Source organism: Neptunomonas japonica JAMM 1380, assembly GCF_016592555.1.
In the GTDB taxonomy this organism is placed as follows: Bacteria; Pseudomonadota; Gammaproteobacteria; order Pseudomonadales; family Balneatricaceae; genus Neptunomonas; species Neptunomonas japonica_A.
On record NZ_AP014546.1, the window covers coordinates 2,371,035 to 2,428,705 of the forward strand.

At 43.0% G+C, this 57,671-nt stretch carries 51 protein-coding genes and 2 tRNA genes (2 of these 53 cut by a window edge); 18 read left to right on the forward strand and 35 right to left on the reverse strand.

Annotated elements, in window-relative coordinates; all coding sequences use genetic code 11:
* Positions 1-229 carry the start of an NAD(+) diphosphatase gene (nudC, locus tag NEJAP_RS11180; RefSeq protein ID WP_201347326.1) on the reverse strand. 557 nt of this gene lie to the left of the window's left edge, so the window shows 229 of its 786 coding nt (coding positions 1-229); the start codon lies at positions 227-229; its stop codon lies off the left edge, out of view.
* Between the two features lie 216 nt (positions 230-445).
* On the opposite strand from nudC, the gene nhaB reads away from it, so the two are divergent.
* Positions 446-1,951, forward strand: a complete 1,506-nt coding sequence (nhaB, locus tag NEJAP_RS11185; protein ID WP_201347327.1) for a sodium/proton antiporter NhaB — start codon at positions 446-448, stop codon at positions 1,949-1,951.
* Positions 1,952-2,035: 84 nt separating this feature from the next.
* Here the strand turns inward: nhaB and dnaQ are convergent, their stop codons facing one another.
* The 3 genes from dnaQ to NEJAP_RS11200 are packed head-to-tail and all read right to left on the reverse strand — an operon-like array spanning position 2,036 to position 3,977.
* Positions 2,036-2,764, reverse strand: a complete 729-nt coding sequence (gene dnaQ / locus NEJAP_RS11190; protein ID WP_201347328.1) for a DNA polymerase III subunit epsilon — start codon at positions 2,762-2,764, stop codon at positions 2,036-2,038.
* Positions 2,765-2,770: 6 nt separating this feature from the next.
* Positions 2,771-3,214 (reverse strand): ribonuclease HI, encoded by a 444-nt coding sequence (gene rnhA, locus NEJAP_RS11195; RefSeq protein ID WP_201347329.1) that lies wholly within the window; start codon positions 3,212-3,214, stop codon positions 2,771-2,773.
* Positions 3,201-3,977: a class I SAM-dependent methyltransferase gene (locus NEJAP_RS11200; RefSeq protein ID WP_201347330.1), complete on the reverse strand. Its 777-nt coding sequence runs from the start codon at positions 3,975-3,977 to the stop codon at positions 3,201-3,203. Before NEJAP_RS11200 ends, rnhA begins: the two co-directional genes overlap by 14 nt.
* 98 nt (positions 3,978-4,075) lie before the next feature.
* Here NEJAP_RS11200 and gloB point away from each other — a divergent pair, with 98 nt between their 5' ends.
* The 7 genes from gloB to NEJAP_RS11235 all read left to right on the forward strand — a co-directional run bounded on the left by gloB (position 4,076) and on the right by NEJAP_RS11235 (position 12,373).
* Positions 4,076-4,849, forward strand: a complete 774-nt coding sequence (gene gloB, locus NEJAP_RS11205) for a hydroxyacylglutathione hydrolase (RefSeq protein WP_201347331.1) — start codon at positions 4,076-4,078, stop codon at positions 4,847-4,849.
* A gap of 70 nt (positions 4,850-4,919) precedes the next feature.
* Positions 4,920-6,500: a lytic transglycosylase gene (locus NEJAP_RS11210; RefSeq protein WP_201347332.1), complete on the forward strand. Its 1,581-nt coding sequence runs from the start codon at positions 4,920-4,922 to the stop codon at positions 6,498-6,500.
* Between the two features lie 2 nt (positions 6,501-6,502).
* Positions 6,503-6,754 (forward strand): hypothetical protein, encoded by a 252-nt coding sequence (locus NEJAP_RS11215; protein ID WP_201347333.1) that lies wholly within the window; start codon positions 6,503-6,505, stop codon positions 6,752-6,754.
* Between the two features lie 78 nt (positions 6,755-6,832).
* Positions 6,833-8,641, forward strand: a complete 1,809-nt coding sequence (locus tag NEJAP_RS11220) for an extracellular solute-binding protein (RefSeq protein WP_236590900.1) — start codon at positions 6,833-6,835, stop codon at positions 8,639-8,641.
* On the forward strand, positions 8,641-9,726 hold the full coding sequence (locus NEJAP_RS11225; protein WP_201347334.1) for a microcin C ABC transporter permease YejB: 1,086 nt from the start codon (positions 8,641-8,643) through the stop codon (positions 9,724-9,726). The genes NEJAP_RS11220 and NEJAP_RS11225 overlap by 1 nt, the downstream gene beginning before the upstream one ends.
* Entirely contained in the window at positions 9,723-10,754 is a 1,032-nt protein-coding gene (locus NEJAP_RS11230) for an ABC transporter permease (protein WP_329610956.1), read from the forward strand. Before NEJAP_RS11225 ends, NEJAP_RS11230 begins: the two co-directional genes overlap by 4 nt.
* Positions 10,751-12,373 (forward strand): ABC transporter ATP-binding protein, encoded by a 1,623-nt coding sequence (locus tag NEJAP_RS11235; RefSeq protein WP_236590901.1) that lies wholly within the window; start codon positions 10,751-10,753, stop codon positions 12,371-12,373. The genes NEJAP_RS11230 and NEJAP_RS11235 overlap by 4 nt, the downstream gene beginning before the upstream one ends.
* A gap of 5 nt (positions 12,374-12,378) precedes the next feature.
* Here NEJAP_RS11235 and NEJAP_RS11240 read toward each other — a convergent pair whose 3' ends face one another.
* The 5 genes from NEJAP_RS11240 to NEJAP_RS11260 form a co-directional block, all read right to left on the reverse strand.
* Complete coding sequence (locus NEJAP_RS11240) at positions 12,379-13,038, reverse strand: trimeric intracellular cation channel family protein (RefSeq protein ID WP_201347336.1); 660 nt, start codon at positions 13,036-13,038, stop codon at positions 12,379-12,381.
* Between the two features lies 1 nt (position 13,039).
* Complete coding sequence (gene ruvC, locus NEJAP_RS11245) at positions 13,040-13,555, reverse strand: crossover junction endodeoxyribonuclease RuvC (protein WP_201347337.1); 516 nt, start codon at positions 13,553-13,555, stop codon at positions 13,040-13,042.
* Positions 13,556-13,697: 142 nt separating this feature from the next.
* Positions 13,698-14,438, reverse strand: coding sequence for a YebC/PmpR family DNA-binding transcriptional regulator (locus NEJAP_RS11250; protein ID WP_201347338.1), 741 nt, complete (start codon positions 14,436-14,438; stop codon positions 13,698-13,700).
* A gap of 119 nt (positions 14,439-14,557) precedes the next feature.
* Complete coding sequence (gene aspS / locus NEJAP_RS11255; RefSeq protein ID WP_201347339.1) at positions 14,558-16,321, reverse strand: aspartate--tRNA ligase; 1,764 nt, start codon at positions 16,319-16,321, stop codon at positions 14,558-14,560.
* Between the two features lie 110 nt (positions 16,322-16,431).
* Positions 16,432-16,887, reverse strand: a complete 456-nt coding sequence (locus NEJAP_RS11260; RefSeq protein WP_201347340.1) for an HIT domain-containing protein — start codon at positions 16,885-16,887, stop codon at positions 16,432-16,434.
* 66 nt (positions 16,888-16,953) lie between these two features.
* Here NEJAP_RS11260 and NEJAP_RS11265 point away from each other — a divergent pair, with 66 nt between their 5' ends.
* Positions 16,954-18,090 (forward strand): GNAT family N-acetyltransferase, encoded by a 1,137-nt coding sequence (locus NEJAP_RS11265; protein WP_201347341.1) that lies wholly within the window; start codon positions 16,954-16,956, stop codon positions 18,088-18,090.
* A 96-nt stretch (positions 18,091-18,186) separates the two neighbouring features.
* Here NEJAP_RS11265 and NEJAP_RS11270 read toward each other — a convergent pair whose 3' ends face one another.
* The 8 genes from NEJAP_RS11270 to NEJAP_RS11305 form a co-directional block, all read right to left on the reverse strand.
* On the reverse strand, positions 18,187-19,968 hold the full coding sequence (locus NEJAP_RS11270; protein WP_236590902.1) for an EAL domain-containing response regulator: 1,782 nt from the start codon (positions 19,966-19,968) through the stop codon (positions 18,187-18,189).
* Positions 19,969-20,095: 127 nt separating this feature from the next.
* Positions 20,096-23,056, reverse strand: a complete 2,961-nt coding sequence (locus NEJAP_RS11275; RefSeq protein ID WP_201347342.1) for an Hpt domain-containing protein — start codon at positions 23,054-23,056, stop codon at positions 20,096-20,098.
* A 1-nt stretch (position 23,057) separates the two neighbouring features.
* On the reverse strand, positions 23,058-28,256 hold the full coding sequence (locus NEJAP_RS11280; protein ID WP_201347343.1) for a DUF4347 domain-containing protein: 5,199 nt from the start codon (positions 28,254-28,256) through the stop codon (positions 23,058-23,060).
* Positions 28,257-28,322: 66 nt separating this feature from the next.
* A complete protein-coding gene (locus NEJAP_RS11285) occupies positions 28,323-29,771 on the reverse strand; it encodes an efflux RND transporter periplasmic adaptor subunit (RefSeq protein ID WP_201347344.1) in 1,449 nt (482 codons plus the stop codon).
* Between the two features lie 62 nt (positions 29,772-29,833).
* Positions 29,834-31,960 carry a hypothetical protein gene (locus NEJAP_RS11290; protein WP_201347345.1) on the reverse strand — a complete coding sequence of 709 codons (2,127 nt, stop codon included), beginning with the start codon at positions 31,958-31,960 and terminating at the stop codon, positions 29,834-29,836.
* Positions 31,957-32,787: an efflux RND transporter periplasmic adaptor subunit gene (locus tag NEJAP_RS11295; RefSeq protein ID WP_201347346.1), complete on the reverse strand. Its 831-nt coding sequence runs from the start codon at positions 32,785-32,787 to the stop codon at positions 31,957-31,959. Before NEJAP_RS11295 ends, NEJAP_RS11290 begins: the two co-directional genes overlap by 4 nt.
* Positions 32,739-33,632: a hypothetical protein gene (locus NEJAP_RS11300; RefSeq protein ID WP_201347347.1), complete on the reverse strand. Its 894-nt coding sequence runs from the start codon at positions 33,630-33,632 to the stop codon at positions 32,739-32,741. The genes NEJAP_RS11295 and NEJAP_RS11300 overlap by 49 nt, the downstream gene beginning before the upstream one ends.
* Before the next feature lie 129 nt (positions 33,633-33,761).
* Positions 33,762-34,376, reverse strand: a complete 615-nt coding sequence (locus NEJAP_RS11305) for a flavin reductase family protein (RefSeq protein WP_201347348.1) — start codon at positions 34,374-34,376, stop codon at positions 33,762-33,764.
* 242 nt (positions 34,377-34,618) lie between these two features.
* Between NEJAP_RS11305 and NEJAP_RS11310 the strand changes: the two genes are divergently transcribed.
* Positions 34,619-34,894 (forward strand): hypothetical protein, encoded by a 276-nt coding sequence (locus NEJAP_RS11310; RefSeq protein ID WP_201347349.1) that lies wholly within the window; start codon positions 34,619-34,621, stop codon positions 34,892-34,894.
* Positions 34,895-35,086: 192 nt separating this feature from the next.
* Here the strand turns inward: NEJAP_RS11310 and NEJAP_RS11315 are convergent, their stop codons facing one another.
* Both NEJAP_RS11315 and NEJAP_RS11320 read right to left on the reverse strand, forming a co-directional pair.
* Entirely contained in the window at positions 35,087-36,016 is a 930-nt protein-coding gene (locus tag NEJAP_RS11315; protein ID WP_201347350.1) for an electron transfer flavoprotein subunit alpha/FixB family protein, read from the reverse strand.
* On the reverse strand, positions 36,016-36,765 hold the full coding sequence (locus NEJAP_RS11320; protein ID WP_201347351.1) for an electron transfer flavoprotein subunit beta/FixA family protein: 750 nt from the start codon (positions 36,763-36,765) through the stop codon (positions 36,016-36,018). Before NEJAP_RS11320 ends, NEJAP_RS11315 begins: the two co-directional genes overlap by 1 nt.
* A gap of 260 nt (positions 36,766-37,025) precedes the next feature.
* Between NEJAP_RS11320 and NEJAP_RS11325 the strand changes: the two genes are divergently transcribed.
* The 3 genes from NEJAP_RS11325 (at position 37,026) to NEJAP_RS11335 (ending at position 40,383) form a co-directional block, all read left to right on the forward strand.
* Complete coding sequence (locus NEJAP_RS11325) at positions 37,026-38,663, forward strand: electron transfer flavoprotein-ubiquinone oxidoreductase (protein WP_236591141.1); 1,638 nt, start codon at positions 37,026-37,028, stop codon at positions 38,661-38,663.
* 176 nt (positions 38,664-38,839) lie between these two features.
* Positions 38,840-39,163: an MGMT family protein gene (locus tag NEJAP_RS11330; RefSeq protein WP_201347353.1), complete on the forward strand. Its 324-nt coding sequence runs from the start codon at positions 38,840-38,842 to the stop codon at positions 39,161-39,163.
* Positions 39,164-39,243: 80 nt separating this feature from the next.
* A complete protein-coding gene (locus NEJAP_RS11335) occupies positions 39,244-40,383 on the forward strand; it encodes a sensor domain-containing diguanylate cyclase (RefSeq protein ID WP_201347354.1) in 1,140 nt (379 codons plus the stop codon).
* On the opposite strand, the gene NEJAP_RS11340 is transcribed toward NEJAP_RS11335, so the two are convergent.
* From NEJAP_RS11340 to NEJAP_RS11400, 13 genes are all read right to left on the reverse strand, one after another.
* Positions 40,373-40,921 (reverse strand): hemerythrin domain-containing protein, encoded by a 549-nt coding sequence (locus NEJAP_RS11340; RefSeq protein ID WP_201347355.1) that lies wholly within the window; start codon positions 40,919-40,921, stop codon positions 40,373-40,375. The two genes, NEJAP_RS11335 and NEJAP_RS11340, sit on opposite strands and share 11 nt — an antisense overlap.
* A 179-nt stretch (positions 40,922-41,100) precedes the next feature.
* The gene (locus NEJAP_RS11345; RefSeq protein ID WP_201347356.1) at positions 41,101-41,697 is read right to left on the reverse strand and encodes an HAD family hydrolase; all 597 of its coding nucleotides are present in this window, start codon (positions 41,695-41,697) and stop codon (positions 41,101-41,103) included.
* 4 nt (positions 41,698-41,701) lie between these two features.
* Positions 41,702-42,505: a helix-turn-helix domain-containing protein gene (locus tag NEJAP_RS11350; RefSeq protein WP_236590903.1), complete on the reverse strand. Its 804-nt coding sequence runs from the start codon at positions 42,503-42,505 to the stop codon at positions 41,702-41,704.
* Positions 42,506-42,516: 11 nt separating this feature from the next.
* On the reverse strand, positions 42,517-42,903 hold the full coding sequence (locus NEJAP_RS11355) for a hypothetical protein (RefSeq protein WP_201347357.1): 387 nt from the start codon (positions 42,901-42,903) through the stop codon (positions 42,517-42,519).
* Between the two features lie 73 nt (positions 42,904-42,976).
* Positions 42,977-45,607: an aminopeptidase N gene (gene pepN, locus NEJAP_RS11360; RefSeq protein ID WP_201347358.1), complete on the reverse strand. Its 2,631-nt coding sequence runs from the start codon at positions 45,605-45,607 to the stop codon at positions 42,977-42,979.
* Between the two features lie 26 nt (positions 45,608-45,633).
* Positions 45,634-46,464: a DUF2797 domain-containing protein gene (locus NEJAP_RS11365; protein WP_201347359.1), complete on the reverse strand. Its 831-nt coding sequence runs from the start codon at positions 46,462-46,464 to the stop codon at positions 45,634-45,636.
* A 13-nt stretch (positions 46,465-46,477) separates the two neighbouring features.
* Positions 46,478-46,741, reverse strand: coding sequence for a YeaC family protein (locus tag NEJAP_RS11370; protein WP_201347360.1), 264 nt, complete (start codon positions 46,739-46,741; stop codon positions 46,478-46,480).
* Positions 46,742-46,770: 29 nt separating this feature from the next.
* On the reverse strand, positions 46,771-47,619 hold the full coding sequence (locus NEJAP_RS11375; protein WP_201347361.1) for a rhomboid family intramembrane serine protease: 849 nt from the start codon (positions 47,617-47,619) through the stop codon (positions 46,771-46,773).
* A 26-nt stretch (positions 47,620-47,645) separates the two neighbouring features.
* On the reverse strand, positions 47,646-48,617 hold the full coding sequence (locus NEJAP_RS11380) for a metallophosphoesterase (protein WP_236590904.1): 972 nt from the start codon (positions 48,615-48,617) through the stop codon (positions 47,646-47,648).
* Between the two features lie 7 nt (positions 48,618-48,624).
* Positions 48,625-49,506 carry an NAD(+) kinase gene (locus tag NEJAP_RS11385; RefSeq protein WP_201347363.1) on the reverse strand — a complete coding sequence of 294 codons (882 nt, stop codon included), beginning with the start codon at positions 49,504-49,506 and terminating at the stop codon, positions 48,625-48,627.
* A gap of 71 nt (positions 49,507-49,577) precedes the next feature.
* Positions 49,578-50,498 carry a 1-aminocyclopropane-1-carboxylate deaminase/D-cysteine desulfhydrase gene (locus NEJAP_RS11390; protein WP_236590905.1) on the reverse strand — a complete coding sequence of 307 codons (921 nt, stop codon included), beginning with the start codon at positions 50,496-50,498 and terminating at the stop codon, positions 49,578-49,580.
* A gap of 181 nt (positions 50,499-50,679) precedes the next feature.
* Positions 50,680-50,755: transfer RNA gene (locus NEJAP_RS11395), tRNA-Val, on the reverse strand.
* 55 nt (positions 50,756-50,810) lie between these two features.
* A tRNA-Asp gene (locus NEJAP_RS11400) sits at positions 50,811-50,887 on the reverse strand.
* A gap of 387 nt (positions 50,888-51,274) precedes the next feature.
* Here NEJAP_RS11400 and syd point away from each other — a divergent pair.
* Positions 51,275-51,814, forward strand: coding sequence for a SecY-interacting protein (syd, locus tag NEJAP_RS11405; protein ID WP_201347364.1), 540 nt, complete (start codon positions 51,275-51,277; stop codon positions 51,812-51,814).
* An 11-nt stretch (positions 51,815-51,825) separates the two neighbouring features.
* Here the strand turns inward: syd and NEJAP_RS11410 are convergent, their stop codons facing one another.
* Entirely contained in the window at positions 51,826-52,491 is a 666-nt protein-coding gene (locus NEJAP_RS11410; protein ID WP_201347365.1) for a DNA-3-methyladenine glycosylase I, read from the reverse strand.
* A 410-nt stretch (positions 52,492-52,901) separates the two neighbouring features.
* Between NEJAP_RS11410 and NEJAP_RS11415 the strand changes: the two genes are divergently transcribed.
* The 3 genes from NEJAP_RS11415 to NEJAP_RS11425 all read left to right on the forward strand — a co-directional run bounded on the left by NEJAP_RS11415 (position 52,902) and on the right by NEJAP_RS11425 (position 55,577).
* A complete protein-coding gene (locus NEJAP_RS11415) occupies positions 52,902-54,116 on the forward strand; it encodes a pyridoxal phosphate-dependent aminotransferase (protein WP_201347366.1) in 1,215 nt (404 codons plus the stop codon).
* Positions 54,117-54,258: 142 nt separating this feature from the next.
* Positions 54,259-54,627 (forward strand): hypothetical protein, encoded by a 369-nt coding sequence (locus NEJAP_RS11420; RefSeq protein WP_201347367.1) that lies wholly within the window; start codon positions 54,259-54,261, stop codon positions 54,625-54,627.
* Between the two features lie 122 nt (positions 54,628-54,749).
* On the forward strand, positions 54,750-55,577 hold the full coding sequence (locus NEJAP_RS11425) for an HDOD domain-containing protein (protein WP_201347368.1): 828 nt from the start codon (positions 54,750-54,752) through the stop codon (positions 55,575-55,577).
* 45 nt (positions 55,578-55,622) lie between these two features.
* On the opposite strand, the gene NEJAP_RS11430 is transcribed toward NEJAP_RS11425, so the two are convergent.
* On the reverse strand, positions 55,623-56,114 hold the full coding sequence (locus tag NEJAP_RS11430) for a hypothetical protein (protein ID WP_236590906.1): 492 nt from the start codon (positions 56,112-56,114) through the stop codon (positions 55,623-55,625).
* Positions 56,104-57,009, reverse strand: a complete 906-nt coding sequence (locus NEJAP_RS11435) for a class I SAM-dependent methyltransferase (RefSeq protein ID WP_236590907.1) — start codon at positions 57,007-57,009, stop codon at positions 56,104-56,106. The genes NEJAP_RS11430 and NEJAP_RS11435 overlap by 11 nt, the downstream gene beginning before the upstream one ends.
* A gap of 143 nt (positions 57,010-57,152) precedes the next feature.
* On the opposite strand from NEJAP_RS11435, the gene htpX reads away from it, so the two are divergent.
* On the forward strand, positions 57,153-57,671 hold the 5' portion of the coding sequence (gene htpX / locus NEJAP_RS11440) for a protease HtpX (protein WP_201350592.1). It continues 369 nt past the right edge of the window; only the first 519 of its 888 coding nucleotides appear in the window; it begins with the start codon at positions 57,153-57,155; the stop codon falls past the right edge of the window.

The window sequence follows — 57,671 nt, forward strand, 5'->3', positions numbered from 1 at the left end:
ACCCTCTAAGATTGGCTTTTTCCAAGGAAATAGAGGAGCCACGTTTCAGAATCACTAAATTGATGAGCGAACCTCTCATCTCACCCACTGGATAGACAGCCTCAACATCTTCTTTAGCAAAATCACTCAAAGAGGCATGCAGATACCCCCCCATTTTATGCAAATACATAGCCCCTGATGAGCCAACGATATAACACTCCTCCACTACCGCTCCTTGCTCTTTTGTCATTGATTTTCTTATGAAAATTGGGGGATGTACTTATTTAAATGTTTATCAAGTACCAACCCTCGCCTGATCTATGTCACAAACAAACTATAATACGGAATTAATTAGCCAATATTGACGTATAACTATTCAGGTTTTATCAATCTACTGCTAGTCTACACCAACATTTGAATATCCGTTTGTAGTAAACGACCTGTTTAACAATTAGGACAATAATAAATGACCATTACTTTTCCTCAGGCGCTAATGCGCAATTTCCTAGGAAATTCTCCCGTCTGGTACAAGCAGGCCATTATTGGCTTTCTGATTTTAAATCCCATCTTATTGATGGTTGCAGGCCCCGTTGTAACCGGCTGGACCCTCATCTTTGAATTTATTTTCACATTAGCGCTAGCGCTTAAGTGCTACCCGTTGCAACCTGGCGGGCTACTCGCCTTAGAAGCCATCGTTATTGGGCTGGCCTCACCAGAATCGGTTTATCATGAAGTTAGCGGAAACCTTGAAGTTATCTTACTGCTAATGTTTATGGTGGCGGGTATCTACTTCATGAAAACCATGCTGCTATGGATTTTCACCATTATTCTTTTGAAGGTAAAATCCAAAGCAATGCTATCATTGCTGTTTTCATTATCTGCTGCATTTTTGTCCGCTTTTCTTGATGCACTGACGGTAACAGCGGTACTTATTAGCGTAGGCGTAGGTTTTTATTCTGTTTATCACAAAGTCGCTTCTGGCAAACACTATGATCACGACCATGACCATGCTGATGATGAATCAGTTGAAGAGACAAGTCGAAACGATTTGGAAGATTTTCGTGCCTTTTTAAGAAGCTTGTTGATGCATGGCGCTGTAGGTACAGCTCTAGGTGGTGTTTGCACACTAGTAGGGGAACCACAAAACCTATTGATTGCTCAAAAAGCAGGCTGGGACTTTATCCAGTTCTTCGTATTAATGGCCCCTATCACTATGCCCGTTCTGGTCGCAGGGCTGCTTACTTGCTTAATCCTAGAAAAAACTCGCCTCTTTGGATATGGCGTAGAACTTCCTTCTAGAGTACGCCACATTCTTGAGGACTTTGCAGCAGAAGAAGAGAAAAAGCGCACGCTTCGCCACAAAGCTGAACTCGCTGTTCAAGTGCTAGTATCTATCTTCCTAGTACTCGCATTAGCATTTCACCTTGCAGCAGTAGGCCTTATCGGCTTGACAATCATCGTACTACTCACCGCCTTTAACGGTATTACCGAAGAACATCAAATTGGTAAAGCTTTCGAAGAAGCTTTGCCCTTCACTGCTCTTTTGGTTGTTTTCTTTGCGGTGGTATCCGTTATACATGACCAGCACCTATTTCAACCTATTATTCATGCTGTACTTGAAATGGACCTAAAAGACCAACCCGGTTTCTTCTTTATAGCCAACGGTCTGCTTTCTGCTATCAGTGATAACGTGTTTGTAGCTACTGTTTACATCAACGAAGTTGCCGCAGCACTTGACGCGGGTGAAATAACTCGCAGCCACTTTGACGCTCTCGCCATTGCTATCAATACAGGAACTAACATTCCAAGTGTTGCTACACCAAACGGCCAAGCTGCCTTCCTATTCTTACTAACATCAGCACTAGCACCACTCATTCGTCTCTCATATGGACGCATGGTTGTGATGGCATTCCCTTACACTGTTGTGATGAGCATTGTCGGCTATATCGCTGTTACCGTATCACTCGGGTAGTTATTTTACGAAAGTAGCGATCCTCACAAAAAAACGGGCTAAATAGCCCGTTTTATTTTTTTATTTACTCGCCTTAAACTTTGATCAACTATCCAATACAGCGACCGGCTTGCGCCAAACGCACTCACCACCTGCACTTTTATCAAGCCTATCTAGAAACGCTTCATGCTCGACCATTTCATCACCTGTTGCAGCTAGAACAGCCAAGCCTAATGACTCCGCTCCCATACGCTTAATAGCTACTTCGTCACCTTCTTGGCTCTGATCGCCATCACCATCACTTAATAGTAATGACGTTTGACCACCCGTTAGCGCAAGATAAACATCAGCAAGTATCTCTGAGTCCAGTAAAGCACCATGCAGTTCTCGGTGCGAGTTATCGATACCATATCGCTTACATAGCGCATCCAAGTTATTCTTTTGCCCCGGGTGCTTATGCCGAGCCAAGCGCAAGGAGTCGGTAATAGTACAAATATCCGCTATGCGAACATCATAACCATTACGACCTAACTCAGCATCAAGAAAACCTATATCAAAAGTCGCGTTATGAATGATTAATTCAGCACCGCGAATATACTCCAAAAATTCATCAGCTATTTCTTTAAAGCTGGGTTTATCGGATAAAAACTCATGCGTGATACCATGAACATCCATCGCCTCTTTATCAATTTCATGAACAGGTTTTGTATATTGGTGATAATGATTACCTGTTAACTTTCTTCGCTGCATCTCAACACAGCCAATTTCGATAATATTATGCCCTTCGGACCATTCCAGACCGGTTGTTTCTGTATCGAGGATAATCTGACGCATTTTGCTTTAAGCCCTTTTTAAAATCTCATCTACACCGCGATTTGCAAGATCATCCGCCAACTCATTCTCTGGATGCCCGCTATGCCCCTTAACCCAACGCCAGTCAATATCGTACTGAGCAGATAATTCATCTAGACGCTGCCATAAATCGGCATTTTTAACCGGTTTCTTAGCCGCTGTTTTCCAGCCATTTCTGCGCCATCCTGCAATCCACTCAGTGATACCTTTGCGAACATACTGTGAGTCAGTCGTCAAAATAACAGGACGCGCACTCTTCAAAGCAGAAAGTGCTTCAATTGCAGCTAACAACTCCATTCGGTTATTAGTTGTTTCTTTAGCCCCACCCCAAAGGTGCTTAACAGTTTCGCCGTATCTTAGAACAGCCCCCCAACCACCAGGACCAGGGTTGCCTTTACAAGCTCCATCAGTAAATATCTCAACGGCTTTCACGTACTTGTCCTCTTGTAGCCGGCTCAGCAACCGGCAATCTAATAAAACGTTTCCCAGATTTTTCAGGGGGTATCGCCGTCATTCCGCCTATATCTTTTCGAGCAAGAATGATATTAAAAGCACCAAAGCGGGATAAATACTTTCTCCCTACGCCCTGTAGCTTTCCAAATTTTCGCCTCACATTTGATGACTCATATGAAGGCAAAAAATAATCACTTTTAGTTTTCAGCTCGGTTAACTCCAATAGATTTATCCAATCCACTAAACGGTGATGGCTAATAAAGTGTGCTTTTTGCCAAACGGGTTCTTTACTCTTACGTGTCCAAAAACGCGATAAGCCCCACCAAGAAACAGGATTGAAGTTAACAATTAGTAAATGACCACCAGGACGAAGCACGCGCGCAGCCTCACGCAAAACCTGATGGGGGCTCGCGGCAAAGTCTAACGAGTGATGTAATAAGACAACATCGACACTATTATGCTCAAGCGGTAACTCCGCATTTTGGGCAATAAGACTATTGGGCTGCATACCCAGCTCTAGTTTATGGTAAACAATAAAAGTATGAGCAACAGCGCTTTCACTCGCTAAATCTATTGTTGGATCAACACCCATCTGTACTAAATGCACGCCATACAAACTAGGCAACAGCTTATCAAGTATTTCCTGCTCTGCTTTGAGCAGCTCTTTACCTAGATCATTTGAAAACCAGTGCTTTAGCGGCTCTGCCAGTTCTTCAACGGGTTGCTGAGAATGAAAATTCATATTGAAGCGCTACCAACCTAAACATTAACTAAGCCTATATGTTAACAGTCATCAACATTTAGGGTAATCTCCGACTAATAAAAAAGATGAGGTTTACTATGTTTACTGTATTGCCACTTCCTGCATTTGATGACAACTATATTTGGATGCTAACTAGCGCAGATCATTCTGGAATGGTTGTAGTCGACCCCGGCGATGCCGATGTCGTCATTAAAGCAATGAACGAAACTAACACTCCTCTAATCGCTATTCTGTTAACACACCACCATGGCGACCACACCGGTGGCGTCAAGCAACTTGTTGAGCTTTACTCAGTACCCGTTTACGGTCCCCATAACTCACCATTTAAAGGTATATCGCATCCTCTAAAAGATGACGAACAAATAACGCTTTTAGGCGAAACAATGACGGTCAAAGAGGTACCTGGGCACACCCTCGATCACATTTGCTATTTTAAAAGCACAGAAACACCACAACTCTTCTGTGGAGACACATTGTTTCTAGCAGGGTGTGGTCGGTTATTTGAAGGAACGGCTGAGCAAATGTTAAAAAATATGGATTATTTTAAAACACTACCTCCTGAAACTAACATTTATTGCACTCATGAATATTCACTGGCTAACCTCACTTTTGCCAGTGCTGTAGAGCCTAACAATCTAGATATCAGCGCCACCATAAGTCGATGCAAACAACTTCGAGCGCAAAACATTCCTACATTACCATCATCTATCTCTCAAGAATTAATGGTTAACCCCTTTATGCGTAGCCAAGAAGAGACAGTAAAGGAAGCGGCCAGATCCCACATAAAATCTAGTATTAACAATGAATTAGAAGCTTTCACTGTCATAAGAGAGTGGAAAAACAACTTCTGAGCAATAAGGTGCATTGACCCTCTATTTAAGCCTGCTAAAATTACGCATCAAATTTTGCTGGGTAAATTGTATGTCGCGCTGTTTAATAGCTTCTATGTTAATTGTTTCAAGTCTAATTACAGGCTGCCAAACAGTACAAAAAAATGACATGGCAACGGCTCAGCCAAAACCTTCTGCCACACCACAGAAAACACCGAGTACTGCTTTCTCTGACAACCACGAAACCTATCCAGAACTACAGTCCCTACCAAGCTATTCCCAAGCCCCTGATGACCTCTGGGAACTAACGCGCCAGCATTTTCAGTTAACGAATGAAGCCCAACATGATGCTGTCGATATTCAGATTGGCTGGTATAGCAAATATCCGGGTCATATGCGCCGCATTACCGAAAACGCAGCGCGTTATTACCACTATGTTTTAAATGAAGTTCTAAAGCGCGATTTACCCGCTGAGATCGCTTTATTACCCGCTGTCGAAAGCCGTTACGACCCTCAAGCATACTCTTCAGGACACGCTGCTGGCATATGGCAGTTTATACCCAGCACAGCAAAATACCGAGGCATCAAACGAAACCGCTGGTATGACGGACGTAAAGATATACTCGATTCGACCCATTTTGCACTGGATTATCTGGAACACCTCAACAAACGCTTTAAAGGCGACTGGTTACTAACTATGGCAGCCTATAACGCTGGCGGTGGTACTGTCTCAAAAGCCATGAGAAAAAACCGCGAAGCAGGTAAACCAACGGATTTCTGGTCACTTAAGCTACCACGCGAAACTCGTCTTTATGTACCACGCATTCTTGCTATCGCGTCCTTTGTTCGCTCCCCAGATCTATATAATATGGATCTGCCAGCCATTGAAAATGAGCCCTACTTTTCTGTGATTAAAACCGAAGGGCAAATTAACTTAGTGCAGGCCGCTAGTGTATCCGGCATTCGACTAGCGGAGCTACAACAACTAAATCCTGGGCTATTACGTAAAGTAAGCGCCCCATCAGGGCCACATCGTTTGCTTGTTCCTGAAAAACAATCTCAAGACTTGCACGCAGTAATGAATGAGCTTACTTCTTTATCACGCTCGCAATGGGTCGAGTACACAATAAAATCCGGTGACTCATTAAGCGTCATTGCTGAAAGGTTTGAGACACCTGTTAGCATGATTAAACATGCCAATCAATTAGCCTCTAATAAGCTACGTGCCGGCAAAACGCTACTCATTCCCCAAGACGCTATCTTTACACCATCAGCCACACCTAAAAATCAGACAACAAGAAGAACTGCCACTATTTCACAGTACAAAGTAAAGGCTGGAGACACTCTTTGGGCTATTGCACAGCGCTATCAAACCAACACAAAAGAGCTCGCCCAATGGAACAACCTGCAATCAGGTAGTACTTTAAAGATTGGCCAAAAACTTCGCATTGGTGCTTTACCGGCAAACTTCAGTAACGATGAAGCGTTGGCGTTACAAAAAATTGCCTATAAAGTCCGCAGTGGCGACTCATTATCTGTTATTGCTAACCGCTACAATATCAATGTTGCTGATATACGCGAATGGAACAACTTGCGTAGCGACTCAATTATTATAAAACCAGGCCAGCAATTAAAACTTTTTCTTAGTGATACACGAATAGTGCAGAATTAATCATGGATATGCTCGACGTCTTTATCATTGCTATTGCAACCATCACCGCCATTGCTTTTAAAGTGTTCCTTTATAAACGCATTCAAAAGTGGATGGATCAAGATTTAATAAAAGGCCTTGCTGAAGGCAATAGCAGCAAACATGCCTATTTGAACCACGAATTACAAAGACTCACTTTAGAGAAAATACCTCGTCGTACGCTACACGACGCATTAACTGAGTCAGCGAAACACTACACTCCTGAAAAAGAGTAAAACTGAACAGTAGTATTATCTGCGCACCACTGATATAACTTCTATATCAGTAGCAGCTTACCTTCTGGATTTTAGTTTATGTCTATGTTTTCGCTAAAAAAACTTTTCATTCGCGCAGCGCTTTTAAGTTTAGTACCTCTCTCTTGTAGTGCTGCCGAACACGGCTTATCAATGCATGGCGACCTAAAATACGCCCCTAACTTTAGCCATTTTGAGTACACCAACCCTAACGCTCCCAAAGGTGGCAACATTAAAGAGTGGGCACTGGGCACATTTGATAGTTTCAACGGGTTTATAATCAAAGGCACTTCCGCCAATGGACTGGGACTTATATACGATTCATTAATGAGCAAAGCATTGGACGAGCCCTTTTCCCAATACGGCCTTTTAGCGGCCAGTGTCGATATGCCAGACTCCAGAGAGAGCATTACATTTCACCTTCGCCCTCAAGCACGCTTTTCTGATGGCACACCTGTTACTGCTGAAGATGTCATTTTCACTTTTAATCAATTGCTTGAAAAAGGAGCCCCTTTTTACAAGTCTTATCTTGGTGATATACAAAATATTGAAGCGATAGCCCCGCTCACTGTTAAATTCCATTTCAGGAATAACGGTAACCGAGAACTCCCTTTGATCGTGGGTGAAATTCCAATTTTGGCTAAGCATTTTTGGCACAACCGTGATTTTTCAATTCCCTCCATAGATATTCCAATTGGCTCAGGCCCATATACACTTGCTAAGTTTGAATCTGGGCGCTCGATTACCTACCAAAGAAACCCCGATTATTGGGGAAAAGATCTTGCCGTTAATAAAGGTCGCTTCAACTTTGATTCAATCACTTATGATTATTATCGAGACAGTACCGTCTCGCTTGAAGCCTTCAAAGCCGGCGCTTACGATTTTCGTCAAGAAACCTCATCAAAACAATGGGCCACCAGCTACTCAGGGCCACAATTTGACAGCGGCGAACTGATCAAAGAAGAGATTACTCATAGCAAGCCAACAGGCATGCAGGCTTTTATGTTTAATACTCGTAAGCCTTATTTTAAAGACCCTAATGTACGCAAAGCACTCAGCTACGCCTTTGATTTTGAATGGACCAACAACAACCTGTTTTACAGTGCTTATACACGCACCCATAGCTACTTTTCAAACTCTGACATGGCTGCCACAACTTTACCAACACCAGAAGAGTTAAACATTCTAGAGCCATTCAGAGCACAACTTCCTGACGAAGTATTTACCCAAGTCTACCGGGCGCCAAGCTACGATGGCTCGGGAAAAATTCGAAAAGAGTTAAGACAAGCATTACGCTTATTAAAACGTGCGGGTTGGGAATTAACTAACGGCAAGTTAATAAACAAAGCGACCAATAAACCGATGGTATTTGAAATTTTATTGGTTCAAAAAGAATTTGAGCGCATCGTAGCGCCCATGATCAAAAACCTACAACGAATGGGTATAGAAACATCCATTCGAATAGTTGACGTTTCTCAATATATCAACCGTTTACGTGCTTTTGATTTTGATATGGTCGTAGGTTCATTTGGCCAATCCTCATCACCTGGAAATGAACTTTTTGAATATTGGGGCTCTAAGAATGCACAACAACTCGGTAGCCGTAACCTTATAGGTATTGAAAGCCCTGTGGTAGATAAGTTGATTCAATTAATCATACAAGCGCCTGATCGCGAACAATTAGTACTGCGTTCTCGCGCTCTCGATCGGGTTCTACAGTGGAGCTACTATGTTATTCCTCAGTACCACAGCCGCAGCTACCGTATTGCCTATAAAAAAATGTTTGGCTTTCCTGCTATAAAACCTACTTATGATTTAGGATTTGATACGTGGTGGGTAAAAAAAGCTATCAGCGGGCCTGCTAATTAATGGCTGCATACATTCTTAGACGATTGCTACTGATTATCCCAACGCTGATCGGTATTCTCACTATCAACTTCCTTATTATTCAGGCGGCACCAGGCGGCCCTGTCGAACAAACTATTGCTCAACTCGAGGGCCTAAGTAACAGCGCCGTTCCTGGTAGTTCAGGTGGTGGCGACTTAACAGCCAGCCAAAACAACAATGATAGTAGTTATCGCGGTGGACGCGGGCTTGATCCACGCCTAGTCGCAGAGATAGAAGCGCTATACGGTTTTGATAAGCCGGCACATGAACGCTACTTTCAAATGCTGGGTAACTACCTAACGTTTGATTTTGGCAAAAGCTTTTACAGTGATAAAAGTGTCATCGATCTTATTATTGAAAAGCTTCCTGTTTCTATTTCTCTGGGCCTATGGACAACACTACTGACTTACCTGATATCCGTCCCTTTAGGCATTAGAAAAGCAGTCAAAGACGGCTCCAACTTTGATGTTTGGAGCAGCACCGCTATTATTATTGGCTACGCAATCCCCAACTTCTTATTTGCCATTTTATTGATTGTTTTATTCGCTGGCGGGAGCTATTTTGACTGGTTCCCATTAAGAGGGCTTACTTCTTCCAATTTTGACGAGCTGTCACTATTAGGAAAAATTGGCGATTATTTTTGGCACATTACACTACCCGTTTTTGCCTCGGTCATCAGTAGCTTTGCCACATTAACCATGCTGACCAAGAATTCATTTCTAGATGAAATCAATAAACAATATGTGCTCACTGCACGCGCCAAGGGATTAACAGAAAAGAGCGTGTTATATGGGCATGTGTTTCGTAATGCCATGCTGCTTATTATTGCCGGTATGCCCGCCGCATTGATCGGTATATTCTTCACTGGCTCAATGCTCATTGAAGTTATTTTCTCTCTTGATGGTCTTGGACTACTCGGGTATGAGGCTGTTATTAACCGTGATTACCCGGTTATTTTTGGCACACTTTACATATTTACGCTCATTGGTTTACTTATGAAGCTAATTAGCGACCTCATGTATGTAGCAGTTGACCCGCGTATTGACTTTGAAAGTAGGGAGCAATAATCATGAGCCCTATTAACCAACGACGACTTGCTAATTTCAAACTAAACCGTCGCGGCTTTTGGTCATTATGGATATTTCTTGCCTTATTCTTACTCAGCCTATGCGCAGAATTTATTGCTAATGAGCAGCCACTCTTAATTAAGTACCAAAATAATTTTTACTTCCCTGTTGTTAAAGAGTATTACGAAACAGAATTTGGTGGCGAATTTCAATCTGCAGCTGACTACAAAGACCCCTTCGTCCAAGAGCTCATTACTGAAGAGGGTAATGGCTGGATTATCTGGCCACCCGTGCGATACGACCACCGTAGCATCAACTATGACTTACCTGTCCCAGCCCCCTCACCACCGAGCACTGAAAACCTACTCGGTACAGACGATCAAGGCCGCGATGTTCTAGCACGCGTCATCTACGGATTTCGCATATCCATTTTATTTGCATTAGTCCTTACGCTTACTAGCTCGGTCATTGGTGTTATCGCAGGAGCTTTGCAGGGCTTCTATGGCGGCAAAGTCGACTTGTATTTTCAGCGCTTTATTGAAATCTGGTCAGGGCTGCCTGTGCTATTTTTATTAATCATTCTTGCCAGTATTGTAGAACCAAACTTCTGGTGGCTGCTGGGTATTATGCTGCTATTTTCATGGATGAACCTTGTTGATGTAGTACGCGCCGAATTTCTTCGCGGAAGAAATCTAGAATACGTTCGAGCAGCAAGAGCTTTAGGCGTATCGAACCAGCAAATCATGTTCCGCCACATATTGCCCAATGCGATGGTTGCGACTCTTACTTTTATGCCTTTCATCTTCAACGGCGGTATCGTCACCCTCACTGCATTAGACTTTCTTGGTTTTGGCTTACCACCAGGGTCTGCCTCATTAGGTGAACTCATTGCTCAGGGTAAAGACAACCTTCATGCTCCTTGGCTAGGGCTATCTGCCTTTATGACGCTTTCCGTTATGTTAACGTTACTAATTTTTATCGGTGAAGCGGTCCGCGATGCCTTTGATCCTAGGAAAACCCTGCTATGACCATGCACACCAGCGCACAGACTACTACAGTACAAAACTTAGTAAGGGTCGACAATCTGAGCGTGCAGTTTGGAGAAGGAAGTTCAGCAGTAACGGCAGTAAAATCTGTTAGCTTTGAGATTAAACAAGGCGAAACAATGGCTTTAGTCGGTGAGTCAGGCTCTGGGAAATCAGTCACCGCCCTCTCCCTATTACGTTTACTTCCCTACCCTAAAGCCAGCCATCCTACTGGCAGCATCCACTATCAGGGAAAAGATATTCTACAAGCCGATGAAGTAACACTTAGAGATATTAGAGGAGACCAGATCAGCATCATATTCCAAGAGCCGATGACCTCTCTCAACCCTCTTCATACAGTAGAAAAACAAATAGCTGAAAGCCTATGGCTGCATAAACTACTAAAAGGAAATGCAGCACGAGAGCGAACATTAGAGCTGCTCACTTTAGTCGGCATCAGAGACCCTGAAAGCAGGCTAGCTAGTTACCCTCACCAGTTATCCGGCGGGCAGCGGCAACGTGTCATGATAGCAATGGCACTTGCTAATGAGCCTGATCTACTCATTGCTGACGAACCAACCACGGCTTTAGATGTCACCGTACAAAAGCAAATACTGGAACTATTACAAGAATTACAGCAAAAGCTTGGCATGGCCATTTTGCTGATTACTCACGACCTTAATATAGTTAAGCGCTATGCCAAGAACGTCTGTGTCATGTACCAAGGAGAAATTGTAGAGCGTGGTAATACTCAACAAATTTTTAATCAGCCGCAAGCCAGCTACACACAGCAACTCATCACAGCCGAACCAACCGGAAAACCTCTTCCAGTAGCTAAGAATAGTGAGTGTATTTTAGAAACTGATGATCTTAGAATCTGGTTTCCTATTAAACGCGGTTTTTTAGGCAGAACTGTCGATCATATTAAAGCGGTCAATGGTGTTAGCCTCAGCCTGCAACGAGGCGAGACACTGGGCGTTGTAGGAGAATCCGGCTCAGGAAAAACAACACTGGGTCTAGCAATACTTCGTCTAATCCATAGCGAAGGAGCAATCAGCTTTCGTAATCAAAGAATCGACGGACTCAACCAAAGTGAAATAAAGCCTTTAAGAAGACAGCTTCAAGTGGTCTTTCAAGACCCATTTGGAAGCCTCAGCCCACGCATGTCAGTTGAAGAGTGTATCGCTGAAGGGTTAACCGTTCATAACATAGGAAAAGGATCAGAAAGAGAATCGCTAATAACCAAAGCCCTGCTCGAAGTGGGCCTTGACCCTGATGTACGACACCGCTACCCACATGAATTTTCTGGTGGACAGCGACAACGCATATCGATTGCTCGCGCGCTCATTCTCAAGCCTGACGTTATTATCCTTGATGAACCAACTTCTGCTTTGGACAGAACCGTTCAAGTGCAAATTGTTGAGTTGCTTAAAGATCTACAGAAAAAATATGCCCTTAGCTACATATTTATTAGTCACGACTTATCAGTTGTCAAAGCCCTGAGTCATAAAGTACTGGTCATGAAGCAAGGAGAGGTAATAGAGCATGGCGATGCCGACACCTTATTCAGCGCGCCGTCTCATCCCTATACTCAAGACTTGTTAAGAGCAGCTTTTGAGTAAAAAAACTACCGATCCCTCGCCTCTTCTGGTGACTCCAATTTATGCCCCGCCACAATAAACTCGGGCAAGCAAAGGTCACCAAATATTGCGGCTAAACGAGTGATGAAAATAATTAACATCGAGGCGATAGCCAATAATCGCTCCTCAATCAAACCAAAGAATACAACGTAAAAAACAGCCCCTAAGATGGCACATGTGGCATAAAGCTCCCCCTCTCGATGCAGGATCAGAGGGATTTCACGCGTCAATATATCTCGGATCATACCGCCAGCACAGCCAGTAATACAAGCCATCATGATGACGATGATAGGCCCCACCCCAAGGGACATCGCCTTCTCTGCACCTAATACAGCAAACAACGCTAAACCCGCCGCATCTAGTACCAACATTGTTCTACGGGGGTATAAAAAATATCGGCAAATTAGAAATGCAGAAACCGCTGAGACAATGGCCGTCCAAAGGTAGGTATTATTAACAACCCAACCAATAGGATATGCATTAAGCGTAATATCGCGAATGGTCCCACCGCCAAGCGAGGTAACAATAGCGAGCACGACCACCCCAAGAATATCCATTCGCTTACCTTGAGCGGCCAAGGCTCCTGTAATCGAAAAAACAGATACTCCGATTAATTCCGCAATAAAAATCAGTGTTGCGTAATCCATATCACCTCCAACGCCCCTGACGACGCCCAGTTGCACCCGCCATCTTAATCATGCCCAAGCGTGTATTGGCATGACACAAAGCAATAGCCAACGCATCGGCTGCATCAGCCTGCGGCAAACCAGGAAGTTTAAGTATCTGTGTGACCATGTGCTGCACTTGCACCTTATCAGCAGAGCCCTTGCCCACAACGGATTGCTTAATAGATCGAGCGGCGTATTCGAATACAGGTAGCTCCTGCTGGGTACCGGCAACAATAGCAACACCACGAGCTTGGCCTAGCTTTAGTGCAGAGTCCGCATTTTTAGACATGAATACCTGCTCAATAGCCATTTCTTGAGGCGAGAACTGCCTAATAACCTCAGTCACACCTTCAAAAACTTGATTTAGGCGCTCTGGTAGCTCATCCCCTTTAATACGAATACATCCACTCGCTACATATTCATTACGAGCACCCACCACATTAATTAGGCCATAGCCTGTTATACGCGAACCAGGATCAATACCTAAAATGATCATTCAACAACCTTGCTCATCACACAGAACCTCACACACTTAGCCAATACCCATAAGCATAGCCTTCATACCAAGCACATAACCATCAAAAAAGCCGAGGCTCTACACAAAAGAGCCTCGGCTTTTTAAGTCACTAAACAGAGCGTTACTCTTGTAAAGATTCTTCTGGGATCTCAGCATTATGATATACGTTTTGCACATCATCTAGATCTTCAAGCGTATCGAGAAGACGCAGCACTTTACGACCTCCCTCAACATCTAACTCAGCCGTGGTTGAAGGAACCATTGAAACCTCGTCATGCGCAGCTTCAAGACCCGCCGCAATCAAGCCTTCTTTGACATCTAAGAAATCGGCTGGTGCAGTAAACACATCGATAGAGCCATCGTCATGAGTAACAACATCATCAGCACCTAGCTCTAATGCCGCTTCCATGATGGCATCTTCATCTGCACCGGCCTCAAAAGATAATAGACCTTTCTTTTCAAACAAATAAGCAACTGAACCACTGGTACCTAAATTACCACCTGCTTTTGAGAATGCCGAGCGCACTTGGGAAACGGTACGGTTTACATTGTCTGTCATCGTTTCAACTAGAAAAGCAACACCACCTGAACCATAACCTTCATAGGTTAATTCATCGTAGTTTTCACCTTCGCCACCGCCCGCACCACGCTGCACCGCTTTTTCGATAGTATCGCGCTTCATATTAGAGCCAAGGCTTTTATCTATCGCTGCACGCAAACGAGGGTTATCATCTGGATTACCGCCACCCTCTTTCGCTGCCACGACTAGCTCACGAATAAGTTTAGTAAATATCTTTCCTCGCTTCGCATCTTGTGCAGCCTTGCGGTGCTTGATGTTAGCGAACTTCGAATGGCCTGCCATCGATCTCTCCCGTGTTTGCTGTAATACGCAAATAAAGCACTTAACTATAAGTACTTACAAATAAGCTGCCCGGAGGCAGCTTATATTTCGTACATGTAACGCTATTCTAATACTCTTTACTAAGGTGTTTTACGCAACTTAATATTAAGCTCGCGAAGCTGAGCTGCACTTACTTCACCTGGCGCATTCGTCATCATACAAGATGCACTCTGCGTTTTAGGGAAGGCGATAACTTCACGAATAGAGTCAGTACCGGTCATCAACATAATGAGACGATCCAAACCAAATGCCAAGCCACCGTGCGGTGGAGCACCATATTTAAGTGCATTCAACAAGAATCCAAACTTGTCATCTGCTTCTTCATCAGATATGCCCAAGATTTCTAAGACCTGAGCCTGCATTTCTTGGTTATGAATACGAATTGAACCACCACCCAGTTCACAACCGTTAAGCACCATATCGTATGCACGAGACAGGGCCGATAAAGGATCAGCTTTTAATTCTTCAGCCGTACAGCTAGGTGCAGTAAACGGATGATGTAGCGCCGTTAAGCCACCATCGCTGGTCTCTTCAAACATGGGGAAGTCAACAACCCATAGTGGAGCCCATTCGCACTGAGACATCTCAAGGTCTTCACCCACTTTAATACGTAGCGCACCCAGTGCTTCAGAAACAATCTTCTCTTTATCGGCACCAAAGAACACAAGGTCGCCATTTTCAGCACCCAAACGTTCCATAATCGCCATCGTCACATCATTACCTAAGAACTTAATGATAGGAGACTGAAGACCTTCTACGCCTTTTTCAATTTCGTTAACCTTGATCCACGCCAAACCTTTAGCACCATAAATGCTAACGAATTTTGTGTAGTCATCAATATTTTTACGCGTCAGCTTAGCGCCACCAGGAACTTTAAGCGCGGCGACACGGCCTTTAGGATCTTTAGCAGGGCCTGCAAAGACTTTAAATTCGATCTCAGCCATCAAGTCAGCAACATCGACCAACTCCATTGCAAAACGAAGATCAGGCTTATCAGAACCAAAACGTTGCATCGCTTCAGAGTATGGCATACGAGGGAAATCACCCAGGTCGACCCCTTTTAACTCAAGAAACAATTTACGAATCATGGTTTCTGTCATACCCATGATCTCTTCTTCATTCATAAAAGAAGTTTCGATGTCAATCTGGGTAAATTCAGGTTGGCGGTCAGCACGCAGGTCTTCATCACGGAAACATTTAGCGATCTGATAGTAACGGTCAAAGCCCGAGACCATTAGCAGCTGCTTGAATAGCTGTGGAGACTGAGGAAGTGCAAAGAAGGCACCCTCATGCGTACGACTCGGCACCAAGAAATCACGCGCGCCTTCTGGCGTAGCACGGTTCAAGATAGGCGTTTCGATATCAAGGAAGCCGTTATCATCTAGGTAATTACGAATGGCGTTCGATACTTTAGAACGAAAACGTAATTTTTCCTGCATTTCAGGACGACGAAGGTCGATATAACGGTGACGCAAGCGAACATCTTCGCCTACTTTTTGATGATCATCCAACGGGAACGGAGGCGTCTCAGCTTTATTAAGGATGTTCAGTTCTAGACCTAACACCTCAATTTCACCCGTAGGCATATCACTGTTGACCGTTCCATCTGGACGATGACGAACCAAACCTTTAACTTCAATTACAAATTCGCTACGCACACTGTTTGCAATAGCAAAACTTTCTTCACGTTCTGGATCAAAAACAACCTGAGCGATACCTTGGCGATCACGTACATCAAGAAAGATAACTCCACCATGATCACGGCGGCGATGTACCCAGCCTGTTAAAGTAATTTCTTCGCCGATATGTTCTTTTCTCAAATCGCCGCAATAATGGCTGCGCATAGTCTACTGTTCCTATCTATTGCTGGATGCTGTTCACCAGCACCACTTAAAAATCAGGTATAAACAAAGGGCAAAATTATACCTGAATTAACGCAACGTTACAGTGACTACTAGCTCATATTTTCATTCAAGACAAAGGATACCTCTTGCGTGATCATCGATTTGATACGTGAATGTATTTTATCAATCTTTTCTTGCGTATAAGGAACCGCTGGATGCTTACCCCAGACCGGCCCAGGCCATGCAAGGTCGCCCTCATGGCGGGCAACATGATGGATATGCAGTTGCGGTACCATATTCCCCAAGTTGGCTATATTCATTTTTCTTGCACTAAAGCTATCTGCCATAATTTCAGCAACCATCGAAGATTCATCAATAAGCTGATACTGCTCTTCTTTGGATAAATGATATATTTCAGTAGCACCAACTCTGCGTGGTACTAATATAAACCACGGATAGTTTGAATCATTCATCAACAAGAGGCGACATAGCGGAAAATCACCCATGACAATACAATCATTAGCGAGGCGTGTGTCGAGTTCAAACTCAAGTTCTAATTCATCCATTGCAATCCCCTTAATAAAATCGCTAAATTACATTGAAAATAGTCACTCTTAACAACAGTATAAAGCATGACATATCGATTTGATCTATCCAAAAGCATTACTGATATCGGCCCAGTTGATTGGGAGCGCCTTGCTGGCAGAGCCCACCCCTTTATGCGTTATGAGTTCCTTGAAGCATTAGAGTCCAGTGGCGCTGTATCAGTTCAAACAGGCTGGCAACCTCTTCATCTTCGTTTGTTCGAAGACGATGAGTGTATTCTAATTCTCCCTATGTATTTGAAAAACCACTCTTATGGAGAATATGTTTTTGACTGGGCATGGGCCGATGCCTATGAACGCCATGGGTTAGATTATTATCCAAAACTTGTTACGTCTATCCCTTTTACGCCAGCTACCGGTCCTCGCATCGCTACCAACAAACCACTTGCTGAGGTACTCCCCCTATTAAGCCAAATTATTCAACAAGTGTGCGCTGAAAGAGGAATTTCGTCATGGCATGGCCTTTTCTTTGAAGGCAAGCAACATCAGCACATGAAAGCCCAAAATTTTGAATGCAGGTTAGGCACCCAATATCACTGGTTTAACAAAGACTATCAGAGTTTTGAGCATTTCTTAGAAAGCTTTAACTCTCGCAAGAGAAAAAGTATTAAACGTGAAAGACAAAAAATCGCAGAGCACGACGTAACTATTCAGTGTATTGAAGGTAGTGATATCACAGAATCACTATTAAACACCTTTTATCACTGCTATCACCTAACGCACTTAAAACGCGGCAGAAAGGGATACCTTACTCAAGAGTTCTTTAGCAATTTATTACAAACCATGCCCGAACAGATAGTATTGTTTGCCGCACAATATCAGTCTAAATATGTTGCAACCGCACTATGCTTTAAAGACAACCACACACTTTATGGGCGCTATTGGGGATGCATTGAAGAGTTTCACAGCCTGCATTTTGAGACCTGCTTTTACACAGGTATAGAGTATTGCATTCAACATGGCCTACAAAGGTTTGACCCAGGTGCGCAAGGAGAGCATAAGATACAACGAGGGTTTGAGCCCATAGAAACTTGGTCTTCTCATTACATCAGCAACCCCTCATTCAAACAGGCAATTGTTCAATTTTTAAAGGAAGAAGAGACTCTCATGAGGACACAGATGAACGAGCTATCCAAAGGCTTACCATTTAGAAAGGGGGAATAATTCTCTTCGTAGCTCCTTTATAATTTCACTCGTAACGACAGTAAAAGAAGCCGTTGAGCACGGCTTAAAATTCATAAATTAAGACGCACCAAGCGATTAACGGTGTCGCTCATAAAATGTCTTAAAGGCATCAACTTCAAGCGGTCTTGCAAAGTGATACCCCTGAAACAAATCACAACCTGCTATTGCCAAATAATCCGCCTGATCTTGATTTTCTACACCTTCTGCAACCACTAAAAAATTGAGCTTCTTAGCCATAGTAATAATGGCAGAAGTAATCGCCTGATCACCTTTATTGCCAGGAAGCCCATCCACAAAAGCTTTATCAATCTTAAGCTCATCTAACGGAAAGCTTTTTAAGTAACTAAGGGAAGAATAACCTGTACCAAAATCATCTACGGAGACCTTCAGGCCTAAAGCTTGAAGCTGCTTGAGAGTTGTATGTGTTTTATCAATATCACTCATTGCCAAGCTTTCAGTCATCTCAATCACCACTGATGCAGGATGAACCTTGGTCTCTTGAAGGCACTGGCCAACAAATTGCACAAAATTATCTGAGCTAAATTGCTGGCTCGATACATTAATTGAGATTGATACATCACTCATCCCTTGTTGTTGCCAGCTGGCCGCTTGACGGCAAGCGCTTAATAACACCCAAGAACCAATCTCTTCCATTAACCCACTTTGCTCTGCAATAGGCACAAAAACAGCAGGAGATACAAAATTTTTATCCGGACGCGCCCACCGCAATAATGTCTCCGCTCCTTTAACTTGACCTGTAAACGCATCAACTTGTGGCTGAAACACCAAGTAAAACTCTTTTTCTTTAATTGCTTTTGTTAAGTCTTGTTGCATCTGCAGACGTTCCTGCAGATGCTGGTTTGCTTCTTTTGAATAAAACTGTAATTGACCTGTTGTTTCATCATGTGAGTGATGAGCCGCATAACTAGCATTTTTCAAGACGATATCAGCATCATCTCCATCACGCTGACTCATAGCGATTCCCAAACTAATGCTGATATATAAACTGTGTTTATCAATAGTAAAGGGATCTTCAAACGTTTTTATTAAACGTTCCGCTATGTATGAAAGCTCATCATCAGATAATTCATAACTCAGTAAAATAGAAAATTCATCACCAGAGACCTTAGAAATTATCTTTAATGGATCCTGGTTGTGTAAAGTACCACTCATCTTCAATGCACTTAAGCAACGCTGTAACCGAATAGCCGACTCTCTTAATACATCATCCCCCACCTTGGGGCCGTAACTATCATTAATTGCTTTAAATGTATTTAAATGTATTACGATAACTGCCAGTTGCTCATTACCAACTTGTGATGCATCAACTGCTATCGTTAAGCGCTCCAAGAAAAGTTTACGATTAGGCAAGCCTGTTAAGGCATCATAATATGCTAATTGATCTTGGTAAGCCTTAACTGTAAGTATGTTCCTAACCCTGAGCACCAGTTCACTAGGATCAACCGGTTTAGCTAAAAAATCAGTCGCGCCTAACTCAAGCGCTTTTAACTTTGTAGCCCCATCACTTGATGATGTAAGAACAATAATTGGAAGATGTTTTGTTTGCTCCATACCCCTCAGAGCTTCTAATACCATAAACCCGGTTACATCTGGCATTACTAAATCAAGCAGTAGTACATCAGGCTTTCGCTTAGTCACTAAATCGACTGCACATTTCGAATCACTTTGGCCTAGAAAATCCCCATAACCAGCATCTTCAAGAAAAGCTTGTATCAGGTCAATCATGATAGGTTCATCATCGACCATCATGATTAGAGAATCTGTCAAAACTTCATTTTCACTCACATCAAGAACATCCGAATTAAACTCTCTACTTCCCAAACAAATTTCATTCAATCTGTCCCGCCATTTATTAACTTAAGTGTAAGACACTTTTAACGCAGTTCAAGCCACCTTCTCAGAAAACTACTTAATATTGATAGAGAACAAACTAAATTAATGAGTCGTAGCAAGGTTAGGTAAATTACTCGTCACTTTGAATACTCTCGACTGCTGTAAAGAGATTCGGATTAACATTTTCAACCCGGAGAATAAGCGACCTAATTTGGGCATAGCTTTCTTCAACTGAAGTTTGATCATGCCGTTTAGCCGCGTCTTCAAGCGCCATCGCAGGCTCGGTCAAATCAGCAAAACCCACGCTACCAGCGGATCCTTTTAACCAATGTGATAACTTGCCGAGCTCGTCATAATTGCGGTTATAGACAGCCTTATCAATTTCAAGAGACTGCTCTTCTAAGCGAGTAATAAAGCGATCTACGATTTTTTGGTATTTAGGGTTATTTTCAACCAATGACGAACGTATAGCCCCTTTATCAATAGATTCTAACTGCAATTTTTCCTGAGCTACTCTCTTTTTAACTCCTGTATTATCAGGATTTTCTGTCATATCATTTGAAGATTCGAGTCCTAAAAGAGCTCGCTGATAAAGCTGTTCAACATTAGATAATTGATTTTCAGCCTTTTCTTTATTTCTTGCTTTTGCCGCATCTTCAAGTTCTTTTGCTACCTCAGTAAAGTCATCAAAACCAACACTGCCAGCAGACCCTTTAAGCCAGTGCGCCAAATCTGATAGGCCAGAAAAATCATCTTCTTTTAAAGCTTGTTTCATCTGGACAAGCTGCAATTCAAGTTTAGTAATAAAACGTTTAACAATACCTATAAATTTTTTGTTAGCTGCTAAAGAGGATACGATCGGTTGATAAACCGCACTTTGCTCACTTTCTGGATCAACTAGTTTTGCTTCATAAGAGAAATCATCAATGCAGGAAGAGTTAAGCGGCTGTGATGGTAGTAATGTCTTTTCAACAACTTTCTCACCACCAAGTAACTCCGCCAATAGCTGGACAAGCGCTTCTATATTGATTGGCTTAGTCATATAGTGGCTATAACCCGCTTCGATACAACGTTTTTCTATTCCTTTCATGGCGTGTGCCGTCAATGCAACAACAGACTGCTTTAAACCCATTTTGCGCATTTCACTAACCGCAGAATAGCCGTCCATGACAGGCATTTGTACATCCATTAAAATCACATCAAAGTTATGTTGTAACGCTTTTTCTAGCCCATCTTGACCATGAACAGCCGTTGTCACATTTATACCTAGGTCTTCTAATACTAGTTTTAGTAACTCTCTATTTTCATTTCCATCATCAACGACAAGAATGTCAGCTACTGGGAGCCTCCACTTAATGACATCGCTCGACTCCTCATGCTCCAGCTCAAACAGTAAGTCATCAGGTGTTAACCATGCCGTTCCCACTGTATCTTCCAAGTCTAAAATTAATGAGAAAGTACTCCCTTGGCCATAATCACTACTTGCAAGAATATCGCCACCCAATGCATTAGCAAATTTATGACTAATAGAAAGCCCTAGCCCTGTTCCACCAAAGCGTCTCGTAATTGAGCTATCAGCCTGCACGAACGGGTCAAATACAGAGCTAACTTGTTGTTCCGTCATACCAATACCGGTATCAATGATTTCTACTATCAATTGAGGGTTTGTACGATCCGGAACTGAAACACGAACAGTAATTGAGCCTTGCTCAGTAAACTTAATCGAATTACCAATCAAGTTAGTAAGAATTTGTCTCACTCTTCCTGGGTCTGTTTTTATCTCTTCTGGTAACGCCGTTCGCGTTTCAAACTTAAGTTCAAGATCCTTCTCGTCCGCTTTGACTTTCATAGCCTGCATGACCTGCTGAATTAATTGAACAGGCTTGCAATCTATTATTTCAACATCTAAATGACCTGCTTCTACCTTGGATAGATCTAGAATATCGTTGATCAGATCCAACAAATGCTGCCCGCTAGAGGAAATAGTATTTAAATGCTTACGTTGATCTGGCTGCAAACCTCCACGATCACGACGTAACAGCTCGGTGAATCCTAAAATAGCATTCATGGGTGTGCGAATTTCATGACTCATATTTGCCAGAAATTCACTCTTAGCTTGATTGGCCATTTCGGCCTCTTCTTTTGAGCGCCTTAACTCAATATCTTTCTCTTCTAAAGCGGTGACATCATCCAAACTAACAAGCACACCACCGACCTTTCCGCCAGGAAGCAGAACAGGAGAGCAGTTAACCATAAATGATTTATTGAGTTTATTAGGTAGTTGCAAGCGAACAATATGGTTAGTGATCGGTTCACCATTTTCCATCGCGATTTTCCATGGGTATTTATCGACAGAGGCATCATTATTATTATCCAGCCATGGAAAAGTTGATGCCTTGAGACCAACCAGCTTTTCAGCAGGACGACCCACTAACGTAGAAAATGCTTGATTTGCCAATACAATGTTTTGTTTGATATCCATCACTAAAAGACTTTCAGCCATGGTATCAAGCGCCGATCGAACCCTGTCAGGTACCGCTTGAGACGGGTCTAATTGCTTTAACATTCGCCCTAAATACCAGAAGAAAATAACAAAGCATGATGAGCTTAGAAACATGATAAATATAACAACAGGATTGGTTAAATACCCCCAAAGCCCCTGCGCTTCTATTGGAGTGAACCGAAGCTCCACTTGCCCCCATTGTTGGTCTCCCTCCCAAACTGGCACAACCACATCCGTATCAGTAGATGCCAAACCTTCAAGGGGCTTCCAATAAGAAGAATGTTCAGCGATATCCGCTAATAATTTACTATCTCGGCGGCGCACACCAGCAGATAATAAATCGGTATTTCTTTTCACCGTAACTTCTAAAACAGAATGCATTCTGCGAATATCAGAGCGCGTAATATATAATGAACTATTTACTGCTATTGTTTCTGCGAGCACTATTCGTGCCTCACGCTTTATATTCCCTTCGTTTGGTAACAAGCCTGTCATTGCAGCCATCAAAACAAGACTCACTATAATACTTGCTTGCCCCAGTGCTATTCTGGCTTTAGAGCTATGTTTTCCGAAAATTCTTTCTAGCACGTTAAGGATCCTTACTCATAGACTCATCTTCGGCTGCCTCTTTTTGCACTAACTCTTCAAGTGAGTCTTCTTCATCGTCATATAAATCAGCACCATCCATTTTCGATAAAATAGGTAACGGATCCACAAAACGCCAAGCAGGCAAAGAAGTTAGAACACTCGATAACAAAACACCACTTCTTATTAGCCAGGTAACGTAACCGATAGATAACCCTGTTGACATTGCAATACCACTACCAACAACCATCTGATCTAGAGACATTTGCTTTTGAAAAGCTTTTTCGGCTTCATCTAAACCGTCCATAAATCCACTTGAGTTAACTAACAGAAGCGGGTCTGATAATTGAGCCCAATTAGCTTTAAGATCAGTAACGATAGATGTTTGATTCCCTATTGCTAATGCTAGCGGTTTAATCACCTGATTAGGTTTAACATCTTCAATAGTAAAGTTAGGTATTTCCGGCTCAACAAACGCTTCTAGCTCTTCAGGTGTTACCGCCACAACCTTTACTGCTGGAGCAACCACTGTTTCAATATCAGATATAACATCCTCAACGACCTCTTCAGCCTCCGGATCCTCCACACTTTCAGACAAAACAGGGGCAGTAGCAGATACCACTACTGTTGGTATAATTTCAATTGGCGTTACATCTACATGTAAGGGCACACTAGATAAACGCTCTGCTACACCGCTCATATCAATGTAACGCGCTTCAACTGTAATCGTCTGGCCAATATCCACATCCACTAAGGTGTAAGTACTGCCTGTACTGCCGATATCCGTACCGTTTCGCAGCCAGTGGTAGGTTATTGTGCCGAGGCCATCTTCATCGGTCAGGGTATCTATGACGCTCAGAACTACATTCTCAGCCGGACTGCCATCCGAGGCAATAGTAATGCTACCGCCTGGTAGATCATTTGTGTTTGTAATAACCAGACTAAAACCATCCGTGGCTGGGGTGCCGCCATTACCATCATCCGCAATAACGTCTACCGTCAGCGTGCCGACATCCGCATTCAACGGTGTGCCGCTGAAGGTACGAGTGGCGTTATCAAAGGTGAGCCAGCTTGGCAGTGCTGCGCCGCTGCTTAAGGTGGCGCTGTAGGTCAGTGTATCGCTGACATCGACATCACCGAAGCTACCGGCGGCAAAGGTATAGCTGAAGGCCGTGTCTTGCGTGGTATTCTGATCAATGAGGGCATTATTCAGCGTCGGGTCATTATTAATCGGTTCAAGATTATTACCCATCAGCGTCAAACCATTAATTTCTGTATCACCAGCCACTACCAAGGAAACATCCGAGCCATCAAACAGTATCTGCGCATCAACATCAGTATCGGGAGCACTATCCTGTTCTGTCGCCTTTACCGTTAACGCGATGATATCTTCTTTTTCACCACTGACTGTGTTACTACCCGAGGTTCCTACCGTCATATCGGTATTAATGCTAATCAGTAAAGTGCCCTGTGCTAAGGTGGTACCGCCGACGATAAGCTCGGCCTCCAGCAACTCCAGTCCTTGTATGTGCTCTGTGTCACTAAGAAAATTGCCACCCAGCAATAAATCCTGACGACCATTGGTGTTGTCATAAGTAGAGATATCCGAGTGCACTGCAGGGTCAGAGCGTGCAATCAGGTAGGTCCCGGCGGCGAGGGTAGTATCCACTCCAATAGTGGTTTCTTGCTCAACAATAGTAATAGCATGAATATTCGCCGCATTCGTGTCGGGCTTTTTAATGGCATCCTCGAGCAGCATTTCATAGATGCCTGTACTGGAGGTATACACCAGCACATCGGTGTTGTTAACCGTTAGAGTCCCGCCGGCAAGAGTAGGCACAGTGAAGTCAGAGCCAGCCCGCATAGATAACACTATCTGCCCGGGCTGTAATTCATAAGTCCCTAGCCCTCCTGCAATGGTGTTGGTATCAACAGTCACCACCGAATTAACATAATGCATGGCACGTACGTTTTGCGGCAGCGAAAACTCCACGTTGAAAGTACCATCGGTGTTAGCGGAAATACCATTTTCCAATTCTAAATTCAAATCCGGGTTACCAAAAGCAACGATATCATTGCTACCCCAAGTCACTGCACCATCATAGGAGGCATTTCCGTTAGTGCTTAGCCACAAATCAGCTGTGTTATTGAACACCAATGTTGCAACATTGGCGTTACTGGTGTCGTTCCAAGCTAATGCATAATTAGATAGATCCAGCATAGCCAGTGCCGGCATACTCTGATCACCCACATCTGTGACGAATGCGGTCGCGCTACCCTGCAAAGAACCATCTGCATTGATGCGTTGCAAATGGATGTCACCACCAGCTAGAGTGGTTTGATAGGCCACCAAAACGTCTCCTGAATCTTGCATGGCGACTGTAGGATTTTGGGCATCAGTCAGTTTTGCCCATATAGTAAGGTTGCCATTAGTATAGGCACTGCTGCCGTCTTCGTAGTAAGCACGGGCGTAAATAGCCCCGCTCAACACCTCATCCCGATAAGCAAAGACAAAGTCGCCTGACGAGTTCGCATCGATACTTAATCCAGAACTGTTGGAAAACAAAGAGTCGATTTGAGTCTTGGCACCTAGCATTGCGCCCGTATTATCGAAACGCTGGAAGTAAACTTTATTATCATCCTGCTCCCAGGCGACGACGAACTTGCCACCAGTTTGCCAAGCGACGACCGGATCAAATTCAGAAGTGGTTCCGTCAGTGGCCGTGTGGGCGATAATTTCACTGGCATCAACAGCCGTGCCAGCAGCATCAAAACGACGGAAGAAGACACCATTAGAGTCTGCGGGACCATTACCCTGCCATACGACGATAAAATTGCCGGTTGAGTCAACATCAAGGGAAGCGTTGGTTTGAGCACCCATCTGGGTATTTACTCGAAATTCACTACCCGCTGCGGTACCGTCTGCATTAAACTGGCGGGCATAGATACTTGACGCGGAGCCATCCTGGTTACTGCTATTCCAGCTGACCACAAACTCCCCACTACTACGCATGCCAACCGAAGCCCAGCGCTGGTCGTCGGCGGTGGTTTGGTTTATCTGTATTTCAGTACCTTGTGCGGTGCCCGCGATGTCAAATCGCTGAGCAAATACGCCCCAGCCATCGGAGTCGCTATTTTGCTGGGACCACACAACAACATAGTTACCGCTGGCATCCATAGCGGTGGCTTTCGCGCTTCCCTGTCCATCGCTTGAGATCACCTTCGCCAGCTCAAACTCAAAAGCCCCTATATCTGCTGTAGCAACAGCATCCCCATCGCCATCCTGTGGACGAGTGATACCTCGCTGATCGGTCGCAGGAGCCGCGCCATTACCAGTATCAATAGCGGTACTGCCAGCCAACAGAGCGTGAGTTAAGGTCGGGCCGCCGTTATCTTGCAGTGTGCTCAGCAGTGGGTCGATGGGGCTGCCCGCGGAGCCGACTTGGTCGCCACTCACCCCATCAGTCAGGCCGGTAGCCGTACCGACGTTCCCAATAAGGTTGTTATTCGAGGAGACAAAAGTCCCATAAAGGTCCGAAGAAGTATTATTACCGGCGACAATAGTGTTACTCAGATCAACCGAACCCGCCCCTTGTGTGTAGATACCACTGCCCCAAGTGGCTGTGTTGTCGGTGATAGTGGCACTGATCAGTGTAATTGGGCGAAGGGTATAAATTCCGCCACCGTCCGAAGCTGATGAGTTACCGCTCACGGTGAGGTTGGTCGCGGTAAGCCCACCATTGCCAACCATAATGCCGCCTCCCTTAGTGCCGCTGTTGGTATTGTTACTGACTGTAACCCGCTCTAACGTTGTCGTGCCGGTGGTATCTATGCCTCCCCCCTGTTGTGTCGCACTGTTGTTGTCGATCGTTGAGTCATACAGGTTCAAGGTGCCGGCATTGGATATCGCACCTCCATTTTCGGCCGCATTCCCAGAAAATTCGACATCCGATGCAGTTACCGTTGCATCCGCAACGATGCGCAGCGCCCCGCCACCCTCAGGTACACCGCCAGTTGTAACCTCGCCACCCTGCAGCTTAATACCTGAAACGTTTAGGGATCCACTGGCTTGGAGATCGAATATGCGATCAACACCCGCAGCGTTAATGGTGGTCTGAGCAACACCCGCACCGGAAAGAGTAATATTGGCAGTTATGTCTAGGTCGCCAGTAGCCGCGAAAGCATCCCCCTTACCACCAATAGTCAGGGTATAGGTATCAGCGTCTAAATTGATGGTATGACTACCGCCCTGAGCATTAGCTTCCATGATGGCGGCGCGTAAAGTAGTGTTACCACTAGCATCAAGCGCATTGCCGTCCCCCGGATTCACGTCTATGGTGTCAGCGTCATCATCTACCGTAAAGATGTCGAGCAGGCCGTTCCACTGCTGTGTTGAATTGGCACTGAAAGTTACAGATTCGACTTGCCCAACCTGATATTCCAGATCCCAATCCCCTCCAAGTGATTGTGCACCGGTTTTATCATCACTGGCAGCAATATCTGCGCCCGTTAAGCGCTGTAAGGCCTGCACAAAATTCATACCGGCTTCGCTGGAGGTTACATCACAGCCATAAAGTAAAATATCGGCATCATCCGTTAAAATAGATGACCATTGGGTTATCTGTTCAGCCTGTTGATTCAGCGTTTCAGTATTAACCCAAGCACTGCCTAGTTGCACCCCATCACTCTTACCGTGTGAAAGAATATGAACCGCATCAACCTGCGAATATTGATTAAGCAGCTCAGATATTTGATTAATGCCCTCGCTATCTTGATCTAAATAATGGATCTGATAGTTAACATGTGAATCTGGCGGAATAATTTGCTGCAAAAGCTGCTGTTGATTACTGACAGCCGAATCAATAATGATTAATTCGATTCGGGCAGTCTCGTTTTCAAACACGCTAACAAAGGCACCATCTTCAGGCTGAAGATTAGAGTATAAACTGTCAGACAGTAGGTCTTGCGAGGCAAACAGTGTTGTAACAGATGCAATATCTAATGGCTCTAATTCAGTACTGGGAGCAATAGCAGGCGCAATTACTTTATACGCTACTTCATCTTGCTCTCCCAACAACAGATCAACAGCCACCTCTGCAGCGCCAAAAGGGTCTGCGGATAACATAATTCTGGGCTCTAACAACTCCAGAATATACGATTCCTGCATAGCTTTCTTATTTCGGAGATTATCCGCACCTGCCATGTAACTTCCCTTCATATACGACGAGGACTGTCTATATTTAGTCGTTTATCCGCCCATTTCCCTTTGCTAGTTATAAACATCCGTTATTTGATCAAGCATAGTGGCGACCCTTGACCCGGCTATTTCATCAACATCCAGCCATAGACTGGCTTTTTCTTGGCGCCGAGTAATAACTTCGCTGCGGATACCTTTTCCAGTTAGGCTTTTTTGTCTGTTATTTGCCATTTCGGGCCCGTTATATGCACCAAAAGATAAGCGCCCGTTATAGCTTCTACGAGGCAGTATCATCATACCGTTAACACCCCGTTGGCCAAACTCCATCATTAATTGTCGCTTGGATTGCTCATAGCCCTCAGCAAGTAAGACTAAATACCCTTTAATAACAGACAAATCCTCAACGCGGCGGGTAAATACATAGCCATGCTTCGTTAAAACCTCAGCTGCATTGAGTAATATAGACTCATCTTTAAAGGGCCCAAATGAATACGCTTGTAAAACGTCGGCATTAACAGGCAATTCATTTACAACAACGAGCTCTTTTTGAGTAGGTTGATTGTTTGGTATTAACAACTCAGCTTTGGAAACTAACTGACTGTTAACATCAGAGTATTTAGGCTCTTTGTCGATAGTATGTGTTTTTACAGCAGGAGGAGCCGCTGAAACAGCGCCTGTATTACTTTGCACCTCAACGGTTTGATCAGGTATTGAAGAGTTCAGCTTTAAAACACACTTCATTCCCGCAGGTATCTTATTCTCAGGGTTGTCTATGGTTAATCGAACACCAAAGGTACCACTAGCCGTATCACCAACAGGGTCAATGATAATAACTTTAGCTTGCAGCTCATTATTTGGGGCTAATTCGGAAAAAACCCCACCCAGCATATTATTTTGAACTTGCCCATAATGCTCCATGGGTAAAACAGCTTCTACATGTAATGGGTTTAGCTGCACCAACCGCATCACGGGTTGATCTTCTATGTATTCGCCTTCCGTTTTATATACCTGCGCGACAACACCATCCAGCGGTGAGTAGACTTTTTTTTCTTCAAGGTGAGCCATAGCTCTTGCAAGCTCAAACTGACGTGTTCTCAACGTATCTTTTGCTTGCTTAAGCCTCCAATAAGTCACTTTTTCTAGACGTGCCGCTTCATCTTTATTTTGGACTGAGGTTAAGTTCTTCTGTTTTAAATCGTTAACTCTACGGCTTTGTAAGCGGTCATATTTAAGATTAACTTCCTCGGCAGAAATCTCAGCGCTCATTGCTGCACGTACACGTGAAAGTTCGACATTGGCCTGTTCAACACGGGAATCCAGTTCAGCCAATAACTCCCCATTACGCACTACACCGCTACGCTCAGCATAAAGCGTTTTAATAACACCAGAAACAGCGGCACTAATATCTACTGTTTTACTGGGCACAATAACGCAATCTACAGCAGGAAAAATTGTTTCAGCCAGTGTAAGATGTGAAAAACAAGCCGCTAACACAACCGGAACTACAAAGCGTACTTTCATTCATTAACCTTTTTAATTTTCATCAGAACCAGTCATTTACTGATATTAAGCATAGTCTAATTTTAGTAGTTCTCATTAAAATTGCGTGACCAGTTCGCCTCAAACCAAGAGACAAATCTGCTCAGAAAACTGCTTTCGTTAAACACAAACTTCAACTGTGCTGTTGCTGGCTTATGACTAACATGACTCTCTTGAATAACGCTTACCTGAACAACAAAATTATTACGCATTGCCTTGGTACCGCTACGGTCGCTGCCATCAACAGCTATATCCCCACCTTCTAGGCTACCTAGGTAGCGTGAAGGTAATTGATCACTGGCAGCAGGAACAATACTCAGCAGTTCCCCACGATAGACAACACCCGGGGTTGAAGTGAGCACCACCGATATATGAGATAGTTGTTGACGAATATTATCGATATCAATCTGATCAACAATTACCGTCACCACCAAAGGCGTCTGATCATGAACCATACCAACTACGGCACCTTTTTTTACAAAGCTCCCCTGAGCATCTTGTAACCTTGGGCTTACAAATACCCCTTCACTCTCAGCAACTATCTCCAATTTATTCAACTGCTTCTCAGCCTCTAACAGCTCTAGAAACATCCCCTTACGCTGATCAAAAAGATCGGCTGCTGTCAGCAAATCTTTAACACGTACTTCATCATAACGAGCTGTTAACTCCTCAATATCAATCTTTAGATCAGAAACTTTATTCGATAAACTTGAATTTTCCATTCGCAATATTTTTTGCCCTGCAACCACGTGGCCACCATGGCGAACAAATACATGCGTGATAACACCCTCTTGACCTGCTCTTAATTGCTGCGATTCGTTTAAGAGGACCACTCCAGAAGGAGAAATTCCATATTGGAACTTCATGGCCATACCCAAGATAAAACAAACGCCGATACTTCCTAAAAGCACCGTAAAAAACCAACCTATTCTTTTCTCTCTTTTTGCTAATTTATACGTACCCACAAAACCACGAAAAAGCGGTAGCAACATTTGCTGGACTACAACCCATGCAGCCAATAAAACCCCAAAAACAAAAAACTTTGAACCCAAATAAAATACAATAAACAAACTAATAAAAATTCTATACGGAATAGCTAAAACCCCATATAAGAGCAACCATTTATATTCAAATTTAGCTATATAGTCAGTTTTCTTTGTTAATTTAAGAACATGTTTTATGAATAAACTACCAACAAGCTGTCTAGAACGGTTATTTAGATTAACAATAGATAAAACATCTGACAGCACATAGTATCCATCGAATTTCATTAGTGGATTAAGGTTAAATACCAATGCTGAAAAGCTGCCAATAAATGCTATGTCAAATAAAATGTCCGAAACTATCCCCACGTTATCAGAATAACACCACGCGACCCAAGCAATCATCGCTAAAAGCAACTCTACCAACATACCCGACAATCCGACTAATACTCTTTGGTACTTATCAGAAAAAAGGTAGCTAGAAGATGTATTTATATACGGCAAGGGCATTAAGACTAGAAAAATGATTCCGCACTCTTTCGACTCACCACCAAAATGCTTCAAAGTAAGGCCATGCCCTATTTCATGTAGTGCCTTTAAAACTGGATATATAAAGAGCATACAAAAAATATTGATTGGATCAAAAAATCGCGTATCCCAATGGTAGCTCACTTCACTAGCATGAGTTGGTATTAATGAAAGACTATAAAAAAACAAAACCGCATAAAAAAATAAAAAATATTTATTTAATAAAACATCTCCGACCACTGACAAAAAATCTAGTAATCTATTCGGATCAAACAGTGGAACTTTAATGGCCATAGGTTGTTTTAAATTTTTAATCCAGTGTTTTTTTTCTAATTCTTTTCCGTCCTCATAAAGAATACCCATGCTTAATAACTTAAGAATAACAGGAGAAATGTCATCTTTATTTAAACAACCATCCTTAAAATTATTATCCTCTATTGCCTCATGTAAAACTTCTGATAATTTCTTACAGCCGTCAAATAACTTTATAAAATTTATTACATTTTTATTACAACGAAAATAATGTATCTTCTCACTATCAGAAACAACAAACCAAGAACCTTCAGTCGTTTCTTGTTCAATATATTTCATTTGTAAATCAGCATGAAAAACAGTGCCCATTAAGTAATCAATACTTATTACTGTATCGACTTCACTCACAACCAAAACTTCCACACAATAATACGTAGCCAGTCAACAAAATGGTGAGATAGCACCCATGCTAATGAATAGCTACCTACATTAATACGAGCAACGCCCTCCATACCTGGGCGCAATAGTGTTAAAGAGTTCTCGGCTAATGTCGCTTCAGCCAAGTAGACGATCTTACTCCCTGCTTCAGAGAAAAGTGGAGAAGGCTTTAATAGCAACACATTAAAAGCAGTACCAGGAAGCGCTGACAATTTAAGTACGCCATTTTGGCCCTCTTTTATAAAGCGAATATCAGACTCTTGGACCTTTAGCATAACGCGATATTGATTTAATGGAGCCACTTGAAACAACAGATCTCCTGTTCCTACAGGAGCCCCCAAATCACGACTCAAATCTCCTGAAATAATGACCCCTGAAATTGGCGATGTTAATGAGGTTTTATTAAGTTTTAGTTCAATTTGCTTACGCTGCGCAGAAGCTTTCTTAAGCTTAGCCTTATATACATTTGAACGTCCGTAATCACGCTCCGCCAACGCTTTACGATAGCCCTTTTCATATTCTTGCTGCAGGCTGTTGACCTTAATAACATCGAGCCTAAGCTGCTGATCATCTAGCTCAGCAATAACACTACCCTTATCAACGCTATCACCCGCTTTTAATGCTGTAGATTTAATAAAGCTATCAAAGGGTGCCACTATAGACTTTTGAATCTTTCCTTCTATCCCAGCCGTAACGGGTATTTTATAACTTATCGGGATGCATAAAACGCCAAATACCACCAACGCAGCTATGCTAAAGCGTTTAATTTTAGGAACATCAAATTTAGCCTCATCCAACAACCGCTGTTTTTTTGTATTTTATTTTTCACTAATAATTTTTTTGACACTAATAGCAAAGAACAACACTGTTCCAATAAATGCTTGATCTCATCGCCTATGGCAGCTTCATCAAATAATTGGTCAACAGAAAAAAAAGCAATCAACTGCAAGCCATCAACACGTATGCTAAACACCCGATAAGAGGCTCCATTAGCGGTGCTTTTCAGCAGTTCTTCAAGAGCAGGGATAGACTCAAGTGCTTGACCGTTTCGAACGTCTAATGTTTCTAATACACTCGTAAAATCAAGCGACTGTAAATGTTTTTTAAATGGAATATCTTCAACACCATAAGATTCCACTAAAATGCATTCATCGGAATACATCATTAATTGGCAGCTATTCAAAGCATAATGCTCTGCGAGGTATCTAGACGCAGTCTTCAGCAGTGCATGTTGCTCAGGAGCAGATAAAAAGCTATTTAAGAGAGGTTGATGGGCTATGTGACTGCTCAGCATTTGAGACTTAAAAAGCTCTGTCAGCCAGCGTACTGACCAATTTATCAATCGTTTAATTGGCTCGACCGCATCGGGGGCAACATGAATGTTTAACGCAAGCACTGCCACTTGGTTTCCCGATACTTCTATTGGAGATATAACCGTTAGTGTAGGGGCGGTATAAAAAGTGACGAGCGAGCCACGCTCGGCGGCAAACTCCAAGTTTTCCATCAACTGTTTATCAGGCTGATCTGAATTTGGCCAACTGTCGAAGGCGTTAACTTCACCGTCTATGTATTTAAAAATGGCACTGCGTGTCTCTGGTACCATCTGACATACTAGGTCTAACCACTGCATATAAAGGGACAAATTAACTACTCACCTTTCTACAAAATACTTTATACATTCAAGTTAACTATAGTTGAAGCCCGCGCAACTACTGTATCTAAAACGCTTTATTTGCAATTAATTAAACATCAATTATAAAGACGATAAATTTCAGCTAGGCCTTGGTATATTGAGAACCTCTCCTAAAGTAGCGTACTCACTTCCGCCTAAGCGACTTATTGGGTCAACTGCAGCAGCATTGACTTCTAAGCGCCCCTTATCATTAGTCGCTGCTATTTTGCCATCCAACCAAACCTTCTCAATTACCCCAAAAACCAAATGCTGGCCATTATTGCCCATGGTTTTTTCTTCATAAAAACGACAGCACATAGCTATCTTGGGACCTATAACTCTTGGTAAGGAAAAACCTGCAACATCAGCGGTTTCTAAACCACATAAATCAATTTCAGACTCCCCCTCCTCTAATATAGCTGAACTTTTCGTCACGGCAGACGCCATGTCAGAGCTAGCAATATGGATAATAAAATTGCCACGCTCGAGTATATTTGTGTAAGTATCTTTCTCTGATCCATTCGGCTTCTTACCTACCGAAATCATCATGATAGGTGGATCGCTACAAACAGCAGAAAAATAAGAAAATGGTGCTAAGTTATACTTTCCATTTTGATGCTCAGTCAATACCCATGCTACCGGCCTGGGTATAATGATCTGTGTCAATACATGGTAAACAGAATTCATACTCATTAAGTCTAAGTCTAGTACCACAAAGCACCTCCGCAACAATCTAATAAATCATTTTTTTCAATAATTTAGAACGATTTTTTTGTTTTAATTTGCACTTGCAACATGAATACCCAAACATATAAATCCTTAATTGTATGAATATTAATACTCTTGACATTATAGATTAGATAGGCTCCATGAGAATATACTAATATTGACTTTTCAGAGGAGCGAGCCTACAGACCTAGCTCGCTAACCCATCGATTAACAATGGAGGATACACCATGTTAACTTATGAAGAATGCCTAGCGATGTGTGACGTAACACAAGACGAAGTATCAGCGATTGCTGAGCATGAGCATGTTGATCCGATAATTGCTTTAGCTATTGGTCAATATCTATGCTGCCATGAAGGTGAGCATATGATTAAGAAAATAATTATTGATGACATTAATCATGCCGAAAAAATTGGTAATATCGAGCATGCTGAAGTGCTGAGAAAAGTGTTGTCTCACTTTATAGCAACACACCCTGAAGGGGCTACTAGCGATGCCGCATAAGCCAGCACTTAATTACAAAGTTTGAAAACTGGCTGCTGTATTAGCGGCCAGTTCATCATAAACACACATTAATAAAAAAACCCGGACTAGCCGGGAAAAAAAGACCCGGATAAACCGGGCCACAAGCAAGAAAAGGGTGCGCAAATGACGCACCAAAAAGGCAAGGCCATGTCAGGCTTAACCAGAGGGAACCTAGAGCTGCTGTTCTAGCTGCGGAACGGCTTCAAAAAGATCCGCGACTAATCCATAATCAGCTACTTGGAAAATAGGGGCTTCTTCATCTTTATTAATAGCAACAATTACTTTTGAATCTTTCATTCCAGCTAAATGCTGAATTGCGCCCGATATGCCTACAGCAATATACAAGTCTGGAGCGACAATTTTTCCTGTCTGGCCAACTTGCATATCATTAGGTACAAATCCGGCATCTACAGCGGCACGTGAAGCACCTACAGCAGCACCTAACTTATCAGCAACCTTTTCAATAAGGGCGAAGTTCTCTCCATTACCCATACCACGACCACCCGATATAATAACGCTGGCCGATGTTAATTCAGGGCGGTCAGATTTCGCGATTTCAGCGCCAACAAACAAAGATGTTCCTGCATTTTTAGACAACTCAACTGACTGAATAGCAGCACTACCACCTTCAGCGTTCGCAGCATCAAACCCGGTAGTACGCACAGTAATAACTTTCGTTGCATCCAAAGACTGCACGGTAGCAATCGCATTACCCGCATAAATAGGTCTATCAAAGGTATCTGCACTATCGACTCGAACAATTTCAGAGATCTGAGCAACATCCATCAGAGCAGCTATACGCGGCATGAAATTTTTGCCTGACGTTGTCGCAGGAGCAACAATATGACTGTAATCTTTGCCTAGCTCGGGCACTAACAAAGAGATATTCTCAGCTAATTGATGCTCATATGCAGCATCATCAACTAAAACAACTTGGTCTACACCTTGAATTTTAGCGGCCTCATCTGCCACAGACTGACAAGCAGAACCGGCTACTAAGACGTGTACATCACCTCCCATCTGGGACGCAGCCGTTACTGTATTTAGCGTAGCTGACTTCAACTCGCTATTATCATGTTCAGCAATAACTAGAATAGCCATCAGATCACCTTCGCTTCATTCTTCAGTTTATCGACTAACTCCTCAACAGAAGCGACCTTAATACCTGCTTGGCGTTCTGCTGGAGGTGCTACTTTAACCAATCGAGTATGAGCTTTAACTTCCACACCTAGATCAGCTGGAGTTTTGACATCTAATGGTTTTTTCTTTGCTTTCATAATATTCGGCAAAGAGGCGTAGCGCGGCTCATTCAAACGCAAATCAGTTGTAACAATCGCGGGTAATGTCAGCGACACGGTTTGCAAACCACCATCAACCTCACGAATCACCTGCGCTTTATCACCTTCGATTTTAACTTCTGAAGCGAATGTGCCTTGAGGATAACCGGTCAACGCCGCCAGCATCTGACCTGTTTGATTATTATCCGTGTCAATAGCCTGCTTACCCATAATGACTAATCCAGGCTTTTCTTCTGCAACAACCTTTTGCAACAATTTAGCAACCGTTAAGGACTCAAGAGCATCATCCGATTCAACTAGAATTGCACGATCGGCGCCCAAGGCTAAAGCCGTACGCAACTGCTCTTGGCACACCTTACTACCCAAAGAAACAACTACCACTTCATTAGCTATTCCGGCTTCTTTCAAGCGAACGGCTTCTTCCACAGCAATCTCACAAAAAGGATTCATTGCCATTTTGACATTGTTCAAATCAACATCACTATTATCAGACTTCACACGCACTTTTACGTTGTAGTCGATGACGCGCTTGACAGTTACCAGAACTTTCATTGCGGTTACCTTTTATTTTTAACTTAAAGATAAGTGCTTATAAACTCGCACAAGCACATAGGTATATTCCCCTATATTAACGATCTTCATCATTATTTCAAGCTAACTTCATTAATCTAAGGTCTAATTTGGTCAAAAATGAGTTTATAAAGATACGGGTTTTTACTTATAATATGAACAATAAAAAATGACGGCCTCCAATGGGAAGCCTGATACATATAAGTAATTGAGGGGAGAGACAAACCGTGGAACGCGAATCGATGGAATTTGATGTTGTCATCGTAGGCGCTGGGCCCGCTGGATTATCCGCAGCCTGTCGTTTTATGCAGATGGCAAATGAGCAAGAACAAGAACTCACTGTATGTGTCGTTGAGAAAGGCTCTGAAGTTGGCGCCCATATCCTGTCCGGTGCTGTCGTTGAATCGCGCGCTTTGGATGAACTTTTCCCGGATTGGAAAGAACGTGGCGCCCCGCTTAATACCGCTGTCACAGACGACGAGCTGTACCTGCTAAAAGATAATGAAAAAGCGACCAAGCTGCCGAATGCTTTTATTCCCAAAACCATGCATAACCACGGTAACTACATTGTTAGCTTGGGTAATCTGACACGCTGGTTAGGTGAGCAAGCAGAACAGCTAGGCGTTGAGATCTTCCCAGGATTTGCTGCATCTGAAGTCCTGTTTAATGACGATGGTAGCGTGAAAGGAATTGCCACCGGCGATATGGGCGTGGCTGAAGACGGTTCTGAAAAAGATGGTTACATGCCTGGTATGGAACTGCACGCTAAATACACCTTGTTTGCTGAAGGTTGTCGTGGCCATCTGGGTAAACAGCTTTACCAAACCTTTGGTTTGGATAAAGACGCGGATGCACAGCATTACGGTATCGGTATTAAAGAGCTGTGGGATATTGATCCTGCCAAGCATAAACCTGGTCTGGTGCTTCATGGCTCGGGCTGGCCGCTAGAAGGCGGCACCAGCGGTGGTTTCTTCCTTTACCATGCTGAAAACAACCAAGTGGTTGCTGGGTTAATTGTTGATCTTAACTATGCGAATCCCTATGTGAGCCCGTTTGATGAGTTCCAACGCCTCAAGCACCACCCGGTACTCAAACAGTATTTAGAAGGGGGTAAGCGTGTTTCTTACGGTGCGCGTGCCATTGCTAAAGGTGGCTTCAATGCCTTGCCCGAGATGACCTTCCCTGGTGGTCTCGTGATCGGTTGTAATGCCGGCACATTGAACTTTGCCAAGATCAAAGGTACTCATACGGCCATGAAGTCCGGCATGATTGCCGCCGAAAGTGTCTTTGAAGCCCTCAAAGCTGGCTGCACGGGTGGTAAACAGCTCGAAAGTTTCAATACGGCCTTTAAGGCCTCGTGGTTGCACGATGAGCTATATCGCTCACGCAACTTTGGCCCGGCCATGCATAAGTTTGGCCCCTACCTCGGTGGCGCGTTCAACTTTATTGACCAGAACATCTTCGGTGGTAAGTTGCCCATTACACTGCGTGATAATCATGAAGATTATGCACAAATGCGTCTGGCCAAAGAATTCACACCTATCGACTATCCGAAGCCCGATGGTGTGCTGAGCTTTGATAAACTGACGTCGGTGTTTCTCTCCAATACCAATCATGAAGAGAACCAGCCGTGCCACTTAGCACTCAAAGACAGCAGTGTACCGTTAGCGAAGAACCTTCCCTTATATGCAGAGCCTGCACAGCGTTATTGCCCGGCAGGGGTTTATGAAGTAGTTGAAGATGAGGCCGGTGAAACCAGCTTCCAGATCAACTCTCAGAACTGCGTACATTGCAAAACCTGTGATATTAAAGACCCGTCTCAGAATATCACTTGGGTGACGCCTGAAGGCGGTGGCGGTCCTAACTACCCTAATATGTAAGGTCGAATATATTTAGTTGCTTAGCAGACAAGTAACTATTCATAATGACATTTAGTACTAAAAAGCCCGGTTATCCGGGCTTTTTTATTATCACAACATCATGAATGATTGAAGCGTGGACTATAACCGCTTAAATTAAGACTAAGCTCTTAATATAAAATAAAAATAAACTCACTATGCCTATTAACAACAATACCGTAAGTTATGATGAAGCCATATGGACTGCCGTAGGCTACATCCCTAAGGGCAAAGTAGCTACATACGGCCAAATAGCTGCGATTGCTGGGTTCCCTAGAACAGCCCGGGCCGTTGGCCGAGCTTTATCTAAGCTACCAGAAGATACACAAATACCATGGTTTAGAGTTATCAATGCTAAAGGTGAAATTTCTTTCCCCATCGATAGTGATCGATATGATATCCAAAAACAGCATTTAGAAGAGGAACTGATCATCGTAAGAAATGGAAAAGTAGACTTAAAATCATATCGCTGGGAAATATAATTGGCTCTTTAGATAATTAATCCTTAAGCAATAGGTTTGAGGGTCGATAGCAAATATATCAAGTTCATTAGATGCAAAATATGGACAAAAAAACTCTCGAATCAGATAACGCAGAATTAAAACGTGCCCTTAGACTTACAGCAAAAAAAATAGAGCACGACGAAACCATTCTCAATCGCTTTTTTGATATTGAGCTACGTCTGCTTGCCTGCCATAAACTATCTGATCTTTTAGATATATTACTTAATCATTTCAGAAAAATTTTCAGATTATCTGCTGTATCAATTATACTTTTTGACCCCGAGCAGATTGCACGCGACTTACTAGAAGAGATTCCTGAAACCGATCGAGCCAGACTTAAGCTAGAGCCTGACCAGCGCCTTTTACGCCAGCTCTACCCTAACAGCAGATTACATGCCGGTGAAATAGACTTAAATACACGCAAAAAAATATTCCCTGATAACCCATATATTCTCAGTGTTGCGATGCTTCCTTTGATTCGCCAAAACTGCTTAATTGGAAGTCTACATCTAGGCGCTCAGGACATTCACCGTTATACCATCGATTACCGCTATGACTATCTAGCGCATCTTTCCTCAGTTATCTCAGTCTGTATAGAAAACTGTATTAATCATGAAAACTTACACCGTCTCAGCATTATCGACATGTTGACCAGCGCTCATAATAGACGTGCGTTTGATATGGAAATTGTGAAGGAAGTTACACGCTCAAACCGAAATAAAGAACCCCTAAGCTGCTTGTTTATCGATTTAGACCATTTCAAGAAAGTGAATGATATACACGGCCACCAAACCGGTGACCGAGTGCTAAGAACAATCGGACTTTTATTAAAACAGCTACTACGCAAAACAGATTTGGTAGCACGTTATGGTGGTGAGGAGTTTGCCATCCTTTTACCTAGTTGCGCACAACAGCAGGCAAGCATGGTTGCCGAAAATCTTCGTAGTAAAATTGCACTGCAAATTTTTCGTAGTGTAACGGGTACACCCTTTCGCATTACCACATCGCTCGGCTATTCTACCTACTTCCCCGAGCAAACTGAAAATGAAAAAGATCAAAAAAAACAAGCCGACTTGTTACTCCACAAATCAGACAAAGCACTATACGAAGCCAAACGAACAGGTAGAGATCGTGTTTGCTACCAGGGTTATTCTAACCACTCAACTAACACGACCAACACCGATAACGCTACGAGTTAATATCTCTCATCAACTCAACATATAATGCTTTATATTCTTCAGCTTGCTTCTCGCCAAACAGCGGATCCTCTTGAACAGGAAGCCCAGCTTCAACAGCACTCCAATCAGCATCGCTAGCCACTTGGCTAAGCACAGGAAACACCTTTGCCTCTTCAAAATCTAAGTGGTTTTTTTCATTGCGAACAAATTCTTCTAACTTTTCAATGAACTCATTCATCGGCATTACTGCATCATGTAAAATCCCATCAATGGACTCCAATAAAGCATGCGCATAGCCTTTTAAATTAGCATGGGCGTTTTCACACTCCTGCATCACCCCATCAAGTTTGCCATTTCGGCCTTTAAAAAAGGTAAACATTTTATCTTCTTTGGGATGATGATAACCCTCAGCGTATGTCGCTATATATCCAATAACATCCGCCATCAGCCCAAAATTTGGCTGTCCCCCGTCCTTTAACTTGATGATTTTCTTATCTAAAATATCAAGCAGCTTAATTAAATTAACATGATCTTGATGCAGCTCTGATACAACTGTCATGTCACCACCTCCTAATAATTGATATATACACTATAACCCAAGCACAATAGATTCTTTTGACAGAAATCAATGCTTCAGGACTTCAACGGCTTAAGGTGTATATAAAAAAATTTGATAATCTAGCGCGTCAAATAAACCATTACTGTAAAAACATACAGATCCGAGATTCTTCGATAAGTTCAAATGAGTGTTGCTAGCTGCGCAAGGGAGGTATAACGATAATCTGTTAGTTCTGGCCACTGAAGGTCATGATTGGTACTGATATGAGCAGTTTTACAGCCTGCTGCCCGACCCGCCATAAGATCATATTTATAATCACCAACCATGACGGAGTCTGTCGCCGGTACTCCCCAGAAAGAAAGTAGTTTATCTATCCCATGAGGATCAGGTTTTGGCAAGGCATCATCTCGTCCAATGATGCACGCTTCGTCAAAATACTCTGATAAATTTAATACAGATAGTGACAACTGCGTAAAAGCTTTGGTGTTACGCGTTACAATACCAAGCTGACATTTTTTCTCAGATAAGCTCTCAAGCAATGAATAAACGCCAGGTGCCGATTTAGCTTGTAAAGCATAAAAATGTTCCAATTGATCAAGGCGCTCAGTCTTTTTCTGACGTACTGATGGCGACAAATCAGCTAAGTGCTGCAAGATATCTTCATCTGGCGAAATCATTAACTCTTTTCTAATGTACTCAAAATCATGAACAGGTAGCGTGAGCGTCCCATCAAGATCAAAAATCCAATATTCACAGCATTTAAAAAAACTAGGCATGTGATTAGTTCTCTGTAATCGATAAACGCTTCAATAATAGATCAACTTTTCCTTCCACTCTTTGGAGGACAATTTGACGTTGCTCAACACTGGCATCCTCAATAAGGTATCGCTCTAGCTTTTCAAGACTATCTTGACTGTCTTTTAAGGTATGCAAGAGATTACGGGAACGCTTCTTAGTGCTATCGGTGATCTGCGCAAAACGCCCTAATGTACGTTGCAGCTGATCATCTAGATCATGAATATGCTGTGCAACAGCCAACATATCGTTACTTAAAGAGTGGTTGATACTTCCAACTTGCGATTCAAGCTGACTTACCGCTGTACGAAAACGAGATAAAAATTTATCACCTTCACTATCCATAAAAATTAATAGTAATTCTTCTGGGTAAAGGGCACGATTTCGCCCTTCCGCTCTAATGGAATACTCGCCACGGGGTGAGCAATAAGGCTTTAAAAGACCTGAGGGTACTTCGATCCTCATAATGGCTCGTGCTTTTAAGTTCTCAACAAAAATTTGAACATCGACGTTTGGATAACAATCGGTTGCTTTATTTATTACCATCAAGCGCGCGTTATCATCGACTTCGCAACCAACAATCTTGCCTCTTTGCAGACCATCGGTGGTTGTATACTCATCCACTCCAATCAACAAAGTACCGCCATGTGGAGCATTAGCTAGCGCCACAATATCGCTACTTTTTACACCACTTACATCACGCTTGAAATCCACATTCGCAGTTTCTGTTGATGCCAACATCTGACGAGAACGCTTCGTCAAATGTTGGTATTCACGCTTAACCGGCATGAGACAACGGCTTACTGATATAAACTGTCATTAAATGGATCGAGCGGCGCTTCCAGCATTTGATCATCACGGAAATACAAAATACGGCCTTCAAACTTTAAGCCCTTACCGGCAAACCATCTGTCCGTATCTCCGCGCCCCTCTTCTGCTGCTCCAACTTTCATTGAAGCCATCATAATACGATAGAAATACAAACCAAATAACGCTGCCGAAGCGCCAAGAAAGAAGTCTGACGCTAACGCAAATAATAATGCTAAAACACCTGCAACCCATACCCGGCTTGCCCGAGCTTCTTTTGCTGTTTCGTTTGCTATTTCATATTGATCTTGAAATTTAAGATAGCGTCGAAAATTTTGTTGTAGATTAAACTTATCTTCAGATGAAAGCTTTCGGTCCATCGGCACACCTATAATTCAGTATTATTTTTGAATGAGTGATGTGTATGACTCACAAACCACTCGATTAGTTCTATCACGCTAAGCTTTTACTCACAACCTCGAATACATCTCTAGATAACTCTCCACTATCCATAATTCTTTGTAGCTGCTTTCGCATAATATCCTGCCTATCAAGATTATAGCGCTTCCAACGCGTAAGTGGAGTGACTAACCGAGAAGCAATTTGAGGGTTTAGACTATTGAGTGTAATAACCTGCTCAGCAAGAAAACGGTAACCACTACCATCAATCGCATGAAAGTTAACTGGGTTTAATGAACAAAAGCTTGCGATTAAACTACGTACCTTATTAGGGTTTTGTAGGTTAAATGCCTCATGCTTCATTAAATTTTCAACTTGAACAAGCGCTCCTCTCTGAGGGTTAGACGCTTGCACAGACAGCCATTGGTTAACCACCAGCGGCTGGTCAATCCAACGCTGATAGAATTGATCAAGTATCACTTCACCCGCTTTCACAAAGTTAGAATGAACCACAAGGCTTAATGCCGCCTGACTATCCGTCATATTATCGGCCTCATGGAATTGAACCAATGCTAATTCAAGATATTCCTGCTTCCCTGTCGCCATCAAATAGCTCAAACAAGTATTACGCAATGAGCGCCGGGCAATGCTATCCGCACTGGGAGAATAGGCATCAGTTGACGTGCAAACTTTATAGGTAGAATAAAACTCAGTTTCGAGCTGGTTAGCCAAATGCTGACGCACAAACTGACGCGCTTCGTGAATAGCATCTACGTCAATAACATCAGCTAGCTCGCTTAAATAGGCTTCAGAGGGCAAGGTCAGCACTTTAGCTACCATTGCCTTGTCTAAGTCTTTATTATCTAAAACAACCTTAAAAGCGTCCCCCAGCAGCAAACCCAGCTGAAGCTCTTTGCCTTGCCCAAGGTCTGCGACCAATGATTGAAGGATATCAACGCCTAATTTTTGTGCTGCTTCCCAACGACTAAAGCCATCACTATCATGACTCATCAAAAACGTTAAATTATCCCGCGAATAAGGGTAATTTAATTTAACCGGTGCCGAAAAGCCGCGCAACAATGAGGGAACCGGCTTCTCATGAATACCACCAAACTCAAATGTCTGCTCAGCATGGTGCAACTCTAATACTTGTGTTGTCTCCCCATTTGGTAATACCAAGTCACCACCCTGACTATCCAAGAGCCCAATCGCTATAGGTATATGATAAGGCTGCTTAACCTCTTGACCGGGCGTCGCCGGGCAAGATTGAGAAATAGTTAATTTATAAGTTTTAGTCTCGCTATCAAATGCATCTGTGATATTCAGTACCGGGGTTCCAGCTTGATTATACCAATGCCTGAACTGCACCAAGCTCTTCCCCGAAGCATCTTCCATTGCCTTCACAAAGTCTTCTGTTGTGACCGCCTGCCCATCATGCCGGTCAAAGTACAGATCGCTTCCTTTACGAAAAGCATCAGCTCCCAACAACGTATGAATCATTCGAACAACTTCAGCACCTTTTTCATAGATTGTCATGGTGTAAAAGTTAGAGATTTCGATAAACGATGCGGGTAAAATTGGATGGGCCATAGGACCTGCATCCTCAGCAAATTGAGCAGTGCGTAGTAGCGCCACATCTTCTACTCGTTTTACTGTCCGTGAATTCATATCTGCAGAAAATTCTGCATCACGAAAAACGGTAAAACCTTCTTTCAAGCTCAGCTGAAACCAGTCACGGCAAGTTACACGGTTACCAGACCAGTTATGAAAATACTCATGAGCGACGACACCTTCAACACGCTGAAAACCTAGATCCGTGGTGGTTTCAGGGCTGGCAAGCACACAGGAGGTATTAAAAACGTTTAAACCTTTATTTTCCATCGCTCCCATATTGAAAAAGTCGACGGCAACAATCATATAGATATCTAGGTCATACTCACGACCGTATACCTGCTCATCCCAACGCATTGCATTGATTAGTGACTGCATTGCGTAATCAAGCTTATCTAAATCTTTATCCGCCGCATAAATGCGTAGTGCTACATCACGTCCACTGAGCGTTTGGTACTGATCTTCAATAAGCTTCAAATCACCGGCAACCAAGGCAAACAAATATGCAGGTTTTGGGTGTGGGTCTTCCCATGTTATCCAGTGACGCCCTTCATCTGCTTCACCTTCAGCTACAGGGTTTCCATTAGAGAGCAAAACGGGGTAAGCATCTTTATCTGCTTCAATCGTGGTTGAAAAAACAGACATAACATCAGGCCGATCAAGATAAAATGTGATACGCCTAAAGCCTTCGGCCTCACATTGGGTACAGTACACACCATCAGACCGGTACAAGCCCTCAAGCGCTGTATTTTGATCAGGATGAATCTCTGTTACCGTTTCTAGTAAAAATTGATCTGGAACACCTGAAACAACTAAGCCCTGCTCATTGCGTTGAAAATCACTTTCATTCAGAACATGCTCGTCAACAGAGATTCGACAAAGCAATAATGACTTATCTCCCTGCAATACCAGTTCACGCGTCACATCCTGTGATTCGGGGTTACGGCGCATTTTTAAGCGCGCTTTAACTAAGGTTTTGTCAGGCTTAAGTTCAAAACGTAACTCTGTATGATCTATCAGAAACACGGGAACTTTATAATCTTTCAGGTAGATAACTTCAGGCTGTTGGGTCATATAAACACTCTCAAAAACTAAGCTTACTATTCTGAGCTAAGTTCTATCTGATAGGACGTAAATTTACGTAAATTAATTACACCAGTATCCAAAATCAGGTACTGTCCTTTAATACCAAGCAACACCCCTTCAACATCAGGCGTTTTATCCAAATTATGTGACACTACTTTCGTTGGATATTGGATAACTGGATACTCAATGGCGAGCACCTTGCTGTCATGTAAAGGCTGAATAGCCTGTATTCCATGAACATCCTGTAATGCTGTAATCTCAGCCATACACTGCTCTAGCATTTCATCACGTTTCAACTCAAGGTCGAGCACAGCAACTTCGCCTTTTAGCATTGCTCTCCAGTTGGTACGGTCAGAAATATGCTTGCCATAAATACGCTCAACCAAACCAGACTGAAGACGCGTCTGTACATTGAAAATAGGTAAGGCTTGAATTGCACCTTGGTCAATCCAACGTGTAGGGACCTGTGTTCCTCTTGTAATACCAACTTTTACCCCTGAAGAGTTCGCAAGGTAAACCGTGTGTGGAACAAAGCAATTACGCTCACCCCAATCGGAATCTCGGCATGTACCCTCCTGAAAATGGCACTTTTCAGGACTCATAATACAAACATCACATTGCGGCAAACGTTTAAAGCAAGGGTAACAGAAGCCCTGGCTAAAGCTCTTCTTAGTTTTTTTACCACAATTTAGGCAGTTAATCTCTCCTAAAGAACGTATGTGGACCTTCTTTTCTAATAACTGATTCATAGCAATTTTACTATCGCCCAGCATCAGCGAGTATACGACTTTGTCAGCCAGCTCTGTGTGCATTTTACTTAATGCACCGGTACCTAGTATCTGCATGTAACCGTCTTAACTAATGAGTATTAATGATTTTTAAAACATCTGCTGCCAATGGATCAGACCCATGCTTAGCACCATTGTTCTTAGTGCGATCGATATAGCCTGTACGCTGTTCTTCAGGCAGGTTTTGATCATAAGCAATAACAGCACGCATACACGTTTCACGCTGCTCTGCTGACAGCTTTTGCCCCGTAGGCCACTTACCCAACTCAATTGCACGCTTAAGTGACTGATGAATTTCAGGTGTCATGTTAGCGATAAGCTCTTCATATTTCACAGTAGTACCCTCGTAAAAAGCTGTAATTCTTAAAGTTCAGTTTCACGCTTGAATATCCCCTGAATTAGAGGGACAGCCAGCAAGCCTGCAATCAATCCTGCCAAGTGAGCAGTATTTGCTATTGAACCAAAGCCAATGGCCTCTAATAGGCCGGTGTAACCAATAACTAACCAAAAAACCATAAAAATCATAAGTGATGGCGGAAAACCAAAAAACGCAACGCGTGCTTTCTTATCCCACAACCATGTGTAGGCAAGAATCGCGAACACCACGCCTGACAGACCACCGAACAAAGGCCCTGAAATCCAAAATTGCGCTATGTTGGAAACAACAGCTGACCACAAGATGACAACAATAAATATCCTTGCACCTTGCAACTGCTCTATACGCCTTCCTATAACCCATATCCACAACGCATTAAATAAAATATGCGGCAAATTAAAGTGCATAAAAATAGGCGTAACAAAACGCCATATTTCAAATGACCGAAGCGACTCCAGCAAATGCGTATAAATCAGATTCTGCCCTTCAAGGCGATAATCAGTAATTGTTAGCCAATGCATCAGGCTGTTTTGATTACCAAACCCTATTCCAAAAGTTATTACAGCGCTCAAAATCAACAAACCAATGGTCAGAGGAAAAGATAAAGGATTAAGGCGTTGCCGCAACGGTCTCTTCACTTTAATGCTTGATAAATCACCGCCATTACGCCACTGCTCATAGATAAACCGAACCCGCTCGACATTAACGTGTCGAGGAACCCAAAGTGACTGACTCTCGTCATCTTCAAGAATACGATGAGGAATTTCGTGCTGCCAAAGAAACTCTGCAAACTCTTGCAAATCATCGCTTAATGTAACTTCGAACACTTTTATCATAAATATTTTACTTATATGACCACTTATTAATCAGGCTTTTTAATTTCGGCGCGCACATCGACCCAAACAAATTTATCTGAGCTTAATTGAGCTTCAAAATCGTATCGATAAGCAACCAGCTTGCCGTACTTGACCGCCGAGTAATCAAGGCACGCTATGTTACTGCTGACCGGATGCGGCTCTCCTTCACACCAGTAATGACCAATGAAAAGTGGCTTTTCACTTTCACCGTAGTGCACAAGATCTTGGCGATTACCTTCAGACAACTGAGTTCTCGCTATATGCTCAGGCAACGGATCAGGCTGAAACACAACATCAATAAACTGCTCAGGCTCAACTGCCCAAAATTTAGTTCTAAAAAAACGTCGCTTAAAACCATCACGGCTCACCATTACTTCATCATTGGGCAACCTTAGATGCGTACCACGTAATAAACGGTCCATCAAAACCCATTCAAACGTATCAGGAATAGCAGATCGATGTAAGAAGTCATCATTAATGCGGTTTCCACCCAACTGAGATTTAAACTGTTCTATCAACCCATGATGCCAACATGCATGAATGACCCGAAAATCATCCAGCTCAAGAAACAATGGCATCTCTTTTATCCACTCAAGGAAGCTTCGCTTATCCTCTGGATATGGGTCTAGCTGCTGCAATGTTTCTTGAAGTATGCGTCGATGCCGCTGCGTATGCTCCCTAAGGTAAGGTTGCTTTTGCGGGGTTCGGCTAGGCGTACAATAGCAGAGAAGATTATATTCATGATTGCCCATCACTATTTGGGCATGCCCCGCATCAACCATATCACGCACGATATGCAGCGCTTCACGAATATGAGGTCCACGATCGACAATATCGCCTAAAAAGATAACCTGACGACGAGGATGAAAATAAATGCCATTCTTTTTACTGTAGCCTAGACGTGCAAGCAGCATCCGCAAGCTAAGACCGCAGCCATGAATGTCTCCTATCAGGTCGTAACCCTCAAAACGTCTCACACTCACATCACCTCCCCAACTTCGTACCCCAGCCCAGCTTTTCTCGGCAGGTACGGTAGAAATCATAGTTCAAGGGATGCAGTAATTTAAGTTTATGCGGCTTTTTATGGATAGTGATCACATCACCAGGCGCTAAACTGATGTTGATTTGACCGTCACACGATACTGTAGGATAGGTCTCGTTTTCTTCACTAATCACTAACTTCAGCTCACTGTTACCATCAACAACAATAGGGCGACTCGACAATGTATGCGGAAACATTGGTACCAGTACAATAGCATCCAGTTTAGGGTGCATAATAGGACCGCCACCTGATAACGCATAAGCAGTAGAGCCTGTGGGAGTTGATACAATCAAACCATCAGATTTCTGCGTGTAAACAAATTGCCCTTCAATATACAACTCAAATTGAATCATTCGTGTAGCTTTGCCTGGATGAAGAACACAATCATTTAGCGCCGTCCCTTCCCCAATGGGCTCCCCCGCTCGCTTAACAATCATATCTAACAAAAAGCGACTCTCTACGGTATATTTTCCTTCCAGAACCTCAGAAACCTTCTCTTCAATTTCGTTAGGGGATATATCTGTCAGAAATCCTAAGTTACCGCGATTAACACCCAACACAGGGACATGACATTGAGCCAATGCTCGTGCCGCACCTAATAGGCTACCATCACCACCAACAACAATAACTAAGTCACAAATCTCACCCATCATTTTTTGTTTACAAATTTGCTGTCCATGCCCCGGCATCATTTCAGCATTACGCTCATCAAGAATCGTATTCAAGCCTCGATCTTGTAAAAACCGCATCAAGTGCTTAAGCGTATCGATCACAGGCTTACTACCCAACCGACCGATTAAGCCGATATTACGAAAATGATCCATCTCGTTACCCTTTATACTGATATGAACAGGTCGAATTAGTACTTACATGATTACCGGCTTAGTAAAAGTTTTCAAGCACTTACACTATCGATCGTCGCCCCTGCAGCCCCCCCCGTGTGCAATAAAGCTACCGTTGCACCCACGGGAAACATATCCTGCTCTACTTTTTCCAAAAAACGGCGCAGTAACTTTGAGGTATAAACAGGATCAAAAAGTATCTGAAACTGTTCTTCCATAGCCAGCCAATGCGCTTTGTGCTCTTGACTAATTTTCCCATATCCGCCGTAGTGTGCATCAAGATCTAACGACCAAGAGCACTGAGTATCGACACCTGCGATCTTTAATAGTTTCAGAACGTCATCCTGAAGAAAACCAGCGCCTTTAAGCACAGGAAAACCTTCAAGCTTCACACTAGCTGGAGCTTCGCTAATCAAACCGGCCAATGTTCCGCCAGTACCACAAGCACATAACAAGTAATCAAGGCTCGGTTGTTGCGCTAGAATATCGCGCATCAGCTCAGCGACACCCTGAACAGCCAATGCGTTAGAACCACCTTCAGGGATAATCGCACCACTTCCTATATCTTGCTTTAACTTATCTTGCCATATTGTGTCATGGCGCATTCGGTAGTTGGCACGATCGACAAAATGCAGCTGCATTCCCCACTTTTGAGCATCCACCAACATCGGATTACTCACCTCTTCTCCGCGGATAACCCCAACAGCGTTTATACCTAGCTGCTGAGCAGACCATGCCAATGCATGAATGTGGTTAGAGTATGGACCACCGAAACTTATAACGCGTGAGACATTCTGCTTACATGCAGCCAAGAGGTTGTATTTTAGCTTAAACCACTTATTTCCGCTGATGAGCGGATGAACCAAGTCAGCTCGAACGATGAGTACCTTTAGCTTTTTTTCAACAAAGAGGGAAAGCTCAAGAGGCTCGATAGCTAACGGAGCATGGGCATCAAAAAGGTCAATAATCGCCACCTAATAGACAAACTAAAAATAGTTAAATTAATTAGGCATATCTTATTGTAATAAAAAGAACTTAAACAGGTTATAAGATCAATAAACTAAGGTAATTACTGAAATATCAAAACGAAAATAAGAAAGCTAAAGGAAGGTTAAATTTTCACTAACTGACTAGAAGCGTCAGCTTGAAAGATTATGGTGGGCGTGGAGAGGTTCGAACTCCCGACATTCGCCTTGTAAGGGCGACGCTCTCCCAACTGAGCTACACGCCCACAATCTATTGGCTGTATTTTTATCCTAATAAAATCAGCACCTTGACTTTACTAGTGGCGGAATGGACGGGACTCGAACCCGCGACCCCCTGCGTGACAGGCAGGTATTCTAACCAGCTGAACTACCACTCCGTTTTCATTCTGAAGTGTTACACACCCCTTGAATGAGGTGCGCATTTTAAATACTTTCCCTGCATTGTCAAACGTTTGCAGCAAAAAAACCTATATATTTTTATCATCCGCTAAAACAAAGGGAACATTTGCATTCTAATGACTCTATCAAGGAAAAGTGACGCCATTTATTACGAAACCACCACTGTGCGTACCAACCATGACCTTGAAGCCAGGCTTGCTCAAAAAACACCCAATCTAAAAAAATCTAAGGCTTTCAAGCATGAACTGCAAAAATAGACACATCAAAAGGTATGCCAAACCATCTATAAATAGTGTACCCATAGAGCAAAAAGCACTAAAGTGAATGCCAATAGCATAGAGACCACAAGAGCTTCGCAATAAACAATGCAAATTTCAGATGCCCTAGACAATTTTGTAACCGCATGGCAGGCGTTTCATGACAACACGCCCCCCACTATTACGTACGATTCTGAATGGCCTTCACACTGCTACAACACCTCATCTCCACAAGAAGGAGAGATTGTTTCGTGGCAACCACGAAAACAAACCATTGCATGTGATGTATTTACTCGCCTTGGGGAAGCACTAGAAACGACCATCCACCCCGACATTATTGCTTACTACACTTATTTATGGTCGGACCACCTTGATGCAGCAGCACCTGACGGAGACCTAACACTTTTACAAGTATGGAATGAAGAAGATATAGAACGCTTGCGCGCAAACCTAATTGGCCACGCGATGGTTAAAGTGAAGAAAAAGCTACCGCTAACATTGTTTTTTGCGTGCACCGAACCCGACGATGGCATGCTGAGTCTACTCAATGATGATGGTAGCATTTGGCTAGAATATCCGGGTAAAAAGCCTGTGAAGAAAATAGCAGAAAACCTGAGCGAATTTCTTAACCAGTTAACTCCACGCTAACAACATACCCGCTACCAACCCACCGTAAATGATAACAGCCGGCTAATATGGCACAGGGGCCTTTGCGATTCCGCGTGCCATTCGTTGAAAGCCTCTTGTACAGCCAACAGATCTTTTTTACCCGTTGGCCTTTTATCGACAACCCCCTGCGCTTTTAACGCGGCAACCACGTCATCTGTTAGCACAAAGGTATCTTTACCTATCATGCGCAAAAAGTAAGCACCAGAGTTACCACCCAAATGAGAGCCGTTTTTCTTAAGCTCACTCCACAAACCAACAATGTCATCTTCAGGCCAATCGGCTATCCACTGAGCACAACTGCCGTGCTTTTCAGCTATTTCCAGCATCATTACTGCATTCAACCTTGTCGCCTTTAACTTCCCCCAGTGCCTTATGATTTGATCGTTTTGCATTAGATTTTCTAATTGATCGTCATTCATTAAAGCAACTTTGTAAGGGCTAAAGCCATACAGCGCCTTCTCAAACGCGGGCCACTTACTATCCACTAAGGAATGCTTTAAACCGGCACGAAAGACACGCCTTGTTAATGTCGAGAAAATAAAATCATCATCAATGCTTGCTAATGCCGAATTTGACATAGGGCTTGGCAGTAGAGACTCCAAAGATTCTCCCTTGTGCTGCAACGCATGCTCATATAACCACTGAAATTTTTTCACTCTTACTCTTCTTTAAAATTCTAACAACACTGAATTGACACGATAACGCAAACAGGTAAATTAAAGCATATCTCAGCTCCAATGCAGCAAGCACTATAGAGCTCGAAAAAAAAGAACAACTTTTCACACCTTTCTACTTTGATGCCGCCCTCTTCATTTACCACCGCTCTTCTGGCTTGCTCACTTTGTCTTTATATATTGTTTGGGCTCTAAGCACATCTTTAATATCTAACTCGCCTACTGAATTACTTAACTTATAAATCATCGTAAAAACATCCCTAATTAAACCCTAGCAAGCCGCTCAGCTGTTCTTTTCATATATAAAAAAGCGTATGATTATCAACCTTTTTATAATTTAAAATTCGCTTATCGGTACAAAAACAGACACGATAAGCTACGGGATTGTTAACATGCCAGTTATCAGAAAATCGAACAAGCTGATTAACGTTTGCTACGATATCCGAGGGCCAGTGCTCCAGGAAGCAAAACGTTTAGAGGAAGAAGGCAACCGCATCTTCAAACTCAATATCGGCAACCCTGCACCATGGGGTTTTGAGGCACCTGAAGAAATTGTTCAGGATGTAATCCGCAATTTACCTGCATCTCAAGGGTATTGTGACTCAAAAGGTTTGTTCGCCGCCCGTAAAGCCATCATGCAAGAATGTCAAAGACAGCAGATCACCAACGTGACTGTTGAGGATATTTATATAGGTAATGGTGTTTCTGAGCTCATTGTCATGTCAATGCAAGGCTTACTGAATGATACTGACGAAATGCTCATCCCATCACCAGACTACCCTCTATGGACAGCGGCTGTGAGTCTTGCTGGTGGGAACCCAGTACATTACATCTGTGATGAGGAATCTGGATGGATTCCTGATATTGATGACATGCGCAGCAAAATCACAAAAAACACCCGCGGGATAGTCGTTATAAACCCCAACAACCCGACCGGTGCTGTTTACCCAAAAGCCGTGTTAATGCAGATTATGGAGCTCGCTAGAGAACATAATCTAATTATTTTTGCCGACGAAATTTATGACAAGATCATCTATGACGAAGCTAAACACGTTTCTCTTGCATCACTCGCTGACGACATTCTTTGCCTAACATTTAATGGCCTATCCAAAACATACAGAGCTGCTGGTTTTCGCTCTGGCTGGGTAATTGTTAGCGGACCAAAGCATCGCGCACGCGACTATATTGAAGGGCTAGACATGCTCAGCAATATGCGCCTATGTGCAAATGTCCCCTCTCAACACGCAATACAGACCGCGCTTGGTGGATACCAAAGTATTAATGAGCTGATCGTACCTGAAGGCCGCCTTTATGAGCAGCGCGACCTTGCATGGAAAATGCTTAATGATATACCGGGGGTTTCTTGTGTAAAACCCAAGGGCGCCCTCTACCTATTCGCAAAACTGGACCCTAATGTGTATCTTATCAAAAACGATGAGAAAATGGCCTTAGATCTACTACAGCAACAAAAGGTTCTTATTGTGCAAGGTAGCGGGTTTAACATGCCAGACACACAACACTTTAGAATTGTATTTTTACCTCGCATAGACGAGCTAGAAGATGCCATAACGCGTATTGGCACCTTTCTTAAAACTTACGAGCAATAAACATAATAAAAGCGGCGCAAGAGCCGCTTTTTTTATAAACTGCGGTTGTGTAGCGCACAAACTCACGCTAATGTTTGTCATAAATTCGTCATCAAAGTGACATAACATTCTTTTCTGTTAATAACATTTTCTAGGTGTAGCAATGTTTATCAAGATTAAGAAAAATTGCGGTATTTTCATGGAACACAATGGTTTAGAAAAACAGCATTGGGTTCCTGTAACGTCAAACTTCCTGATTAACCTTGACCATGTTGCTGAGGTTTCTTTTTATACCATTAAAGAAAAAAGAACTCGTTACGACCTCGAAAACCATCAGTTCGATGTACAACCTCATACACGCGTCCTTCATCTACACATGGCTTACACCTACTCAACGATGAAAGAAAACATCAAGGGCAATAAAGGCAGCCTAGTTGAGAGAAGCTACTACAAACTCTATTTCTTACCAGAAGAGATGGGACAATATGATGAATTGCGTAGCAAAATCGAAGAGCATGTTTTAAACCTATAACTTTCTAATATCTTTTTTAAAAGGCTGCTGAAATGCAGCCTTTTTTATTTGCTAATTCTGCAACCTACTCTACGCTAAATATTAGGAATATTTATCACCGATACGGAATAGCAGGAGAAGCCATGGAAATTAAAGATCTTCTTAATCAGACCAACAAGTTACCCAACGTACCAGAAGTCGTCAGACAGCTAATACAGGCACTCAATGACCCAAATGCCAACTACTCTGAAATCTCCCAAAAAGTCAGCGAAGATCAAACCCTCTCGCTAAAAATCTTGCGCTTAGTAAACTCTGCACATTTTGGCTTATCACGTAAGGTCTCTTCTATAGATGAGGCAACCGTAATGCTCGGTATGGGCCGTCTGAAAACATTAGTAATTGCTTCTGGTTTTTCAAACTCTGTTGCTGAAGTAGAAGGGTTAGACATTAAAAAGTTTTGGTCTGAATCATTTCGCGTTGCCACACTTGCAAAATGGTTTGCTGCAAAAACAGACAACGTAGATCCTGACATCGCTTTTACAACAGGTATCATTCATAACATCGGGCGCTTATTACTTCATTTGGCCCAACCAAACCGCGCTAAAGCAATACAAACGCTCATTGAAGAATCAAACGTAAGTCGCAGCGCTGCTGAAATTGAACGCCTTGGCTTTACTACTCAAGAAGCGGGTAAAGCGTTACTAGATATGTGGAGCTTTCCTGCAGACTTGGGGGTTGCAGTTGCACAGCACAAAAACCCTACCGCACACGAGAGTCCATCGCCTCTTGCCGCCGTATTAAATTTAGCGTGTTATATCAACGCTTCTGTTCAAGAAGCGCGTGACGAAGAAAGTGTTAAAGAGTCATATCCGACAGATGTAGCCACATTGGCCGGCGTCTCACCTGATACCATCAATCAGCTCGCCGAAGCACTGACATTAGAATCGGGATTAGACGGCCTCGCTGACTAATTGGCAAACCTTCGATGGGGATAGGTCGCTATCCCCTCGTTCTTTCTACGAGCTCTTTTGACAAGCAGCAAGGCACGTAAATAGATCATTAACATCATCCATAGCACGATGCTTTCTCACTTGAGCGCTTGCAATCAAGCGATATTGAATTAACTGCCCTCCCTCTAAGACGCTATCAATACCTTGCATTTTGAAAGTCGGTTTCATCATGGCCGATTCAAACAAGCGGCGCATCCAAAAGAAATCGAAATCTAACGCATCACTCGTAACCATCTTGCCATCCAGCATTTGATTAAGTCGCTCACAAGCTTCATTAACCGATATCCCTTTATGTAATAGCTCATCCATTGTTATGCCATGGATATCTGCTGCTGACAGATCCCACTGCGTCCAGTTATAGCCGGTATCTGGATTAATCAAAAACAGGTCACTTGCACCGGTTAGCCCGCATTTCCATGCAACTTCAATTGGATAAGAGAGAGGGCCTAATCCACTAGCTTCAATATCAATACAGATGACTGGCACTTTAATCGCCATGCTGAAACACCATTGCTTTGACACCGCGTTCAGACTCGATATCAGGAAAATCTTGCTGCGATGCTAATAATTCAACAAAAGCAAACTCAGGACACTCTTGAGCCATTAGCTCTCTAACAAAACACTGATTGTGAGCCGGATCATTATGACAAGCTAACACCTTCGAATGAGATGACGCTAATTCTGGCAAGCGCCTCAAAACTTTTCGATAATCATTTTCAGCAACAAAACTGCCCGGCTGAAAACTCGGCGGGTCGATAATAATCAGGTCGTAAGGCCCTGGGCGTCTAATTCGTCCCCAAGACTTCAGCATATCGTAAGGCATGAATTTAACCGACGACAAATCATGTTCATTAAGCTGATGATTAGCTCGCCCGATACTCAAACCGCGCTTACTCATATCCACGTTAACCACTTGGCTCGCCCCACCTTCAATCGCTGCAACTGAAAACGCACAGGTAAACGAAAAGAGGTTCAGTACATTCATCCCATTGGCATGCTCACGTACCCAATCACGCCCATTGCGCATATCAAGAAATAAACCGCTATTTTGAAACTGGGTCGGCCTGATTTCATATTTTAAGCCCGACTCTTGCGCCACCAGCATATCGGCTACATCACCATATATAACCTCATGCTCAGTATCTCGCCCACGGCCACGCTGCTGTACTAGCAAAGCAGTAACCAATGGTTCGCTCTTGAAATATGCTTTTAACGCATCCAATAGTGGTGAAGGAACATCAGCATACAAACGAATGATAACAACTGGAGCAAACCAATCGACAACAACTGCTTCATACCCAGGAAAACATCCGCCGCGACCGTGCAATAAACGACGACACTCTTTCCCGGCAACCACTAACTGCTCATGCATCCAACTATAAATATCAGCCACTTAACCTCCTTAGTTAATCTTCAAGATTATAAATCCTTAACAACAAGCCGACCAGAAAATATACGAGTTGTCATAACAAAGGGGTTGAAACTTTTATGAAAAGCCTATATCTAAGCGATATATAATTTTTTGGGAAAATATAAATCATGCGAATCATTCTCTTTCTTCTGACCAACCTAGCTGTCATCTTGGTCGCAAGTGTGACACTCAACTTGCTGGGCGTGGAACACTACCTGTCAGGCACTGGGCTAAATCTTACATCGCTACTGATTTTCTGTGCTGTCTTTGGTTTTATCGGCTCATTTTTCTCCCTTTTCATCTCAAAGTGGATGGCAAAAAGATCGACTGGCACTCAAATCATTGAACAACCAAGAACCCAAGAAGAAAAGTGGCTTGTAGATACAGTAGCCGAACTTGCTCAAAAAGCCGGAATTGGTATGCCTGAAGTAGGGATATTTCATTCTGACCAAGCAAACGCCTTTGCCACTGGCTGGAATAAAAATAATGCACTCGTCGCAGTGAGCAGCGGCTTATTGCAGCGCTTTCGCCCAGAAGAAGCACGTGCAGTCATGGCACACGAAATTGGTCATGTAGCCAATGGAGACATGGTTACGCTGACGCTGATCCAAGGTATTGTGAACACTTTCGTTATGTTTTTTGCA

Coding starts and splice junctions, on each gene's coding strand:
- nhaB (WP_201347327.1), top strand. CDS start 446: ATGACCATTACTTTTCCTCAGGCGCTAATGCGCAATTTCCTAGGAAAT.
- dnaQ (WP_201347328.1), bottom strand. CDS start 2,764: ATGCGTCAGATTATCCTCGATACAGAAACAACCGGTCTGGAATGGTCC.
- NEJAP_RS11200 (WP_201347330.1), bottom strand. CDS start 3,977: ATGAATTTTCATTCTCAGCAACCCGTTGAAGAACTGGCAGAGCCGCTA.
- gloB (WP_201347331.1), top strand. CDS start 4,076: ATGTTTACTGTATTGCCACTTCCTGCATTTGATGACAACTATATTTGG.
- NEJAP_RS11210 (WP_201347332.1), top strand. CDS start 4,920: ATGTCGCGCTGTTTAATAGCTTCTATGTTAATTGTTTCAAGTCTAATT.
- NEJAP_RS11215 (WP_201347333.1), top strand. CDS start 6,503: ATGGATATGCTCGACGTCTTTATCATTGCTATTGCAACCATCACCGCC.
- NEJAP_RS11220 (WP_236590900.1), top strand. CDS start 6,833: ATGTCTATGTTTTCGCTAAAAAAACTTTTCATTCGCGCAGCGCTTTTA.
- NEJAP_RS11225 (WP_201347334.1), top strand. CDS start 8,641: ATGGCTGCATACATTCTTAGACGATTGCTACTGATTATCCCAACGCTG.
- NEJAP_RS11235 (WP_236590901.1), top strand. CDS start 10,751: ATGACCATGCACACCAGCGCACAGACTACTACAGTACAAAACTTAGTA.
- NEJAP_RS11240 (WP_201347336.1), bottom strand. CDS start 13,038: ATGGATTACGCAACACTGATTTTTATTGCGGAATTAATCGGAGTATCT.
- ruvC (WP_201347337.1), bottom strand. CDS start 13,555: ATGATCATTTTAGGTATTGATCCTGGTTCGCGTATAACAGGCTATGGC.
- NEJAP_RS11250 (WP_201347338.1), bottom strand. CDS start 14,438: ATGGCAGGCCATTCGAAGTTCGCTAACATCAAGCACCGCAAGGCTGCA.
- aspS (WP_201347339.1), bottom strand. CDS start 16,321: ATGCGCAGCCATTATTGCGGCGATTTGAGAAAAGAACATATCGGCGAA.
- NEJAP_RS11260 (WP_201347340.1), bottom strand. CDS start 16,887: ATGGATGAATTAGAACTTGAGTTTGAACTCGACACACGCCTCGCTAAT.
- NEJAP_RS11265 (WP_201347341.1), top strand. CDS start 16,954: ATGACATATCGATTTGATCTATCCAAAAGCATTACTGATATCGGCCCA.
- NEJAP_RS11280 (WP_201347343.1), bottom strand. CDS start 28,256: ATGGCAGGTGCGGATAATCTCCGAAATAAGAAAGCTATGCAGGAATCG.
- NEJAP_RS11285 (WP_201347344.1), bottom strand. CDS start 29,771: ATGAAAGTACGCTTTGTAGTTCCGGTTGTGTTAGCGGCTTGTTTTTCA.
- NEJAP_RS11310 (WP_201347349.1), top strand. CDS start 34,619: ATGTTAACTTATGAAGAATGCCTAGCGATGTGTGACGTAACACAAGAC.
- NEJAP_RS11315 (WP_201347350.1), bottom strand. CDS start 36,016: ATGGCTATTCTAGTTATTGCTGAACATGATAATAGCGAGTTGAAGTCA.
- NEJAP_RS11320 (WP_201347351.1), bottom strand. CDS start 36,765: ATGAAAGTTCTGGTAACTGTCAAGCGCGTCATCGACTACAACGTAAAA.
- NEJAP_RS11325 (WP_236591141.1), top strand. CDS start 37,026: ATGGAATTTGATGTTGTCATCGTAGGCGCTGGGCCCGCTGGATTATCC.
- NEJAP_RS11330 (WP_201347353.1), top strand. CDS start 38,840: ATGCCTATTAACAACAATACCGTAAGTTATGATGAAGCCATATGGACT.
- NEJAP_RS11335 (WP_201347354.1), top strand. CDS start 39,244: ATGGACAAAAAAACTCTCGAATCAGATAACGCAGAATTAAAACGTGCC.
- NEJAP_RS11340 (WP_201347355.1), bottom strand. CDS start 40,921: ATGACAGTTGTATCAGAGCTGCATCAAGATCATGTTAATTTAATTAAG.
- NEJAP_RS11345 (WP_201347356.1), bottom strand. CDS start 41,697: ATGCCTAGTTTTTTTAAATGCTGTGAATATTGGATTTTTGATCTTGAT.
- NEJAP_RS11350 (WP_236590903.1), bottom strand. CDS start 42,505: ATGCCGGTTAAGCGTGAATACCAACATTTGACGAAGCGTTCTCGTCAG.
- NEJAP_RS11355 (WP_201347357.1), bottom strand. CDS start 42,903: ATGGACCGAAAGCTTTCATCTGAAGATAAGTTTAATCTACAACAAAAT.
- pepN (WP_201347358.1), bottom strand. CDS start 45,607: ATGACCCAACAGCCTGAAGTTATCTACCTGAAAGATTATAAAGTTCCC.
- NEJAP_RS11365 (WP_201347359.1), bottom strand. CDS start 46,464: ATGCAGATACTAGGTACCGGTGCATTAAGTAAAATGCACACAGAGCTG.
- NEJAP_RS11375 (WP_201347361.1), bottom strand. CDS start 47,619: ATGATAAAAGTGTTCGAAGTTACATTAAGCGATGATTTGCAAGAGTTT.
- NEJAP_RS11385 (WP_201347363.1), bottom strand. CDS start 49,506: ATGGATCATTTTCGTAATATCGGCTTAATCGGTCGGTTGGGTAGTAAG.
- syd (WP_201347364.1), top strand. CDS start 51,275: ATGCAAATTTCAGATGCCCTAGACAATTTTGTAACCGCATGGCAGGCG.
- NEJAP_RS11415 (WP_201347366.1), top strand. CDS start 52,902: ATGCCAGTTATCAGAAAATCGAACAAGCTGATTAACGTTTGCTACGAT.
- NEJAP_RS11420 (WP_201347367.1), top strand. CDS start 54,259: ATGTTTATCAAGATTAAGAAAAATTGCGGTATTTTCATGGAACACAAT.
- NEJAP_RS11425 (WP_201347368.1), top strand. CDS start 54,750: ATGGAAATTAAAGATCTTCTTAATCAGACCAACAAGTTACCCAACGTA.
- NEJAP_RS11430 (WP_236590906.1), bottom strand. CDS start 56,114: ATGGCGATTAAAGTGCCAGTCATCTGTATTGATATTGAAGCTAGTGGA.